The sequence below is a fragment of the Streptomyces yaizuensis genome (assembly GCF_034961445.1).
Lineage (GTDB): Bacteria > Actinomycetota > Actinomycetes > Streptomycetales > Streptomycetaceae > Streptomyces > Streptomyces yaizuensis.
Window position 1 is genome coordinate 284,455 of the sequence record NZ_BSBI01000012.1, and the last position, 42,079, is coordinate 326,533.

At 72.6% G+C, this 42,079-nt stretch carries 41 protein-coding genes (1 of these 41 cut by a window edge); 30 read left to right on the forward strand and 11 right to left on the reverse strand.

Annotated elements, in window-relative coordinates:
* On the forward strand, positions 1-947 hold the 3' portion of the coding sequence (locus SYYSPA8_RS27120) for a cytochrome P450 family protein (protein WP_323449958.1). The gene continues 229 nt to the left of window position 1, outside the view; only the last 947 of its 1,176 coding nucleotides appear in the window; the start codon falls outside the window, past its left edge; it ends in the stop codon at positions 945-947.
* 52 nt (positions 948-999) lie between these two features.
* On the opposite strand, the gene SYYSPA8_RS27125 is transcribed toward SYYSPA8_RS27120, so the two are convergent.
* Positions 1,000-2,004 (reverse strand): Gfo/Idh/MocA family protein, encoded by a 1,005-nt coding sequence (locus SYYSPA8_RS27125; protein ID WP_323449959.1) that lies wholly within the window; start codon positions 2,002-2,004, stop codon positions 1,000-1,002.
* A gap of 102 nt (positions 2,005-2,106) precedes the next feature.
* Here SYYSPA8_RS27125 and SYYSPA8_RS27130 point away from each other — a divergent pair, with 102 nt between their 5' ends.
* From SYYSPA8_RS27130 to SYYSPA8_RS27160, 7 genes are all read left to right on the forward strand, one after another.
* Positions 2,107-2,880 (forward strand): GntR family transcriptional regulator, encoded by a 774-nt coding sequence (locus tag SYYSPA8_RS27130; protein ID WP_323449960.1) that lies wholly within the window; start codon positions 2,107-2,109, stop codon positions 2,878-2,880.
* A 167-nt stretch (positions 2,881-3,047) separates the two neighbouring features.
* On the forward strand, positions 3,048-4,043 hold the full coding sequence (locus tag SYYSPA8_RS27135) for a substrate-binding domain-containing protein (protein WP_323449961.1): 996 nt from the start codon (positions 3,048-3,050) through the stop codon (positions 4,041-4,043).
* Positions 4,044-4,222: 179 nt separating this feature from the next.
* A complete protein-coding gene (locus tag SYYSPA8_RS27140) occupies positions 4,223-5,236 on the forward strand; it encodes a sugar ABC transporter substrate-binding protein (RefSeq protein WP_407706099.1) in 1,014 nt (337 codons plus the stop codon).
* Positions 5,233-6,297, forward strand: coding sequence for an ABC transporter permease (locus SYYSPA8_RS27145; RefSeq protein WP_323449962.1), 1,065 nt, complete (start codon positions 5,233-5,235; stop codon positions 6,295-6,297). Before SYYSPA8_RS27140 ends, SYYSPA8_RS27145 begins: the two co-directional genes overlap by 4 nt.
* Positions 6,294-7,097, forward strand: a complete 804-nt coding sequence (locus tag SYYSPA8_RS27150; protein ID WP_323449963.1) for an ATP-binding cassette domain-containing protein — start codon at positions 6,294-6,296, stop codon at positions 7,095-7,097. Before SYYSPA8_RS27145 ends, SYYSPA8_RS27150 begins: the two co-directional genes overlap by 4 nt.
* A 237-nt stretch (positions 7,098-7,334) precedes the next feature.
* On the forward strand, positions 7,335-8,492 hold the full coding sequence (locus tag SYYSPA8_RS27155; protein WP_323449964.1) for an ROK family glucokinase: 1,158 nt from the start codon (positions 7,335-7,337) through the stop codon (positions 8,490-8,492).
* 247 nt (positions 8,493-8,739) lie between these two features.
* A complete protein-coding gene (locus SYYSPA8_RS27160) occupies positions 8,740-9,315 on the forward strand; it encodes a hypothetical protein (protein WP_323449965.1) in 576 nt (191 codons plus the stop codon).
* Between the two features lie 32 nt (positions 9,316-9,347).
* On the opposite strand, the gene SYYSPA8_RS27165 is transcribed toward SYYSPA8_RS27160, so the two are convergent.
* Positions 9,348-9,677 carry a hypothetical protein gene (locus tag SYYSPA8_RS27165; RefSeq protein WP_323449966.1) on the reverse strand — a complete coding sequence of 110 codons (330 nt, stop codon included), beginning with the start codon at positions 9,675-9,677 and terminating at the stop codon, positions 9,348-9,350.
* A 238-nt stretch (positions 9,678-9,915) separates the two neighbouring features.
* Entirely contained in the window at positions 9,916-11,793 is a 1,878-nt protein-coding gene (locus SYYSPA8_RS27170; protein ID WP_323449967.1) for a peptidoglycan-binding protein, read from the reverse strand.
* Between the two features lie 511 nt (positions 11,794-12,304).
* On the opposite strand from SYYSPA8_RS27170, the gene SYYSPA8_RS27175 reads away from it, so the two are divergent.
* Positions 12,305-12,925, forward strand: coding sequence for an AMIN-like domain-containing (lipo)protein (locus tag SYYSPA8_RS27175; RefSeq protein ID WP_323449968.1), 621 nt, complete (start codon positions 12,305-12,307; stop codon positions 12,923-12,925).
* Positions 12,926-13,010: 85 nt separating this feature from the next.
* Here SYYSPA8_RS27175 and SYYSPA8_RS27180 read toward each other — a convergent pair whose 3' ends face one another.
* The gene (locus tag SYYSPA8_RS27180) at positions 13,011-14,156 is read right to left on the reverse strand and encodes a methyltransferase (protein WP_407706100.1); all 1,146 of its coding nucleotides are present in this window, start codon (positions 14,154-14,156) and stop codon (positions 13,011-13,013) included.
* 241 nt (positions 14,157-14,397) lie between these two features.
* Here SYYSPA8_RS27180 and pcaDC point away from each other — a divergent pair, with 241 nt between their 5' ends.
* The 8 genes from pcaDC to SYYSPA8_RS27220 all read left to right on the forward strand — a co-directional run bounded on the left by pcaDC (position 14,398) and on the right by SYYSPA8_RS27220 (position 21,160).
* On the forward strand, positions 14,398-15,675 hold the full coding sequence (gene pcaDC / locus SYYSPA8_RS27185) for a bifunctional 3-oxoadipate enol-lactonase/4-carboxymuconolactone decarboxylase PcaDC (RefSeq protein WP_323449969.1): 1,278 nt from the start codon (positions 14,398-14,400) through the stop codon (positions 15,673-15,675).
* Positions 15,676-15,687: 12 nt separating this feature from the next.
* Positions 15,688-16,314: an MBL fold metallo-hydrolase gene (locus SYYSPA8_RS27190; RefSeq protein WP_323449970.1), complete on the forward strand. Its 627-nt coding sequence runs from the start codon at positions 15,688-15,690 to the stop codon at positions 16,312-16,314.
* Positions 16,315-16,414: 100 nt separating this feature from the next.
* Positions 16,415-17,194 carry an exodeoxyribonuclease III gene (locus tag SYYSPA8_RS27195; protein ID WP_323449971.1) on the forward strand — a complete coding sequence of 260 codons (780 nt, stop codon included), beginning with the start codon at positions 16,415-16,417 and terminating at the stop codon, positions 17,192-17,194.
* A gap of 96 nt (positions 17,195-17,290) precedes the next feature.
* The gene (locus tag SYYSPA8_RS27200) at positions 17,291-17,737 is read left to right on the forward strand and encodes a DUF6278 family protein (protein WP_323449972.1); all 447 of its coding nucleotides are present in this window, start codon (positions 17,291-17,293) and stop codon (positions 17,735-17,737) included.
* Between the two features lie 210 nt (positions 17,738-17,947).
* Positions 17,948-18,694 carry an amino acid ABC transporter ATP-binding protein gene (locus SYYSPA8_RS27205; RefSeq protein ID WP_323449973.1) on the forward strand — a complete coding sequence of 249 codons (747 nt, stop codon included), beginning with the start codon at positions 17,948-17,950 and terminating at the stop codon, positions 18,692-18,694.
* A 17-nt stretch (positions 18,695-18,711) separates the two neighbouring features.
* Positions 18,712-19,617 (forward strand): glutamate ABC transporter substrate-binding protein, encoded by a 906-nt coding sequence (locus SYYSPA8_RS27210; protein ID WP_323449974.1) that lies wholly within the window; start codon positions 18,712-18,714, stop codon positions 19,615-19,617.
* A gap of 8 nt (positions 19,618-19,625) precedes the next feature.
* On the forward strand, positions 19,626-20,270 hold the full coding sequence (locus SYYSPA8_RS27215) for an amino acid ABC transporter permease (RefSeq protein ID WP_323449975.1): 645 nt from the start codon (positions 19,626-19,628) through the stop codon (positions 20,268-20,270).
* Positions 20,267-21,160: an amino acid ABC transporter permease gene (locus tag SYYSPA8_RS27220; protein ID WP_323449976.1), complete on the forward strand. Its 894-nt coding sequence runs from the start codon at positions 20,267-20,269 to the stop codon at positions 21,158-21,160. The genes SYYSPA8_RS27215 and SYYSPA8_RS27220 overlap by 4 nt, the downstream gene beginning before the upstream one ends.
* Before the next feature lie 45 nt (positions 21,161-21,205).
* Here the strand turns inward: SYYSPA8_RS27220 and SYYSPA8_RS27225 are convergent, their stop codons facing one another.
* Positions 21,206-22,831 carry an alpha/beta fold hydrolase gene (locus SYYSPA8_RS27225; protein WP_323449977.1) on the reverse strand — a complete coding sequence of 542 codons (1,626 nt, stop codon included), beginning with the start codon at positions 22,829-22,831 and terminating at the stop codon, positions 21,206-21,208.
* 169 nt (positions 22,832-23,000) lie between these two features.
* Here SYYSPA8_RS27225 and ggt point away from each other — a divergent pair, with 169 nt between their 5' ends.
* The gene (gene ggt / locus SYYSPA8_RS27230; RefSeq protein WP_323449978.1) at positions 23,001-24,827 is read left to right on the forward strand and encodes a gamma-glutamyltransferase; all 1,827 of its coding nucleotides are present in this window, start codon (positions 23,001-23,003) and stop codon (positions 24,825-24,827) included.
* A gap of 206 nt (positions 24,828-25,033) precedes the next feature.
* On the forward strand, positions 25,034-25,768 hold the full coding sequence (locus SYYSPA8_RS27235) for a glycoside hydrolase family 75 protein (RefSeq protein ID WP_323449979.1): 735 nt from the start codon (positions 25,034-25,036) through the stop codon (positions 25,766-25,768).
* Between the two features lie 12 nt (positions 25,769-25,780).
* Here the strand turns inward: SYYSPA8_RS27235 and map are convergent, their stop codons facing one another.
* Positions 25,781-26,548: a type I methionyl aminopeptidase gene (gene map / locus SYYSPA8_RS27240; protein WP_323449980.1), complete on the reverse strand. Its 768-nt coding sequence runs from the start codon at positions 26,546-26,548 to the stop codon at positions 25,781-25,783.
* A 63-nt stretch (positions 26,549-26,611) separates the two neighbouring features.
* Between map and SYYSPA8_RS27245 the strand changes: the two genes are divergently transcribed.
* From SYYSPA8_RS27245 to SYYSPA8_RS27270, 6 genes are all read left to right on the forward strand, one after another.
* Positions 26,612-26,866, forward strand: a complete 255-nt coding sequence (locus SYYSPA8_RS27245; protein WP_323449981.1) for a helix-turn-helix transcriptional regulator — start codon at positions 26,612-26,614, stop codon at positions 26,864-26,866.
* 70 nt (positions 26,867-26,936) lie between these two features.
* Complete coding sequence (locus tag SYYSPA8_RS27250) at positions 26,937-27,350, forward strand: PPOX class F420-dependent oxidoreductase (RefSeq protein WP_323449982.1); 414 nt, start codon at positions 26,937-26,939, stop codon at positions 27,348-27,350.
* Positions 27,351-27,517: 167 nt separating this feature from the next.
* Positions 27,518-28,360 carry a nitrilase-related carbon-nitrogen hydrolase gene (locus tag SYYSPA8_RS27255; RefSeq protein ID WP_323449983.1) on the forward strand — a complete coding sequence of 281 codons (843 nt, stop codon included), beginning with the start codon at positions 27,518-27,520 and terminating at the stop codon, positions 28,358-28,360.
* A complete protein-coding gene (locus tag SYYSPA8_RS27260; protein ID WP_323449984.1) occupies positions 28,357-29,634 on the forward strand; it encodes an aspartate aminotransferase family protein in 1,278 nt (425 codons plus the stop codon). Before SYYSPA8_RS27255 ends, SYYSPA8_RS27260 begins: the two co-directional genes overlap by 4 nt.
* A 138-nt stretch (positions 29,635-29,772) precedes the next feature.
* A complete protein-coding gene (hydA, locus tag SYYSPA8_RS27265) occupies positions 29,773-31,182 on the forward strand; it encodes a dihydropyrimidinase (protein WP_323449985.1) in 1,410 nt (469 codons plus the stop codon).
* A gap of 55 nt (positions 31,183-31,237) precedes the next feature.
* Positions 31,238-32,239: a TIGR03842 family LLM class F420-dependent oxidoreductase gene (locus SYYSPA8_RS27270; protein ID WP_323449986.1), complete on the forward strand. Its 1,002-nt coding sequence runs from the start codon at positions 31,238-31,240 to the stop codon at positions 32,237-32,239.
* Positions 32,240-32,309: 70 nt separating this feature from the next.
* Here SYYSPA8_RS27270 and SYYSPA8_RS27275 read toward each other — a convergent pair whose 3' ends face one another.
* Positions 32,310-33,368 carry a lipoate--protein ligase family protein gene (locus SYYSPA8_RS27275; RefSeq protein WP_323449987.1) on the reverse strand — a complete coding sequence of 353 codons (1,059 nt, stop codon included), beginning with the start codon at positions 33,366-33,368 and terminating at the stop codon, positions 32,310-32,312.
* A 164-nt stretch (positions 33,369-33,532) separates the two neighbouring features.
* Here SYYSPA8_RS27275 and SYYSPA8_RS27280 point away from each other — a divergent pair, with 164 nt between their 5' ends.
* Positions 33,533-34,357 carry an inositol monophosphatase family protein gene (locus SYYSPA8_RS27280; RefSeq protein ID WP_323449988.1) on the forward strand — a complete coding sequence of 275 codons (825 nt, stop codon included), beginning with the start codon at positions 33,533-33,535 and terminating at the stop codon, positions 34,355-34,357.
* 37 nt (positions 34,358-34,394) lie between these two features.
* On the opposite strand, the gene SYYSPA8_RS27285 is transcribed toward SYYSPA8_RS27280, so the two are convergent.
* On the reverse strand, positions 34,395-35,174 hold the full coding sequence (locus SYYSPA8_RS27285; RefSeq protein ID WP_407706103.1) for a nucleotidyltransferase domain-containing protein: 780 nt from the start codon (positions 35,172-35,174) through the stop codon (positions 34,395-34,397).
* Between the two features lie 277 nt (positions 35,175-35,451).
* Here SYYSPA8_RS27285 and SYYSPA8_RS27290 point away from each other — a divergent pair, with 277 nt between their 5' ends.
* From SYYSPA8_RS27290 to SYYSPA8_RS27305, 4 genes are all read left to right on the forward strand, one after another.
* Positions 35,452-36,876, forward strand: coding sequence for a phytoene desaturase family protein (locus tag SYYSPA8_RS27290; RefSeq protein WP_407706104.1), 1,425 nt, complete (start codon positions 35,452-35,454; stop codon positions 36,874-36,876).
* Positions 36,873-37,388 carry an O-acetyl-ADP-ribose deacetylase gene (locus SYYSPA8_RS27295; protein ID WP_323449990.1) on the forward strand — a complete coding sequence of 172 codons (516 nt, stop codon included), beginning with the start codon at positions 36,873-36,875 and terminating at the stop codon, positions 37,386-37,388. Before SYYSPA8_RS27290 ends, SYYSPA8_RS27295 begins: the two co-directional genes overlap by 4 nt.
* Before the next feature lie 73 nt (positions 37,389-37,461).
* On the forward strand, positions 37,462-38,955 hold the full coding sequence (locus SYYSPA8_RS27300; protein ID WP_323449991.1) for a DNA-3-methyladenine glycosylase 2 family protein: 1,494 nt from the start codon (positions 37,462-37,464) through the stop codon (positions 38,953-38,955).
* Positions 38,956-38,973: 18 nt separating this feature from the next.
* Positions 38,974-39,474 carry a methylated-DNA--[protein]-cysteine S-methyltransferase gene (locus SYYSPA8_RS27305; RefSeq protein WP_323449992.1) on the forward strand — a complete coding sequence of 167 codons (501 nt, stop codon included), beginning with the start codon at positions 38,974-38,976 and terminating at the stop codon, positions 39,472-39,474.
* Between the two features lie 13 nt (positions 39,475-39,487).
* Here SYYSPA8_RS27305 and SYYSPA8_RS27310 read toward each other — a convergent pair whose 3' ends face one another.
* From SYYSPA8_RS27310 to SYYSPA8_RS27320, 3 genes are all read right to left on the reverse strand, one after another.
* Entirely contained in the window at positions 39,488-40,210 is a 723-nt protein-coding gene (locus tag SYYSPA8_RS27310) for an SIR2 family NAD-dependent protein deacylase (RefSeq protein WP_323449993.1), read from the reverse strand.
* Positions 40,211-40,273: 63 nt separating this feature from the next.
* Positions 40,274-40,765 carry an NUDIX hydrolase gene (locus SYYSPA8_RS27315; protein ID WP_323449994.1) on the reverse strand — a complete coding sequence of 164 codons (492 nt, stop codon included), beginning with the start codon at positions 40,763-40,765 and terminating at the stop codon, positions 40,274-40,276.
* Between the two features lie 21 nt (positions 40,766-40,786).
* Entirely contained in the window at positions 40,787-41,857 is a 1,071-nt protein-coding gene (locus SYYSPA8_RS27320) for an ADP-ribosylglycohydrolase family protein (protein WP_323449995.1), read from the reverse strand.
* Between the last annotated feature and the right edge of the window lie 222 nt (positions 41,858-42,079).

The window sequence follows — 42,079 nt, forward strand, 5'->3', positions numbered from 1 at the left end:
CCAATCTGCTGGAGACCGACCCGCCGGACCACACCCGGCTGCGCCGGATGGTCTCCCGCGAGTTCACCGCGCGCCGCGTCGAGCAACTCGCCCCGCGCGTCGCGGAGATCACCGCCGGACTGCTCGACGCGCTGCCGTCCACCGGCCGGGGCGATCTGATCGAACTGCTTGCCTTCCCGCTCCCGATCACCGTCATCTGCGAACTCCTCGGCATCCCGGCCGACGATCGCGAGACCTTCCGCGCCTGGTCCCAGGAGGTGGTCGCCCCGACCAGCGTGGACGCGAGCAACCTGGCGCTGGACGGGCTCTGTGCCTATCTGGACGTCCTCATCGAGGCCAAGCGCGGTGCGGGCACCACCGGGGACCTGCTCTCCGCGCTGATCGCCGCCCACGACGAGGACGGCGACCGGCTCTCCGTGCCGGAGCTGCGCGGCCTCGCCTATCTGCTGCTCGTCGCGGGGCACGAGACCACGGTCCATCTGATCGGCAACGCGGTCCGGGCGCTGCTGCGCGAACCCGGCCTGCTGGCGGCGGTACGGGCCGACTTCTCGCTGCTGGACGCGGTGATCGAGGAGAGCCTGCGGCACGAGGCGCCGGTGGACACCGCGACCGGCCGCTACACCACCGCCCCCGTCGAGGTCGGCGACACCGTCATTCCCGCCGGCGCGTTCGTCCTCGTGGGCATCGGAGCGGCGGGCCGGGACCCGGAGCGCTACCCCGATCCGGACACCTTCGACATCGGCAGGGAGGGCCGGGGCCATGTCTCCTTCGGCCACGGCATCCACTTCTGCGTCGGCGCGCAGCTGGCCCGGCTGGAGGTCAGGATCGCCCTGGAGGCGCTGCTGACCCGCTGCCCGGAGCTGGCGCTCGACCCGGACGCGGGCCCGCTGGAGTTCCTGCCGGGCCTGCTCCTGCGCGGGGTGCGCGCGCTGCCCGTGCGCTGGTGACGAACCGGGTGACGAACCGGTTCGTCACCCGGCGGCCCGCCCCCTGTTCCGCTCAGCGGCCGGCGATCTCCGCCAGCCGCACCGGCCGCCGCTCCCGCCGGGACAGCTCGCACGCCTCGGCGATCCGCAGCGCCTCCAGCGCCTCCCACCCGTCGCAGGGGTTGGCGGCCTCACCCCGGGCCACCTTGACGAACGCGTCCAGCTCGGCCTCGTACGCGGGGGCGAACCGCTCCAGGAACCCCGGCCACGGCCTGGCGGGGGCGCCCGGCCCGTCCGGCTCGGCCGAGGTGAGCGGCGTGCGCGCGGCCAGCCCCACGGCGATCTGGTCCCGCTCGCCCGCCAGCTCCATCCGTACGTCGTAACCGGCGCCGTTGCAGCGCGTCGCCGTCGCCACCGCCAGGACGCCGTCGTCCAGGGTGAGCACGGCGGCCGCCGTGTCCACGTCGCGGGCCTCGCGGAACATCGCCCCTCCCGCGTCCGAGCCGGTCGCGTACACCTCCACGACCTCCCGCCCGGTGACCCAGCGCAGTATGTCGAAGTCGTGCACCAGGCAGTCCCGGTACAGCCCGCCCGAGAGCGGCAGATACGCGGCGGGCGGCGGCGCCGGGTCACTGGTGAGCGCCCGTACGGTGTGGAGCCGGCCGAGACGGCCGGCGCGCAGGGCCTGCCGGGCGGCCGCGTACCCGGCGTCGAAGCGGCGCATGAAACCGATCTGGAGGACCGTGCCGGCCGACTCCACCGCCCGCAGCGCGCCCAGCGTGCCCGGCAGGTCCACCGCGATCGGCTTCTCGCAGAAGGCGGGCAGCCCGGCGGCCGCCGCGCGCCCGATCAGCTCCGCGTGCGACGCGGTCGCCGAGGCGATCACCACCGCGTCCACGCCCGAGGCGAGCAGCGCGTCCACGTCCGCGACCGCCGTGGCCCCGGTCGCCTCCGCGACCTCGGCCGCCCGCGCCGGATCCGTGTCCGTCACCACCAGGGGGCCGACCCCGCCGTGGCGGCCGAGCGCCGCCGTGTGGAAGGCCCCGATACGTCCCGTCCCGATGACTCCGATGCGCATGCGCCCAAAATGGATCCCGGCCCGCCACCGTGTCAAGACTATGTCCGGACATTCGAACTTCCGGACTTCCCGTCAACATCGGTGGCGACTACGCTCGCCCCCGTGCCCAAGCAGCCCAGACACGTATCGGAAAGCTCCCTCCCGCTCCAGCTCGCCGTGGACCGCACCAGCCCGGTGCCGCTCTACTTCCAGCTCTCCCAGCAGCTGGAGGCGGCCATCGAGCGGGGCGCGCTGACCCCGGGCAGCCTCCTCGGCAACGAGATCGAGCTGGCCGCCCGGCTCGGTCTGTCCCGGCCGACCGTGCGCCAGGCCATCCAGTCCCTGGTCGACAAGGGGCTCCTGGTGCGCCGCCGGGGCGTGGGCACCCAGGTGGTGCACAGCCAGGTCAAGCGGCCGCTGGAGCTGAGCAGCCTCTACGACGACCTGGAGGCGGCGGGGCAGCGGCCCGCCACCGAGGTGCTCCGCCACACCGCCCACACCGCGAGCGCCCCGGTCGCCGCCGCCCTCGGGGTCGCCGAGGGGAGCGAGGTCCTCCTGATCGAGCGGCTGCGGTACGCCCACGGCGAGCCCATGGCCCTGCTCACCAACCACCTCCCCGCCGGGCTGCTCGACTGCGGCGCCGACGCCCTGGCGGCGACCGGCCTCTACCGGCTGATGCGGGCCGCCGGGATCACCCTGCACAGCGCCCGGCAGTCCGTCGGCGCCAGGGTCGCGGGCGCGGAGGAGGCCCGGATGCTGGCCGAGGAGCCGGGCGCCCCGCTGCTCACCATGGAGCGCACCACCTTCGACGACACCGGCCGGGCCGTCGAGTACGGCTCCCATCTCTACCGGGCCTCCCGGTACGCCTTCGAGTTCCAGCTGCTCGTCCGGTCCTGACCGTCGTCCGCTCCTGACCCTCGTCCGGTCCCGACCGCCCGGGCGCGTCCCCGCCGCGCGCGGAGCCTCGTAAGAATGTTCGGACAAAGTCTTGACGGGGGAACCCCGCCGCCGTAGAACGTCACCCAGCCGCAACCGGGCGGCCGGGAGAGAAGGCGGATCCACCCATGCGTACCCTCCGCACGGCCACGGCCCTGCTCGCCATGTGCGCCCTCGCCGTCGTCACCGGATGCAGCAGCTCCGGGGGGAAGGAGTCCGAGGAGAAGCCCGCCGGGAGCGGCGGCGGGGTCCCGGCCGCCACCGAGCGGCTGAAGATCGCCATGGTCACCCACTCCGGCGAGGGCGACACCTTCTGGGACATCGTCCAGAGCGGGGCCGAGGTCGCCGCGGAGAAGGACAACGTCGACTTCCTGTACGCCGCCCACAAGGAGGGCAAGGAGCAGGCCCAGCTCGTCCAGGCGTACATCGACCAGAAGGTCGACGGTCTGATCGTCACCCTCGCCAAGCCCGAGGCGCTGACCGCCGTCGTGAAGAAGGCGGTGGCCGCCGGCATCCCCGTCGTCACGATCAACTCCGGCGGCGAGTTCCAGCGCGCGGTGGGCGCGCTCGGCCATATCGGCCAGGACGAGACCGTCGCGGGCGAGGCGGTGGGCCAGGCGCTCACCGAACGGAACCGGAAGAAGGCCCTCTGCGTGATCCACGAGCAGGGCAACGTCTCCCTGGAGGCGCGGTGCGCCGGAGTGAAGAAGGCCTTCCGGGGCTCCGTGGAGAATCTGCACGTCGAGGGCGTGAACATGCCCCAGTCGACCTCGTCGATCGAGGCCAAGCTCCAGAGCGCGAAGGACATCGACACCGTCGTCACCCTCGGGGCCCCCTTCGCCGCCGCCTCCGTCAAGGCGAAGGCCGGCGCCGGCAGCGCGGCCGAGGTCGTCACCTTTGACCTCAACGCGGAGGTGATCAAGCAGCTGAAGGCCGGCGAGATCGGCTTCGCCGTCGATCAGCAGCCCTATCTCCAGGGGTATCTCGCCGTCGACCAGCTCTGGCTGCACCAGGTCAACCGCAACACCGTCGGCGGCGGCCGGCCGGTGCTCACCGGGCCCGCGCTGATCACCGAGAAGGACGTGCCCGCACTGGAGGAGCTGACGGCGGAGGGCACCCGATGAGCCCTTCACCACCCCGGCGACACACCCTCCCGGGGTATCCGCGCACCCGGCCTCGAAGACGCCCGGCGCACCCGATGCCCACCCGCCGACCTGGCGTGACCCATACTTGGGCGGTTGGGGGGCGACAATTCGCCCCCCGATCGCACCGGGGAACAGTTCGGCAAGAAGGGCACGGCGTCGTGGCAAGGGCAAGGACAGGGGTACGCGCACTCGGCGCGGTGCTGGCGGCGGTGCTCGGAGCCTCCCTGGCGGGATGCAGCAGTACGGGCGGCAAGCGCGCCGAGGACGCCCGCAAGGCGCAGGCGGCCGCGGGCAAGGCCAACGTGTCCACCCCGAGGTGGACCTTCGCCATGGTCACCCACTCGGGCGACGGCGACACCTTCTGGGACATCGTCCAGCGCGGGGCCGAGGAGGCCGCCGCCAAGGACAACATCAACTTCCTCTACTCCAAGAGCGACGAGGGGCAGCAGCAGGCCCAGCTCGTCCAGACCGCGATCGACAAGAAGGTCGACGGCCTGATCGTCACCCTCGCCAAGCCCGACGCGATGCGGGCCGTCGTCAAGAAGGCCGTCGACGCCGGCATCCCGGTGATCACCGTGAACTCCGGCTCCGAGGAGTCCAAGGCGTTCGGCGCGCTCACCCACATCGGCCAGAACGAGACCGTCGCGGGCGAGGCCGTCGGCGACGAGCTGAACGAGCGCGGCCGCAAGAAGGCCGTCTGCGTCCTGCACGAGCAGGGCAACGTCGGCCACGAGCAGCGCTGCGCCGGGGTGAAGAAGACCTTCGACGGCGAGGTGGAGAACCTGTACGTCGAGGGCACCAACATGCCCGACGTCCAGGCGACCGTCGAGGCCAAGCTCCAGACCGACCGTTCGATCGACTCGGTGGTCACCCTCGGCGCACCCTTCGCGGACACCGCGGTCAAGGCCAAGGAGTCCGCCGGCAGCAAGGCCGAGATCGTCACCTTCGACCTCAACGCCAAGGTCGCCGCCGCCGTGAAGAACGGCACCCTGGGCTTCGCGGTCGACCAGCAGCCCTACCTCCAGGGGTACGAGGCCGTCGACCTGCTCTGGCTCTACCGCTACAACGCCGACGTCCTCGGCGGCGGACAGCCGGTCCTCACCGGACCGCAGATCATCACCCAGGCGGACGCCGGCGCACTGGAGGACTACACCAAGCGGGGGACCCGATGAGCGCCAGCGCACCACCCGCCGGCAGTGGGCAGCGGCCGGGCGCGACGGACGAACGGCTGCTGCACACCTCGGCCCTGCGCAAGCTGCTGGGCCGGCCCGAGCTGGGCTCCGTCGTCGGCGCGGCCGCCGTCTTCGTCTTCTTCGCCTTCGCCGCCGACTCCTTCCTCCAGGCCAGCAGCTTCTCCACGGTGCTGTACGCGGCCTCCACCATCGGGATCATGGCCGTCCCGGTCGCGATGCTGATGATCGGCGGCGAGTTCGACCTCTCCGCCGGTGTGCTGGTCACCAGCTCCGCGCTGGTGTCCTCGATGTTCAGCTACCAGATGACGACGAACGTCTGGGTCGGCGTCCTGGTCTCGCTGCTGGTCACCCTCGCGGTCGGCGTCTTCAACGGCGTCCTGCTCACCCGGACCAAACTGCCCAGCTTCATCATCACGCTGGGCACCTTCCTGATGCTGACCGGGCTGAACCTCGGCTTCACCAAGCTGATCAGCGGCACGGTCTCCACCAAGTCCATCGCGGACATGGAGGGCTTCGCCTCGGCGAAGGCGGTCTTCGCCTCCGAGTTCACCTTCGGCGATGTCACGATCAAGGTCACCATCCTCTGGTGGATCGGCCTGGTCGCGCTCGCCACCTGGATCCTGCTCCGGACCCGCTTCGGCAACTGGATCTTCGCCGTCGGCGGCGGCCCCGACGCCGCCCGCGCGGTCGGCGTCCCGGTCACCCGGACCCGGATCGGCCTCTACATGGGCGTCGCGTTCGCGGCCTGGATCTCCGGGCAGCACCTGCTCTTCTCGTTCGACGTGGTGCAGTCCGGCGAGGGCGTCGGCAATGAACTGATCTACATCATCGCGGCCGTCATCGGCGGCTGTCTGATCACCGGCGGCTACGGCTCGGCGATCGGCTCGGCGGTCGGGGCGTTCATCTTCGGCATGACCAGCAAGGGCATCGTCTACGCCGAGTGGAACCCGGACTGGTTCAAGTTCTTCCTCGGCGCGATGCTGCTGCTGGCCACCCTGCTGAACGCATGGGTCCGCAAGAGGGCGGAGGCGACACGATGACCGGTACCGCTCTGGTCGAGCTGGACGACGTCAGCAAGTACTACGGCAACATCCGGGCGCTCCAGGGCGTCTCCCTGGAGGTCCACTCCGGCGAGATCACCTGCGTCCTCGGCGACAACGGCGCCGGCAAGTCCACCCTGATCAAGATCATCGCGGGGTTGCACCAGCACGACGCGGGCACCTTCTCCATCGAGGGGGAGGAGACCCGGCTCGCCAACCCCCGCGACGCCCTGGACCGGGGCATCGCCACCGTCTACCAGGACCTCGCCGTCGTCCCGCTGATGCCCGTGTGGCGGAACTTCTTCCTCGGCTCCGAGCCGGTGAAGGGCGCGGGCCCCTTCAAGCGGCTCGACGTGGCGACGATGCGCGAGACCACCCGGGCCGAGCTGCTGCGCATGGGCATCGACCTGCGCGACGTCGACCAGCCGATCGGGACCCTCTCCGGCGGTGAGCGCCAGTGCGTCGCCATCGCCCGCGCCGTCCACTTCGGCGCCAAGGTCCTCGTCCTGGACGAGCCCACCGCCGCCCTCGGCGTCAAGCAGTCCGGCGTCGTGCTCAAGTACGTCGCCGCCGCCCGCGACGCGGGCCTCGGGGTGGTGCTCATCACGCACAACCCGCACCACGCCTATCTCGTCGGCGACCGGTTCGTCCTCCTCAAGCGGGGCACGATGACCGCGAGCCACGCCAAGGGCTCGGTCACCCTGGACGAGCTGACCCGCCAGATGGCCGGGGGCAGCGAGCTGGACGACCTCCGCCACGAGCTGGAGCGCGGCACCGACGAGCCGCCCGCAGGGCCCTGAGCCCGCCGGGCCACCAGGCACCCTGCCCGGGGCCCGGACCGGCCCGGAGGGCTTTCCCGCCGCCCCCACGCCCCCCGGCGGCGGGAGTGGCAGAATCGTCGGCGGCGGGCGCCGCCCGCCGCCGACCCCCGTGCGGACCGACCCCGCACGGTGACCGGACCCCACGACACCAGGGACGACGCGACCCGTGCGAACCGCACCCGCCCCCCTCTGCCCCACCGCCACGGGCTCCGCCCGATGAGCGGCTACCGCGACTTCGCCCAGCGCGGCACGGCGCGCGGCACCGTCCTGCGCACGGCCGGCACCCGCGAGCGGCGCTCCCACCTCACCGCGCCCCGGGTCCCGACCGTCGGCATCGACATCGGCGGCACCAAGGTGATGGCGGGCGTCGTGGACGCCGACGGGGTCATCCTGGAGAAGATCCGCACCGAGACCCCCGACAAGTCCAAGAGCCCCAAGGTCGTCGAGGACACCATCTGCGAGCTGGTGCTCGACCTCTCCGACCGGCACGACGTGCACGCCGTCGGCATCGGCGCGGCCGGCTGGGTCGACGCCGACCGCTCCAAGGTGCTCTTCGCCCCCCACCTGGCCTGGCGCAACGAGCCCCTGCGGGACGCGCTCTCCGCCCGGCTCGCGGTCCCGGTCCTCGTCGACAACGACGCCAACACCGCCGCCTGGGCGGAGTGGCGCTTCGGCGCGGGCCGCAACGAGGACCACCTGGTGATGATCACCCTGGGGACCGGCATCGGCGGCGCCATCCTGGAGGACGGCCGGGTCAAGCGGGGCAAGTACGGCGTGGCCGGCGAGTTCGGCCATATGCAGGTCGTCCCCGGCGGGCACCGCTGCCCCTGCGGCAACCGGGGCTGCTGGGAGCAGTACAGCTCCGGCAACGCCCTGGTGCGCGAGGCCCGGGAGCTGGCCGCCGCCGAGTCCCCGGTCGCCCACACCCTCATCGACCGCGTCGGCGGCAACGTCGGGGACATCACCGGACCGCTCATCACCGAGCTGGCCCGCGAGGGCGACCCGATGTGCGTGGAGCTGTTCCAGGACATCGGCCAGTGGCTCGGCGTCGGCATCGCCAATCTCGCGGCCGCCCTCGACCCGTCCTGCTTCGTCATCGGCGGCGGCGTCAGCGCAGCCGACGAACTGCTGATCAACCCGGCCCGGGACGCCTTCCGGCGCCATCTCACCGGCCGCGGCTACCGCCCCGAGGCCCGGATCGTCCGCGCCGAGCTGGGCCCCGAGGCGGGCATGGTCGGCGCCGCCGACCTGGCCCGGCTGGTCGCCCGCCGCTTCCGCCGCGCCAACCGGCGCAGGGTCGAGCGCCACGAGCGGTACGAGCGGTACGCGCAGGCCCTGCGGAACTCGACGTCGGTGCGGTCCCAGGAGACCTGAGCCCTGCCACCCGAGTCCTGACGCCTGAGCCCTGCCGACTGGGCCCCGACGTCTGAGTCCTGCCACCCGGGCCCTGCCACCCGGGCCCGGGACCGTACGGCGCACGGCGCCCCGCCCCGGCCGCCCCGGGGCCCGGTCCGCCGGATTCCTCCCCCGGTGTCCTAGCGCCGTAGACTGCCTCTCCCGGGCGACCCGCCCGGGAGCCCGCCCGACCGCCCAGGACCGACCCTCCCAGGAACCCCGCGCCATGACCGTGCCCCGGCAGTCCGCCGCCCCGGACGAGAACTTCCGTCCCCCCGAGGACCGGCGGCAAATGATCATCCGCCGCTGGGTGACCGCGATCATCATCGTGCTGCTCGTCGGCATCCCCGCCGGCTATCTGGTGATCTCCGCCCAGCAGAGCCGGGAGAGCGGCCGCCACAAGGCCGCCGAGTCCTCCGCCAGCGGCATGCGCGACGGCTGGCCGTCCCAGATGAAGCGGCGGATCTTCGAGATCCCGATCCCGGCGAAGTCCACCGAGGTGGCCTACTTCGAGACCAGCAACTGGCGCACGAGCAGGCTGTACGTCCGGTTCACCACCACGGAGGCCGGCCTCGACGGGTTCCTGAACAGCGTCGGCACGCCCCGCGACACCCTGCGCGAGGGCGACATCACCATCGGCGACCGGGACGCGGACATCGCCGGCTGGGACTTCACCACGGACCGGCAGTGGCAGGGCACCCGCCACGAGCACAAGAAGCCCCGGCCCTCCCGCGACATCGTCGTGGACACGACCGATCCGGCCGCCCCGACGGTGTACATCGTCTCCACCGCCACCCCCTGACGGCGTACGGACCGAGCCTTCCGCCATGCCCTTCAGGCAGGCAACCAGGCCGGCCACCACTCCGGAATGTTCTCCTGCGAACAGCGCCCACTGTCGCTGACCACTCCGGCAGGGGTTCCCTGCCAGGCGAAATGGCCCCACATGGCTGCGCCCAGGAGCAGAGCGGCCGCCGTGGCCGAGAAGATCACCCGGCCACGGCGGCTGCGGACACCACGGGTCAGGAGCATTCCGGCTCCGAAGGCGGCCACCGACACCAGCACCCCGCCCACCATGGCTACAGGAAGCTCGAAGAATCCGCTTCCCCCGAAGTCGAGCCGTCCTTCCACGTACGAGCCGCAGTACTTGCGGGCGTTGTCGGACAATGCCCACGAGCCCGCACCGGCAAGCGCTCCAGCCAGACCGGTGAGGCATCCCGCTGAGAGCGTCGCTGATCTTTTATCCATGATCTACACGACGACTGTCCCCGTCCCGGAGTTCCCTGAAGGCGAGAGTCGGATCGGTGAACTGCGGCTTCGGAAAGGGTGGTTCAGGTTCGGCGGCCTCCGCCTCACGGGCGCGCCCCTGTGCCGGGTCTGCCCGTGAGGCGGAAGCCGGTGCAGCTCAGCTACGCGGCACCATCAGCTGAGTCCAGGTCGTCGGTCCCGGCCAGCCGTCGGCGGCGGCGCCGGTGTGGCCGAGCTTCTGTTGCCACCTCTGGTACGAGAGCCGATCGGACTCCGTCCACTGCGGGCCGGCACCCAGCTCGTACTCGCTGCATCCCTCGGCGATCAGCCGCCGGCCCATCGCCGTCACGACCGGGCTGTGCGGAAGGGTCTTGAACCATGCCGCACCGGGAAACGGCTCGTACTGAAGGGCTGTCTGGCGGGGCACCCGGAGTCGGTTCCAGGTGGTCTCGCCGGGCCAGCCGTCGGCGGCAGAGCCGGTGTAGCCGAGTTTCTGCTGCCACTTCTGGTAGGAGAGCCGGTCGGTTTCGGTCCACTGGGGGCCGGGGCCGGTGGTGTACAGGCCGCATCCTTCGGCCACCAGCCGTGTGCCCATCGCCGTCACGATCGGGCTGTTCGGGTTCGCCGTGAACCATGCCGCACCAGGAAACGGTTCAAAGTCCACCGGCGTCACCTTGGGCACCCGGAGTCGGTTCCAGGTGGTCTCGCCGGGCCAGCCGTCGGCGGCAGAGCCGGTGTAGCCGAGCTTCTGCTGCCACTTCTGGTAGGAGAGCCGGTCGGTTTCGGTCCACTGCGGTCCCGGGCCGGTGGTGTACAGGCCGCATCCTTCGGCCACCAGCCGCTTCCCCATCGCCGTCACGATCGGGCTGTTCGGGTTCGCCGTGAACCACGCCGCACCAGGAAACGGCTCGTAATCCACCGGTTCCGGCGTCACGCCGATGTCCGGAATCGTCAGGAGGTCCCACGTGGTGCGCCCGGGCCAGCCGTCGGCGTCGGCGCCGGTGTAGCCGAGTTTCTGCTGCCACTTCTGGTAGGAGAGCCGGTCGGTTTCGGTCCACTGGGGGCCGGGGCCGGTGGTGTACAGGCCGCATCCTTCGGCCACCAGCCGCGTGCCCATCGCCGTCACGATCGGACTGTAGGGAGAAGCCTTGAACCATTCGGTGCCGGGGAACGGCACCCGGCCCGACGGCGGCGGCGTCTCGCCCCCGCCTCCGCCGCCTTCGGGAACCCCCGCGCCCAGCGGCACACCACGCGCGGGGATCTTCAGGCTCTGGCCGACCGTCAGGTTGTACGGCGCCGTCAGGTCGTTCACCGCGATGATGTAGGTCTTGGGGACGTTGAACTGGAGACTCACCGCGTCCAGTGTGTCGTTGACCTGCACCGTGTAGGTGCCGCCGTTGTACAGCGTGCCGGGATCCAGCGTTCCGTCCTGCACCAGGGCGTACAGCGGACCGCCCGGGCACGCGGTGGAATACCCGTCCCGGTGCCCACGGACCTCACTGCCGGCTCCGTGCCGCCGCAGATAGGCGATGGCGTCCTGGATGCCGGTGATCATCGAGCTGCTCGGCTGGGTCACCAGCGAGCTTCCCACGAACCCCAGCACCGCGAAGTGGTCGCGGTTCAGCGTGGTGTTGCCGTTCGCCGAGTTCTGCGTGTTCTTTCCACGGCCCTCGAACACGTAGCCGTGCTGGCAGACCGCCAGGTTGTAGCCGAAGTCGGCCCACCCGTTGCCATCCATGTGCTGGTTCTGGACCGTGCGCATCTTCTGAGCGCACTGATGATGCTCGATGCCCACGAACAGAGAGCCAAGGTAGTGCACCTTGACTCCCTTGTTCGAGGCCACCGGTGAGTGCCCGTTGTCCGGCTGACGGGCGCCCCACTGTGCTCGTGTTACGAACCGCATGCGGTCTCCTCTGTCGGGGAAAGTCACGTGAGCCAGGCGCAGCGGGCGGAGAAGCCCGAAATGGGGAGGGTGTGGTGCCGATCGCGATGGACCGGCCGGCGGCGGAGTGCTTCCGCGCGGGACCCTGCGCATCAGCCGTCGCGATGGCGGACGGCACTGCGGCAATGACCAACGGCAGTACCGCACCCGCATCCGGGCGCAGCACTGCCGCTGCACCAACTGTGACACGTTGCGTGCGCGTGCGCAACGTTGGGGTTCGCGGGAAGGCAGGCAGGAGCCGGCACGACCGTGCGGACGATTCCGTTGCGTCCACCGGTCTGCGGCTCAGCTGGAGGACCACGGCGAACGGAGGCCCCGCCGCCACGAGTTGTCCGCGCGTGCCGCCTGGGCAACTACTCCACGGGCTGCACCGGAAGCGTAGGGACCGGACGGATCCGTGCCCCCGGGGCCGGTAGGGACGCGACGGCTACGATGAATCCCCTGCTTCTCCACCGCGGGGAGGATGACCTGGCCGCCGTCCGACGATGCACGCCCGCCGCGGTACCAGCCTGCCAGCACGATGGCGCCTGCCGGTGCCGTCCGAACAGATTGCGGAGCATCCATGATTTGCCGGTCGAGACTCGCCGTCGGCACCGCGGCCGTCATGACGACCCTCCTCACCGCGACAGCGTGCGGTGGGGACACCTCGCAGAGCGCGCAGGATCCGCCCCCTTCCCGCGCGGCGGAGAGCTCGTCAGCCGCACCGGGCGTCGACCCCGGCAGCGGCACCGGCACCGCTGACGACACGGCCACTCCACAGGACGGCCGCGCGCAGAACCTCTGCTCGGAGGAGTCCGGGCTGAGCCAGGGCGCGACATCGGGGAAGGGGGCCGACACGACCTCGCCCGACGTGCCGGAGCTGAAGGATGTGCAGGTCACCAGCCACGACACCTGCGACCGTGTGACGTTCACCTTCTCCGGTCCCGCCCCGGGCTACTTCGCCGGTTACGAGGACCCGCTGCGGACCCCGGGCCTGGGTGACGCCGTGACCATGCCGGGAGAGGTGCACCTCAAGCTGGTGCTCTCCGGCGTCCCGGAGACGGCTTCCCTGCGCCGGCACGGGAACATACGCACCACCGGGACGGTGCGGGGCATCAAGGACCTCGGCACCTTCGAAGGGGAACTCGCCCTGGGTGTGGGACTCGACACCGCCGACGGGGAGCCGACCGGATACCAGGTCACGGTGGAGGGGAACGAGGTGGTCCTCACCGTTGCACACCGGTGAGCGGCGTGTCCCGGACGTCGGGACGATGCCACCCCCTCCGGGTGACGTCGTCCCACCTGTCCGGCTCTACGCCGCTGACGCGAGGTCAAACCCCGGCCAACCGCCACAGAGAGACGACCTCCGCAGCGCGTGCGGCATGCAGTGCGTCGAGGCGGTCGCGAGCCCTGGAGTGAACGGGACGGGTGTCCAGCCGGTCCACCACGCGCAGACCCGCCCGCTCGATCAGATCCGGCAACTCGGTGGGGCCCCGCAACCCCAGCCTCTCGGCGAGGTCGGAGATGATCAACCATCCTTCCCCGTTCTGGTCCAGATGCTCGTTCAGCGAGCCGACGAACGATCGCAGCATGCGGCTGCCGGGGTCGTAGACCGCGTACTCCAGCGGTGTTCGCGGCTTCACCGGCAGCCACGGGGGGTTGCACACCACCAGCGGTGCCCGTCCGGCGGGGAACATGTCGGTCCGCTCCACAACGACACGGTCGGAGAGACCGAGCCTGTCCATGTTCTCCCTCGCGCATGCCAGAGCGCGCTCGTCCTGGTCGGTGGCGATCACCTTCTCGATGCCGCGCCGAGCCAGGATCGCGGCGAGCACGCCGGTGCCGGTTCCCACGTCGAACGCCGAGCCGTACGAGGGAATCGGGGCCCTGGCGACCAAGTCGAGGTACTCGCCGCGCACGGGTGAGAAAACACCGTAATGGGGGACTATCGTGTCGCCGAGCGCCGGCAGGCGCACCCCTCGGCGACGCCACTCCGCAGCACTCAACACCCCCTGCAGTTCCCGCAGGGACACCACGTACCGTCCTTCTCCCGGCCCGTAGACGGCCTCGCAGGCTGCTTGTACGTCGGGTGCCCTGCGAAGCCGCAGAACATGTCCGGCATCCACGCAGACCAGCAGCATTCCCAGAATGCGTGCCCGCCGGCCCTGGGCCTGGCGATACCGGTGGAACGTCTCCGTCAGGGAATCGCCCACCTTGGGATCCTTGCGGTCCACCCTCTTGGTCAGGGCTTTCAGTAACTGACGGGCATGGTGAAAGTCGCCCCGCCACACCATGCCCGTACCCTCACACGCCCAGCGGAAGGCATCGTCGGCCTTGGTCCGATCGTCAACGACGACCACCCGCCCGGGAACTCGGGCATCGTTCTCCGATCGCCACGCGGCGACGTGGTCCCCTCCGGGGTCTTCCTGCCACCTCATGAGTTGTCCGGTCATCATCGCCCCATCATCCCAGCTCATCCGGGTTTCACTCGGCCGGCGGCGGCCTGTTGACCGCGGTTCCGCGTGGGGTCTTGACCCCGGACTCCGAGCCGCCTTCCTCGCCCGGTGGTCAGGGCACACCGGCGTCAGGACCACGAAGCGCCGGCAGGGGGAGCCGGATGTGGAGGATCCCCGCCCGGCGGCGGACACATATGGGGAGGTCTGGCGCGTGTCCCGACCCCCTCCTGTGGGCGGTCGCCGGTTGTGGGAGCGTGGACGGGTGAGTGACACGACGACGAAGACCCTGCAATACCGCGTTGACGGGCCTGAAGACGCCCCGGTCCTGGTCCTGGGACCCTCTCTCGGCACGACCTGGCACATGTGGGACCGGCAGATCGCCGACCTGTCCGGGGAGTGGCGGGTCCTCCGCTACGACCTCCCCGGCCACGGCGGCGCCCCCGCCCACCCCGCCCCGTCCATCGGTGAACTCGCCGACCGGCTCCTCGCCACCCTGGACGAACTCGGCATCCACCGCTTCGGCTACGCCGGCTGCTCGATAGCAGGCGCCGTCGGCATCGATCTGGCGCTGCGCCATCCGCAGCGCATCGCGTCCCTGGCCCTGGTCGCCGCCTCGGCCCGGTTCGGCAGCGCCGACGAACTCCGCCGGCGGGGGGTCGTCGTACGGACCAACGGGCTCGAACCCATGGCCCGCAGCGCCCCCGAGACCTGGTTCACCGGTGGCTTCGCCGCCGCCCAGCCCGCGATCGTGGAGTGGGCCGTGCAGATGGTGCGCACCACCGACCCCGGCTGCTACATCGCCGCCTGCGAGGCCCTCGCCGCCTTCGACGCGCGGGCCGACCTCGGCCGGATCGGTGTGCCCACCCTGGTCCTGGTGGGGTCCGAGGACCATGTCACCGGGCCAGCCGAGGCCCGTACCCTGGTCGCCGGGATACCGGACGCCCGGCTGGCCCTGGTGCCCGGCGCCTCCCACCTCGCGCCCGTGGAGCAGCCCGCAGCCGTCACCGACCTCCTCGTCGGCCACTTCGCCGGGGTTGCCCAGGACACCCACTCCGCGATCCCCGTACCGCCCGCCCCCGCCGTCTCCGCGCCGGTCACCCCCATCGCGGAGATCGCCCCGGCAGTGCCGCAGGCCCGTCCCGGCCAGGCCGCCGACCGCGACGGCACCCACGAGCCCGGCACGAGGATCCGCCGGGAGGTGCTGGGGGACGCCCACGTCGATCGTGTCACCGGCGGCGCCGACGGCTTCACCGCCGACTTCCAGGACCTCGTCACCCGCTACGCCTGGGGCGAGATCTGGTCCCGCGAGGGCCTGGACCGGCGCACCCGCAGCATCGTCACCCTCACCGCGCTGGTCGCCGGCGGCCACCGGGAGGAGCTGGCCGTCCACACCCGGGCCGCCCTGCGCAACGGGCTCACCCCGGACGAGATCCGCGAGATCCTGCTGCACACCGCCGTCTACTGCGGCCTGCCCGCCGCGAACGCCGCCTTCGCCGTCGCCGGCACGGTGATCCGGGAGGAGACCGAGCCCGGTACGTAGCAGGATGGAGGCATGAGGCTCACCAAGAGGACCCACTCGTGCATCCGGCTGGAGAAGGACGGGGCGACCCTGGTCGTGGACCCGGGCGCGTTCAGCGAGCCGGACGCCGCACAGGGCGCGGACGCCGTACTGATCACGCACGAGCACCCCGACCACTTCGACGAGGGCCGTGTGCGCGCGGCCCTCGCGGCCGGGGCCGAGGTGTGGACCCTCGGGAGCGTCGCCGGGCGGCTGTCGGCGGCGTTCCCGGGCCGGGTGCGGACCGTCGGCCACGGCGACACCTTCACCGCCGCCGGCTTCGAGGTCCAGGTCCACGGCGAACTGCACGCGGTGATCCACCCGGATCTGCCCCGGATCACCAATATCGGCTTCCTGGTCGACGGGTCCGTCTTCCACCCCGGCGACGCGCTGACCGTGCCCGGGGTACCGGTCGAGGTGCTGATGCTCCCCGTCCACGCCCCCTGGAACAAGATCTCCGAGGTGATCGACTACGTCCGCGAGGTACACCCCGCGCGGGCCCTCGACATCCACGACGCCCTGCTCACCGAGGTGGCCCGGCCGATCTACGACACCCAGATCGGCAACCTGGGCGGCGCGGCGCACGGCCGGCTCGCACCCGGGGAGAGCATCGAGCTGTGACGGGCGACCAGGGCGAGCCGGGTGACCCGGGCTCGCCGACCCGGGCGGTCGGCGAGCCCGCCGATCCGTGACTGTCGTACCCCGGCGTTAGGCTCTTCCCATGCGTATCGCCACCTGGAACGTCAACTCGGTCACCGCCCGGCTCCCCCGGCTGCTCGCCTGGCTGGAGAGCAGCGGCACGGACGTCCTGTGCGTCCAGGAGACCAAGTGCACCGAGGAGCAGTTCCCCGCCGAGCAGCTGCGCGAGATCGGCTACGAGTCGGCCGTCCACGCCGACGGCCGGTGGAACGGGGTGGCGCTGATCTCCCGCGTGGGCCTGGCCGACGTGGTGCGGGGCCTGCCCGGCGACCCGGGGTACGACGGGGCCCTGGAGCCCCGGGCGATCTCCGCGACCTGCGGCCCGGTCCGGCTCTGGTCGGTCTACGTGCCCAACGGCCGGGAGATCACCCACGACCACTACACCTACAAGCTGGCCTGGCTCGGCGCGCTGAAGGACGCCGTCGCCGCCGACGCGGCGGGGACGCGCCCCTTCGCCGTCCTCGGCGACTTCAACATCGCGCCCACCGACGACGACGTGTGGGACCGGTCCGTCTTCGAGGGCAGCACCCATGTCACCGAGCCGGAGCGGGCGGCCCTGGCGGCCCTGCGCGAAACCGGGCTCGGCGATGTGGTGCCCCGCCCCCTGAAGTACGACCACCCCTTCACCTACTGGGACTACCGCCAGCTCGGCTTCCCGAAGAACCGGGGCATGCGGATCGACCTGGTCTACGGCAACGGCCCGTTCACCGCCGCCGTGAAGGACGGGTACGTCGACCGCGAGGAGCGCAAGGGCAAGGGCGCGTCCGACCACGCGCCGGTCGTGGTCGACCTGGACGTCTGAGCCACTGCGGCCACCCGGAGGCCCGAGCCACCGAAGCGACACTCCCTGGGTCGTGTCTGTGGTGTGCCGGGCCGGGGGGATGCGACGCTGAGCGGTATGAACATCCCTTTCTTGGACAACTGGCTCAAGAAGCAGGGCAAGCGGCGGCCGCCCGGGGACTTCGGCGCCGAGAGCGACCCGGACCGCGCGGCCGGCATCGCGGAGCTGCTGTCGGAGTGCGAGCTGCTCCGGGCCCGTGCCGGGGATCTCGGTCTGGAGCTGGACGACTCCCCGGCCTCGCTGGCCGCCCTGGACCAGCTGCCGCCGCGCTGGCGCGAGGACCCGGAGGAGCTGCCCTGGTTCGGCAACGACGCCGGGCTCTACCTCGGCACGGTGATCGTGCGGACGGTGCCGGGCGCGCGCTGGCACATCTGGCCGGGCGGGCACCCCGTGGTCCTGCTCGCCTCCGGCCGGGAGCTGGCGGTGGTGGAGTCCGGGGCCGACTGGGCCCTGACCGGGGCACCCCAGCTCGCGCAGGTCTACGCGGAGGCCGCCGAGGCGTGAGACCCGGCCGGCCGGACCCGGCCGCCCGGATCCGCCCGCCCGGACGCGCCCGCCCGGACCCGTCCGCCCTGCCCCGGCCACCGCGGCGGTGAAATCAGTACATGCGGTAAATACTGCTTATGCCCGTATCGCGCGTGTCGGGCGCGAACCCCCCGGCCCGGCTGGATAGTTTGCGCTGACCCGACAACCGATGAGTGGGGCAGGGCGCGCATGGCCGTCGTCGATCCGTTGATCGAGCTGCGGGACGTCAACAAGCACTACGGGCAGTTGCACGTCCTCCAGGACATCAACCTCACCGTCGGGCGCGGCGAGGTGGTGGTGGTCATCGGGCCGTCCGGCTCCGGGAAGTCGACCCTCTGCCGCACGATGAACCGGCTGGAGACCATCGAGTCCGGCACGATCACCATCGACGGCGAGCCGCTGCCGGAGGAGGGCAAGGGCCTCGCCGCTCTCCGCGCCGACGTCGGCATGGTCTTCCAGTCCTTCAACCTCTTCGCCCACCGCACCGTCCTCGCCAATGTCTCCCTCGCGCCCGTCAAGGTCAGGGGCCGCAAGCGCGAGGAGGCCGACCGCCGCTCCCGGCTGCTCCTCGACCGCGTCGGCCTCGCCTCTCAGGCCGACAAGTACCCCGCCCAGCTCTCCGGCGGCCAGCAGCAGCGCGTGGCCATCGCCCGCGCGCTCGCCATGGAACCCAAGGTCATGCTCTTCGACGAGCCCACGTCGGCACTCGACCCGGAGATGATCAACGAGGTCCTGGAGGTCATGCAGCAGCTCGCCCGGGACGGCATGACGATGGTCGTCGTCACCCACGAGATGGGCTTCGCCCGCTCCGCCGCCAACCGGGTCGTCTTCATGGCCGACGGCCGCATCGTCGAGGACCGCTCCCCGGAGGACTTCTTCACCCACCCCGAGAGCGAGCGGGCCAAGGACTTCCTCTCCAAGATCCTCAAGCACTGACCGGGGGCCCAGGCACGATGGCACGTACCCGACGCGCCCTGGCGGCGCTGCTCCTCCTGCTCGCGGCCGCCGCCTGCGGCAAGGAGGGCAGCCCCCCGGTCAAGGGCCCCCGGCCCGAGGCGCTGCCGCACTACAAGGTGAACACCGCCTTCCAGCTGCCCGGTTCGCCGACCTGGCGCAAGGCCGAGCGGCGCGGGCACTTCGTCGTCGGCGCCAAGGAGGACCAGCCCTACCTCGGCGAGAAGGACCCGGCGACCGGCCTCTACTCCGGCTTCGACATCGAGATCGCACGGATGCTGTCCGCCTCCCTCGGCCTGGACCCGGACCGGATCGTCTTCGTCACCATCGCCTCCGCGAACCGCGAAACCGCCCTCCAGAACGGCCAGATCGACTACTACGTCGGCACCTACACCATCAACGACAACCGCAAGAAGCAGGTCGGATTCGCCGGCCCCTACTTCATGGCCGGGCAGGACCTGCTGGTGCGCAAGGACGAGACCGGCATCAACGGACCCGACGACCTGGCCGGCAAACGGGTCTGCTCCGCCACCGGCTCCACCCCCTACCAGCGCATCAAGGCGGACTACCCGAAGGCCGAACTCGTCGCCTACGACACCTACTCGATCTGCGTCGACAATCTGCTGACGTACCAGGTCGACGCCGTCACCACCGACAACGCCATCCTCACCGGCTACGCGGCCAAGGTCCCCGACGAACTGCGCGTGGTCGGCCGGCCGTTCTCCCAGGAGCCGTACGGCATCGGCGTCCCGCGCTCCGACAACGCCCTGCGCTTCGCCATGGACGACGCCCTCGAAGAGAACGAACGCAACGGCAACTGGAAGAAGGCGTACGAGGCGACGCTCGGCCTCTCCGGGGTCCCGGCGCCGACACCGCCCCCGATCGACCGCTACCCGGCGGGCTGAGGCGAGCCATGGACGTACTGACCGAGAACTTCTCCACCTACGCCGAGGGCTTCCTCGGCACCGTCGAGCTGACCTTCTTCGCCTCGCTGCTCGCGCTCGCCCTCGGCTTCCTGATGGCCGCCTTCCGGGTCGCCCCGGTCGGCTCGCTGCGGGCGATCGGCACGGTGTGGGTGACCGTCCTGCGCAACACCCCGCTCACCCTGCTCTTCTTCGCCGTCCTGCTGGGCCTGCCGCGCTTCGGCCTCGTGCTGCCCTTCACCGTCTTCGCCGTCCTCGCGCTCGGCTGCTACACGTCCGCGTTCATCTGCGAGGCGCTGCGCTCCGGCATCAACACCGTGCCCCGGGGACAGGGGGAGGCGGCCCGCAGCCTCGGCCTGAGCTTCGGCCAGACGCTGACCGCCGTCGTCCTGCCGCAGGCGTTCCGCACCGTCATCCCCCCGATCGGCTCCACCCTCATCGCGCTGGCGAAGAACTCCGCGATCGCCGGGGCCTTCAGCGTCACCGAACTGCTCGGCACCTACAAGACCCTCAGCGAGCTGGGCTACAACATCATCTGGACCTTCGTCTGGATCGCCGTCGGCTATCTGATCATCACCCTCACCATCAGTGCGCTGTTCAACGTGCTGGAGAAGCGCTATGGGGTCGCACGATGACCGATTCCACCGCCCTCTACGACATCCCCGGGCCCCGGACCCGCAAGCGCCACCGGCTCTACGGGGTCGCCACGACCCTGGTCCTGCTGGCGCTGCTCGGCTGGATCCTCTACCTCCTCTTCGACACCGGGCAGTTCACCGCGGCCAAGTGGACGCCCTTCGCGTACAAGGGGATCCAGGAGCTGCTGCTGACCGGGCTCGGCAACACCCTGAAGGCGTTCGCGTACGCCTCCGTGCTCTCCCTGGTCCTCGGCGGGATCCTCGCCTGCGGCCGGCTCTCCGACCATGCGCCGGTGCGCTGGGTCTCCACCCTGCTGGTGGAGTTCTTCCGGGCGATGCCGGTGCTGGTGATGATCTTCTTCATCTTCGTGGCGCTGAAGGTCCAGCCGCTGCCCGCACTGGTCGCCGGGCTCACCCTCTACAACGGCTCGGTCCTCGCCGAGGTCTTCCGGGCGGGCATCCACTCGGTCGACCGGGGACAGCGGGAGGCCGCATACGCACTCGGACTGCGCAAGACCCAGGTCATGACGCATGTACTGGTGCCGCAGGCGGTCCGGGCGATGCTGCCCGCCATCATCAGCCAGCTGGTGGTGGCGCTGAAGGACACCTCGCTGGGGTATCTGATCACCTATGAGGAGTTCCTGCACGCGGGCAAGCTGATCGCGTCGAACCTCGACTACGACCTGCCGTTCATCCCCGTGGTGATGGTGATCTCGCCGATCTACATCGGGCTCTGCATGCTGCTCTCCTGGCTCGCGACCTGGGTGGCCAGGCGGCAGCGGCGCAGCCCCAAGACCGAGGCCGTGGACGTGGCCCCGGCCGAACCGGGGACCCTGCTGCCCGGGGACCCCATGGCCCCCGGAAGACTCCAGGGGCCGCAGGGTCCGTAGGGAGCGTCCTCGAAACGGACGACCGGGGCCGGCGGCAGCCGGTGATCACTCCTCGCGCAGCGGCACCGACAGCCGCGACGGGGCGCCGTCGGGCGAGGAGAAGGTCAGCTGCGCGCCGGCCGGGTTGTGCTCGTTGTAGAGCGGGTCGACGGTGTCGATCACCACCGCGAGCCGGTGGCCCGCCGGGACGTCGTAGGCGGTGGAGAACAGCTCCAGACCGACGGCGAACGGCGTACCGGGCGTCCGGTCGTGGAAGCTGTACGGGGCGCTGGTGACCAGCCGGCCGAGGCCGAGCGGGCCCACGTCGTAGAGATGGGCGACGAAGGTTCCGCTCGACCTGGTGGCCGTCACCGTGGTCTCCAGCCGCGCCGTCCCCCGGATCCGCCGGGGCTCCTCGTACCGCTGCGACTGCCAGACCGCCGCGTACGCGCGGGGCAGCAGCGGGATCGACGCGAGCGGCGGCAGCTGGGCGAACTGGTCGAGCAGCCCGGAGAGGAAGACCGTGCCGCCGTTGGCGCCGGAGTCGAGGCCGGTCCTGATCCGCTGGGACCCGGCGAGGGGGAGCACGGACCGCGCGCCGGTCACCGACGCCCAGTCGCGGTAGCCCTCGTAGCCGCTCCCGGAGCGGGCCTTGAGCTGTACGGGGTGCTCACGGTCGACTCCGTTGGCCACGCCCCGCAGATGGTGGTCGAGCCAGCGGCGGGCGCCGGCCCAGGTGTCGTTGGGGAGCCCGAACAGCCCGCCGGCCTCCGGTGTCGCGTGGTCGCCGGGGCGGAACTCCAGCCGTTTGGGGCCGGTCAGCCGGGTGAAGAAGTCCGCGTACTGGTTGGGCGGGAAGAGCGAGTCGCCCCAGGCGTTGCCGAGCATCACGGCGGTGCCGTGGGAGTTGATCCGGGCGACGCGTTCACCGGCGGAGCGCCGTTTCGCCCAGTCGATCAGGGCGCCCTCCCGGGACAGGTCCGAGCCGAGGAAGTCCGCCATGACCCGGCGCAGTTCGGCGCTGGGCCGGCCGGTGAGGAAGCCGGCGCCGGTGAGGACCAGGGCGGCCTGGCGGTGCTGGGTGCGGCCGCTGTAGATGGAGTCGATGAGGTCGGCCCAGCCGCTCAGCGCCACCACCGCCCGGATACGGGGGTCCTCGGCCGCCGCGAGCAGGCTGATCCCGGCGCCGTAGGAGACGCCCGCCATGCCGATCCGCCCGGGGTCGGCGGGGGTGTTCGCGAGCGCCCAGTCGATGACCCGGGAGGCGTCCGCGACATCGGACGGTCCTGCGACCTCGATCTCGCCGCCGGACTGCCAGAAGCCGCGGGAGTTGTAGCCGACGACCACATAGCCGTCGGCGGCGAGCAGCCGGGCCTGGGCGAGGTATTCGATCTGGGGCATGGCCCAGCTGGTGGGCAGGACGACGAGGGGGTAGGAGCGGCCGGTGTCGGCGGGGGCGGTGACGTTGGCCTTGAGCACGGTGCCGCCGGCGCCGCGGATGTCGGTGAAGCGGAGCGTGGTTCCGGAAGCGGCGGACGAGGTGCCGGACGACGTGGCGGAAGAGGCGGCGGATGGCGTGATGGCAGAGGTGGTGGGGCGGCCGACCGGTGCGGCGGTGGCGGGCCCGGCGAGCAGGGCGGCCGACAACGCACCGGCGACAGCGGTGCACAGGGCCGTTCGGGGGAGTCCCACGGGTCCCTCCTCAGGGGTGTCGCGGGGGGTGTGGCCCGACCGTAACCGGAATGACTTACCGTCGGTAACTCCCGGGTAAGTTACGCCAGGGTAACGATTCCCCCACCTGACGGCGGCAGGCCGCTGCGGTTACAGTGCGCGCACGTCTGTCGACCGGAGGTAAGTACGGATGACTCGCTCACCCGGACGCCGCGCACTGGCGCTGGCCGTGGCGGCGGCCCTGATCCCGGCACTCGGCGCGGCCGCGCCGAGTGCCATATCCGACGGGCACCAGGTCCGGGCCGGGACACCGGCGCCGCCGGTGAAGACCCCGGTCGCCGTCGGCCACGGCGGCGCCGTCGCCAGCGTCGACGCCGACGCCTCGGCCGCCGGGATCGAGGTGCTGCGGCGCGGCGGGAACGCGGTGGACGCCGCCGTCGCCACCGCCGCCGCCCTCGGCGTCACCGAGCCCTACTCCGGGGGCATCGGCGGCGGCGGCTACTTCGTCCACTACGAGGCCGCCACCGGCAAGGTCCGCACCATCGACGGCCGCGAGAGCGCCCCCCGCTCCGCCGACTCCTCCCTCTTCCTGGAGAACGGCAGGCCGATCCCCTTCGAGGAGGGGCAGACCAGCGGACTCGGCGTCGGCGTGCCCGGCGTCCCCGCCACCTGGGACGCGGCCCTCGCCTCCTGGGGCACCCGGCCGCTCGCCGAACTGCTGCGGCCCGCCGAGCGGCTGGCCCGCGACGGCTTCACCGTGGACGCCACCTTCCGCGCCCAGACCGAGGCCAACCAGGCCCGGTTCGCCGACTTCCCCGACACCGCGAAGCTCTTCCTCCCCGGCGGCCGGCTCCCCGTCGTCGGCTCCGTCCTCAAGAACCCCGACCTCGCCCGCACCTACCGCCACCTCGGCCGCGAGGGCGCCCGCGCGCTCTACCGGGGCCCGATCGCCCGGGACATCGTCAAGACCGTCCGCACACCCCCCGTCGCCCCCGGCGCCACCCGCACGGTCCGCCCCGGCGATCTGACCGAGCGGGACCTCGCGGCGTACGGGACGATCCGCCGCGCCTCCACCCACGTCTCCTACCGGGGGCTCGACGTCCACGGCATGGCCCCCTCCTCCTCCGGCGGCACCACCGTCGGCCAGGCGCTGAACATCCTGGAACGCACCGACCTCTCCCGGGCGAGCCACGCCCGCCATCTGCACCGCTTCATCGAGGCCAGCCGGATCGCCTTCGCCGACCGGGGCCGCTGGGTGGGCGACCCGGCCTTCGAGGACGTCCCCGTACGGGAACTGCTCTCCCAGCGGTTCGCCGACAGCCGGGGCTGCCTGATCAAGGACGACGCGGTGCTCACCAGCCCGCTCGCGCCCGGCGACCCGCGCCGGCCCCTCCCGTGCTCCGCCACCGGCGAGGCCGCCCCCACCACCCACGAGGGCGACAGCACCACCCATCTCACCACCGCCGACCGCTGGGGGAACGTCGTCGCCTACACCCTGACGATCGAGTCCACCGGCGGCAGCGCGATCACCGTGCCCGGCCGGGGCTTCCTGCTCAACAACGAGCTGACCGACTTCTCCTTCGCCCCCGCCAACCCGGCCGTCCACGACCCGAATCTGCCCGGACCCGCCAAGCGCCCGCGCTCCTCGATGTCCCCGACGATCGTCCTGAAGGACGGGAAGCCGCTGCTCGCGCTGGGCTCCCCGGGCGGCTCGACCATCATCACCACCGTCCTCGCCACCCTGACCAACCGTCTGGACCGGGGGATGCCCCTGGTGGAGGCGATCGCCGCGCCCCGTGCGAGCCAGCGCAACCAGACCACCACCGAAGTGGAACTCGGCCTCTGGAACAGCCCGCTCCGGGGTGAACTGGAGCGGATCGGCCACGGTTTTCGGCAGAACCCGGAGATCGGGGCGACGACCGGCGTGGAGCGGCTGCCCGACGGGCGGTGGCTGGCCGCCGCCGAGAAGACCCGCAGGGGCGGCGGCTCGGCGATGGTGGTCCGCCCGAGCCGCTGAGCCCACAGGGGCGCCCGCCCGCCCCGTACCCCCGACGGCCCATCACGTGCCCCGCCCGCCCGGTGTCAACCGCCGGACGGGCGGGGCATCTTGGCTCCCCGGTGCCGCCATCTGCCTCGCGGAGTGGATGATTTCCTTTCCAAGCGGGTAAAGGACGCTTTTCCGTGCACAGTCGTGCATATCTGTACAGAAAGGCACCTTTCTCCATGCTCGCTCACGCGCTCGCCCTCTCCACCGCACTCGGCGTCACCCTGCTCCCCGCCGTGGCCCAGCCCACGCCCGCCGGCCCCGACCGGCGGATCGCCGTACCGGGGCCGCAGCGCGCCGGGGCGGGGGCGGGGGCGGGCGCGGTCACGGCGGCGGAGCTGCTGGCGGGCGTGGCCGCGTGCGAGCGGATCTCCACCGGGCTCTACCCCACCGACGCGCGGGCCCCCGCCACCGTCCCGGTCTGCGACACCGGCGACGCGGTGTTCTGGAAGGCGGACCTGGACGTCGACTGCGACGGACAGCCCACCGCCCGCTGCAACACTCGGACCGATCCGTACTTCCTGCCGCACACCGCCTTCCGGCAGTCCGACGGCCGCCCGCTGAACGCGGAGACCCTGCCCTTCGTGGTGGTGCCCGCGCCCAGCGGGCTGTGGCGGTTCCCGGAGTGGGGGATCGGCGGCGGCTCGGTCGTCGCGGTCGTCCACGGCGACACCGTCCGCTACGGGGTGGTCGGCGACACCGGACCCGCCGGGATCATCGGCGAGGCGTCCCACGCCATGGCGGTGGAGCTGGGCATCGACCCGGACCCACGGACCGGAGGGGTCACCTCCGGGGTGACGTACATCGTCTTCAAGGGGGCGCGGGTGGCCCCGGTCGAGAGCCGCGCCGCCGCCGTGGCGCGCGGCGAGGAGCTGTCCCGGGGCTTCCTCGCGGCCCACCGGATCCGGACCTGACCCTTCCATGACCTAGAGGGTGGTGAGGATCCGGGGTCCGTCCTCGGTGATCGCCACCGTGTGCTCCGCGTGCGCGGCCCGGCTGCCGTCGGCGGTACGGATGGTCCAGCCGTCCCGCGCGGTCCAGTGCCCGTCCGTGCCGCCGGCGATCACCATCGGCTCGATGGCCAGCACCATCCCGGGGCGCAGCGGCACCCCCCGCCCCGGTCGGCCCTCGTTGGGCACCCCCGGGTCCTCGTGCATGCTGCGGCCGATCCCGTGGCCGCCGAAGCCGTCCGGGATGCCCACGCCCGCGTCCCGGCAGACCCGGCCGATCGCGTGCGCGATGTCGCCGATCCGCCGGCCGGCGACGGCGGCTTCGATGCCCGCGCGCAGGGCCTCGTCGGCGACGGCGATCAGCCGGGTGTCCTCGGGGCGGGCCCGGCCGACGGTGAAGCTGACGGCGGCGTCGCCGGCCCACCCGTCGAGGATCGCCCCGCAGTCCACGCTCACCAGGTCGCCGTCGCGCAGCCGGTAGCCGTCCGGGATGCCGTGCACGACCGCGTCGTTGACGGAGACGCAGAGGACGGCGGGGAAGGGCACCGGGGCCCAGTCGGGGCGGTAGCCGAGGAAGGGTGAGGAGGCGCCGGCCTCCGTGAGGGCGGCGCGGGCGGCCCGGTCCAGGTCGAGCAGGGGGACGCCGACACCGGCCGCTTCCCGGGCGGCGGCCAGCGCCTGTGCCACGACCCGGCCCGCAGCACGCATGGCCTCGATCGCCAGATCGTTCTTGAGTTCCATCATGCCAATTACTATACCGGTCGACCGTTATTCTCATACCGGTTTCAGCGGCATTAGAATAACGGCATGGTGCGAACCCCCCTCACCCCCGAAGAGCGCGAGCGCGGCGAACGGCTCGGCCGGCTGCTGCGCGTCGCACGCGGTGGCCGCAGCATGGTGGAGGTCGCCGCCGCCGCCGGCATCTCCGCCGAGACCCTGCGCAAGATCGAGACGGGCCGCGCCCCCACCCCGGCCTTCTTCACCGTCGCCGCCCTCGCCGCCGCGCTCGAACTCTCCATGGACGACCTCATGACGCGCTGCGCGCTGGCCCCGGCCGCCTGACGCGTCCCCCCGCCCCCGTACCCCCGCCCGACGGGTCGCCGGGGCGCGCCCCGCGGCGTACTCTCGCCGGATGACCGCCCACGACCTCGCCACCGCCCGGTACATCAGCGTGACCACCTACCGCCGCGACGGCACGGGTGTCGCCACACCCGTCTGGTTCGCCGAGGACGGCGGCCGGCTGTACGTCTGGACCAACAGCGACTCCTGGAAGGTCAAACGGCTGCGCCGCGACCCCCGGGTGACGGTGGCCGTCTGCGACCTGCGCGGCCGGATCGCCCCCGGCACCCCCGTCCACCGCGGCACCGCCGACATCCTCCCCGACTCCGGGACCGCCGCCGTCCGCAAGCTGCTCGTCCGTAAGTACAGCTGGCAGTTCTGGCTGGTCGACCGGCCTGCCGCACTGCTGCGCCGGGGCAACAGGCCGCACACGGCCTTCGCCGTCACCCTGGAAGCCGCCCAGGACCCGGGGGACGGGCGGGGCTGACGGGGCCACCCGTGCGGCGCGCGTCCTCCGGCCGGGTGAAACGGGATCGTCCGCGCCGGTTGGCGGTGATGGTCTTGCCCCAGCCTGTGACGGGGCTTACGTTCTCCCTCTACGCACCGCGTCTACGTGCGTAGAGGCTCATCGCCGCCCGGCCGGAGGAGCAGCCCATGCCCCATGTCGTACGTGCCGCGCTGGTCCAGGCGACCTGGACCGGCGACACCGAGTCCATGATCGCGAAACATGAGGAGCACGCCCGCGAGGCGGCCCGCCAGGGTGCGAAGGTCATCGGTTTCCAGGAGGTCTTCAACGCCCCCTACTTCTGCCAGGTCCAGGATCCCGAGCACTACCGCTGGGCCGAGCCCGTGCCCGACGGGCCCACCGTGAGCCGGATGCGGGAACTGGCCCGGGAGACCGGCATGGTGATCGTCGCCCCCGTCTTCGAGATCGAGGACGCCGGCTTCTACTACAACACCGCCGCCGTGATCGACGCCGACGGCAGCTATCTCGGCAAGTACCGCAAGCACCACATCCCGCAGGTCAAGGGGTTCTGGGAGAAGTACTACTTCCGTCCCGGCAACGCGGGCTGGCCCGTCTTCGACACCGCCGTCGGCCGGGTCGGGGTCTATATCTGCTACGACCGCCACTTCCCCGAGGGCTGGCGGCAACTCGGACTCTCGGGCGCCCAGTTGGTCTACAACCCCTCCGCCACCTCGCGCGGGCTCTCCGCCTATCTGTGGCAGCTGGAGCAGCCGGCGGCGGCCGTCGCCAACGAGTACTTCATCGCCGCCATCAACCGGGTGGGCCAGGAGGAGTACGGGGACAACGACTTCTACGGCACCAGCTACTTCGTCGACCCGCGCGGCCGCTTCGTCGGCGAGGTCGCGAGCGACCGGGACGAGGAACTCGTCGTCCGCGACCTGGACTTCGACCTCATCGAGACCGTACGCACCCAGTGGGCCTTCTACCGCGACCGCAGGCCCGACGCCTACGAGGGGCTGGTGCGGCCATGAGCCTGCTGGACCGGCACCGCGCGGTCGTCCCCGACTGGCTGGCGCTCTACTACCGGGAGCCCGTCGAGATCGTCCGGGGCGAGGGCCGCCATGTCTGGGACGCCGAAGGCCGCAGGTACCTCGACTTCTTCGGCGGCATCCTCACCACGATGACCGCGCACGCCCTGCCCGAGGTCACCAAGGCGGTCGGCGAGCAGGCGGGGCGGATCATCCACTCGTCCACGCTCTATCTCAACCGGCCCATGGTGGAGCTGGCGGAGCGGATCGCCGCCCTCTCCGGCATCCCCGACGCCCGGGTCTTCTTCACCACGTCGGGCACCGAGGCGAACGACACCGCCCTGCTGCTGGCCACCGCGTACCGCCGCACCAACCAGGTGCTCGCGATGCGCAACAGCTACCACGGCCGGTCCTTCTCCACGGTCTCGATCACCGGCAACCACGCCTGGTCGCCCACCTCGCTCTCCCCGCTCCAGACGCTGTACGTGCACGGGGGCGTGCGCACCCGGGGCCCGTACGCGCAGCTCTCCGACGACCGGTTCGTCCAGGCGTGCGTCGCCGACCTGGAGGATCTGCTCGGGCACACCCGTGAGGTGGCCGCCTTGATCGCGGAGCCCGTGCAGGGCGTCGGCGGGTTCACCTCCCCGCCGGACGGCCTGTACGCCGCCTTCCGGGAGGTCCTGAACCGGCACGGGATCCTCTGGATCAGCGACGAGGTGCAGACCGGGTGGGGCCGTACCGGCGACCACTTCTGGGGCTGGCAGGCCCATGACGCCGCCGGCCCGCCGGACCTGCTGACCTTCGCCAAGGGCATCGGCAACGGCATGTCCGTCGGCGGGGTCGTCGGCTCGGCCGCCGTCATGAACTGCCTGGACGCCAACTCCATCTCCACCTTCGGCGGCTCGCCGATCACCATGGCGGCGGGCCTCGCCAACCTCGGATTCCTGCTGGAGAACGACCTCCAGGGCAACGCCCGCAGGGTCGGCGGCCTGCTCATCGAGCGGCTGCGGGCGGCCGCCGCCAAGGTGCCCGCCGTGCGGGAGGTGCGCGGCCGGGGGCTGATGATCGGTGTCGAGCTGGTCCGGCCCGGCACCGACGAGGCCGACCACCAGGCCGCGTCGGCGGTGCTCGAAGCCGCCCGCGAGGCCGGGCTGCTGATCGGCAAGGGCGGCGGCCACAACACCAGCGTGCTGCGGATCGCCCCGCCGCTCACCCTGACCGTCGCCGAGGCCGAGGAAGGCGCCGTCCTCTTCGAGCGGGCCCTGCGGAGCCTGTAGGCCGCCCGCCACCGGTCCGTGCCGGGCCGAACCGGCCCGCCACCAGTCGGTCCGTACGGCCACGGGACCCACCGACCGACCGTGCGGGGCCCGGTCCGCCGGGCCCGCGCGCACGCGTACCGAGGGAGCACCCCAGCAATGAGCAGTGGCACCCGCACACTCATCCGTGGCGGCCTCGTCGTCACGGCGGCGGACGAGACGCACGCGGACGTGCTGATCGAGCACGGCCGGATCGCGGCCCTCGCCGCCCACGGCACCGCCGTCGCCGAGTCCTGGACCGCCGAGCGGGTCATCGACGCCGCCAACAAGTACGTCATCCCGGGCGGCGTCGACGCCCACACCCATATGGAGCTGCCCTTCGGGGGCACCGCCGCGTCCGACACCTTCGAGACCGGCACCCGGGCCGCCGCCTGGGGCGGCACCACCACCATCGTCGACTTCGCCGTCCAGAGCGTGGGGCAGAGCCCCCGCCACGGCCTGGACACCTGGTACGCCAAGGCCGACGGCAACTGCGCCATCGACTACGCCTTCCACATGATCCTCTCCGATGTCGACGAGCGCTCGCTCGCCGCGATGGACCGGCTGGTCGAGGAGGGCGTCACCTCCTTCAAGCTCTTCATGGCGTACCCCGGCGTCTTCTACAGCGACGACGGGCAGATCCTGCGCGCGATGCAGCGCGCGTCGGACAACGGCGGGCTGATCATGATGCACGCCGAGAACGGGATCGCCATCGACGTCCTGGTGGAACAGGCGCTCGCGGCGGGCCGCACCGACCCCCGGTACCACGGCGAGGTCCGCAGGGCGCTGCTGGAGGCGGAGGCCACCCACCGCGCCATCCAGCTGGCACGGGTCGCCGGCAGCCCGCTCTACGTCGTCCATGTCTCCGCCGCCGAGGCCCTGGCCGAGATCACCGCCGCCCGTGCCAAGGGGCTGCCCGTCTTCGGCGAGACCTGTCCCCAGTACCTCTTCCTCTCCACGGACAACCTCGCCGAGCCGGGCTTCGAGGGCGCGAAATACGTGTGCAGCACCCCCCTGCGGCCCGGGGAGCACCAGGCCGCCCTCTGGCGCGGCCTGCGCACCGACGATCTCCAGGTGGTCTCCACCGACCACTGCCCCTTCTGCTTCAGCGGCCAGAAGGAGCTGGGCCGGAACGACTTCTCCAAGATCCCCAACGGTCTGCCGGGCGTGGAGAACCGGATGGACCTCCTCCACCAGGCCGTGCTCGACGGGCACCTCACCCGCCGCCGCTGGATCGACATCGCCTGCGCCACCCCGGCCCGGATGTTCGGCCTCTATCCGAAGAAGGGCACCATCGCCCCCGGCGCCGACGCCGATGTCGTGATCTACGACCCGCATGCCGAGCAGACCCTCTCGGCCGCGACCCACCACATGAACGTCGACTACAACCCCTACGAGGGCACCCGGATCACCGGACAGGTCGAGACCGTGCTCTCGCGCGGCGAGGTCGTCATCGACCGGCGGACCTACACCGGCCGCGCGGGGCACGGGCAGTACCTCCCCCGAGGCACCTGTCAGTACCTCGGCTGACATCCCGACCCCGGCCGGCACCCGGCCGGGCAGCGAGAGGAAGAGAGCCAGGCCCATGGACTTCGGACTCGTCCTGCAAACGGACCCGCCGGCCTCCGCCGTCGTCGGGCTGATGAAGCGCGCGGAACGCAACGGCTTCCGCTACGGCTGGACCTTCGACTCGGCGGTGCTCTGGCAGGAGCCGTTCGTCGTGTACAGCCGGATCCTGGAGCACACCGACAGGCTGATCGTGGGCCCGATGGTGACCAACCCGTCCACCCGGACCTGGGAGGTGACGGCCTCCACCTTCGCCACCCTCAACGACATGTACGGCAACCGCACCGTCTGCGGCATCGGACGCGGCGACTCCGCCATGCGGGTGGCCGGGCGCCGGCCGAACACCCTGGCCCGGCTCGGCGAGGCGATCGACGCCATCCGGGACCTCGCCGAGGGCCGCGAGGCCGACGTCGACGGGGTGTCACTGCGCATCCCGTGGGTGCGTGACGGCCGGCTGCCGGTGTGGATGGCCGCGTACGGCCCCAAGGCCCTGGCCCTCGCCGGGCGGAAGGCGGACGGCTTCATCCTCCAGCTCGCCGACCCCTATCTGACCGCGACCATGGTCGAGGCGGTCCGCACGGCCGCCGCCGACGCCGGGCGCGACCCCGCGTCGATCACGGTCTGCGTCGCCGCGCCCGCCTACATCGGCGACGACCTCGCCCACGCCCGGGACCAGTGCCGCTGGTTCGGCGGCATGGTCGGCAACCACGTCGCCGACCTCGTCGCCCGCTACGGGGAGCACTCCTCGCTCGTACCCGAGGCGCTGACCTCGTACATCAAGGCCCGTGAGGGGTACGACTACAGCCACCACGGCCGGGCGGGGAACCCGTCGGCCGACTTCGTGCCCGACGGGATCGTGGACCGCTTCTGTCTGCTGGGGCCCGCCGAGGCCCATATCGACAAGCTGCGGGCGCTGCGCGAGCTGGGCGTCGACCAGTTCGCCGTGTACGCCATGCACGACGCCAAGGAGGAGACCATCGACGCGTACGGCACCACGGTCATCCCCGCGCTGAACGGCTGACGGGAGCCGACGGGAGCTGACGGAGCTGACGGAGCTGACGGGAGGACGACAGGAGACGACCGGGCACGGTCTACGGGACGCGCGCCGTCCACTCCCGCGTGCCGAACTTCCGCTCCACCAGCTCCTGGGCGCGGGCCAGCTCCCCGTCGGAGATCTTGGCGCCGGTCAGGCCGTACCGCCCCCGGAAGGAGTCGATCATCCGCTCGATGACCGCCTCCCGGGGCAGCCCGGTCTGCCGGCGCAGCGGGTCGACCCGCTTCTTGGCGCTCTGGGTGCCCTTGTCGGACAGCTTCTCCCGGCCGATGCGCAGCACGTCGAGCATCTTGTCGGCGTCGATGTCGTACGCCATCGTCACATGGTGCAGCACGGCCCCCTGGCCGGAGCCCGCCAGCCGCTTCTGCGCCGCGCCCGCGATCTTCCCGGCGTCGGTGGCGATGTCGTTGAGCGGCTGGTACCAGGCCCGCACCCCCATGTCGCCGAGGGCACCGAGCACCCAGTCGTCCAGATAGGCGTAGCTGTCGGCGAAGGACAGCCCGGAGACCAGCGCCTCCGGGACGGAGAGCGAGTACGTGATGGTGTTGCCCGGCTCGATGAACATCGCGCCACCGCCGCTGATCCGGCGGACCACCTCGATGCCGTGGCGCGCGGCCGCGTCGGCGTCCACCTCGTTGCGCAGGGACTGGAAGCTGCCGATGACCACGGCGGGCGCCCCCCACTCCCACACGCGCAGCGTCGGCGGCCGCTGACCGGCGGCGACCTCGGCCGTGATCACCTCGTCCAGCGCCATGTGCAGGGCGGGGGACTGGGGGCCCTCGTGGATCAGCTGCCAGTCGTAGTCCGTCCAGTCGGTGGCGTGGGCGAGCGCCCGGCGCACCGCGACCCCGATCCCCTCCGAGGTCAGCCCGAACATCTGGGTGCCGGGCGGCAGCGCGGCGTCGATCCGCGCCGCCAGACCGGACGCGTCCGTGTCGACCGGGGCGCCCTCCAGCGCCCGGTCGATCGCGAGGATCGCCTCGTCGGGCTCCAGGAAGAAATCCCCCGCGACCCGCACATCGCGGAGCACACCGTCCGCCGTGTCGAGATCGACGACCACGAGCTTGCCGCCCGGGACCTTGTACTCGCCGTGCATGCCCGAAGCCTCCGGTTCCGTAGAGCCTGTCCGACGCGGCCCGCACGGCCGCAGTCGACATCAGCAGCGTACTCCCGGGGTACGACAGCGCGGCCCGGCCCCCGGCGGCGGCCCCGGGGGCCACCCGGCGACAGTCCCTGGCACGGCCATGTTTAGCTGGGCATATGATCGATGACTTTTTGGCCGGGAACCTGACCGCCGTCGAGGAGGCCATCCGCAAAGCGGCCGCCGCCGAGATCCTGCCGCGCCACCGCCGGCTGGCCGACGACGAGATCACCTCGAAGAGCGGACCGCACGACCTGGTGACGGCGGCCGACCGGCTCGCCGAGGAACACCTCACCGCATCCCTCACCGTGCTCCTGCCCGGCTCCGTCGTCGTCGGCGAGGAGGCCGTCCACGCCGACCCCGCCGTTCTCGACGCCCTGCGCGGCGACGCGCCCGTATGGATCGTCGACCCGGTCGACGGGACCCGGCAGTTCGTCCGGGGCGAGGACGGCTTCTGCACCCTCGTCGCCCTCGCCCACCGGGGGGAGACTCTCGCCTCCTGGACCTACGCCCCCACCCTGGGATTCATGGCGACGGCGGTCCGGGGCTCCGGCGCCTTCCTCGACGGCGTGCGGCTGCACTCCGGGGAACCCGCGCCGGGCGCCGTCCTGGAGGTGGCCACCTCCCACCCCGACTACACCACCGACGCCCAGAAGCAGGCCCTGCTCGGCCTGCGCACCGAGGGGATACGGCCGAGGCCCTGCGGCTCCGCCGGCCTGGAGTACCTGGCCGTCGCCCGGGGCGAGCTGGACGCGACCGCCTTCAGCTGGGAGCACGCCTGGGACCACGCGGCCGGCCTGCTGCTGGTCACCGAGGCGGGCGGGGACCACCGCACCCTCACCGGGGAACCGTTCCGCTACACCGGCGGCAACACGCTGCCGTTCACGGCGGCCCGCTCGGCCGCGACCGCCGAACGGATCCGGGCGCTGCTCGCCACCGGCTGACCGACCGGCCCACCGGGCCCTGGCTGCCCGACCCCGGTTACGCGGCCCCCAGAGCGGTACGGACCTCGCGGACCACCCCGTCCGCGAGGTCCACCGCCTCCCGGTCCAGACCGGTCAGGGCCCGCCGTACCCGCTCCGCGAAGCCCGCCGGGGTGTCCGGCAGGGCGGCCGCCCCGGCCAGGGCCCCCTTCTCGTTCACGCACCAGACCCGGTGGTGGGCGTGGAGCGACTGGGTCAGGACCCCGAAGGCCCGGCCGAGACAGAGCGCGACATGCAGCGTGTCCCCGGCCCCCGCCGACTTCACCGCGTTCCCCACGGCGAACTCCGCCTCCCACGAGGCCGCGACCAGCGACGCCCGCAGCGCCTGGGGATACTCCCGGGCCGCGTCCCGCAGCGCCGTCAGCGCGCCCGACGGGTCGGACAGCACCCGGCAGAGCGCCACCTCGCCCGCGTACGCCGGGGACCAGAAGCCCAGCGGGTGCCCGGCCTGGATCCCCACCTCGTAACGGCCCGCCCGGCAGTCCTCCCAGACCCGCTCGACCCGGTCCAGGTCGCGCAGGATCCAGTCGACGGCCACCCCGCCCACCGGCAGCCACGCCCCGCCGTCGACCCATGGCCCCCACTCACCGGGGGCCGCGACCGCGACCGGGGCGCCCGCCACCTCCGTGGCCAGCTCCGCCAGGGCGGCGACGTCGACCGCGCCCCGGTAGTACACGCCGAGGTCCCAGTCGGAGTCGGGCCGCCCGGCGCCCCTGGCCCGGCTGCCGCCCAGCGCGACGGCCACCACGCCCGGCACCCGCGTCAGCCGCCCGGCCATCTCCCGGACCGCGCTCTCCATGCCGTGACCGCCGCCGAGTGCCGCCGCCCGCGCCGTGTCGTCCACCGGCTCGTCCACCCGGCCGTTCCCCCGCTCGTCAACCCGCTCGTCCATGTGCTTGTTCACGTGCTTGTTCACGTGCTCGTCCACCTGCTCGTTCATCGCGTCGGACCGTACCCGCACCCGCACTGTCGGTGCCCGGGAATATCCTGGGCACGTCCGGCCGGTGACAGCGGCCGGCCACGGGTGACGAGGGGTGACGAGGGGCGTGACGCCGATGCTGGACGCCGTCGTGGTGGGGGCGGGCCCCAACGGGCTGACGGCCGCCGTCGAGCTGGCCCGCAGAGGACGGTCCGTCGCCGTCTTCGAGGCCAAGGACACCGTCGGCGGCGGCGCGCGGACGGAGGAGCTGACCCTGCCGGGCTTCCGCCACGACCCCTGCTCCGCCGTGCACCCGCTCGGCATCGGCTCCCCGGCGTTCGCCCGTATGCCCCTGGGGAGATACGGGCTGGAGTGGCTCCACCCCGAACTGCCCATGGCCCACCCCTTCGACGACGGCACCGCCGCCGTCCTCGCCCGCTCGGTCGCCACCACCGCCGCCTCCTTCGGCCCCCGGGACGCCGGGGCCTACCGCCGGATGATCACCCCCTTCCTGGGCCACTGGGACACGCTCGTACGGGACTTCATGTCCCTGCCCCTGACCGCCCTGCCCCGGGACCCGCTGCGGCTCGCCCGCTTCGGCGCCACCGGCCTGATCCCCTACACCTGGCTGGAGCACCGCTTCCACGACGACCGGGCCCGCGCCCTGCTCGCCGGCCTCGTCGCCCATGTCATCGCCCCCCTCGGCGGCGTGGCCACCAGCGGCGTCGGACTGCTCTTCGCGCTCGCCGCGCACGAGAAGGGCTGGCCGATGCCCCGGGGCGGCTCCCAGTCCATCGCGGACGCCCTCACCGCGTATCTGCGCGACCTCGGCGGCACGGTCCACACCGGCTTCGAGGTCAAGCGGCTGGACGACCTGCCCCCCGCCCGCGCCTACCTCTTCGACACCTCGCCCACCGCGCTCGCCCGGATCGCCGGACTCGGCACGGCGTACGGGAACTACCGGTACGGAGCCGCCGCCTTCAAGATCGACTACGCGCTGGACGGGCCCGTGCCCTGGACCGCGCCCGAGGCCCGGGCCGCCGGGACCGTGCAGATCGGCCCCGGCAGTCGGGACATCGCCACGGCACTGCGGGCCGCCACCGGCGGCCGGGCCCCCGAGACACCCTTCCTCATCACCGCCCAGCCCAGCCTGGTGGACCCCGGCCGCGCACCGGCGGGCCGGCAGGTCTTCTGGGCGTACGGCCATGTCCCCAACGGCTGGCGGGGCGACCTCACCGACGCCGTCGAGCGGCAGATCGAGCGCTTCGCACCCGGCTTCCGCGACCGGGTCCTCGCCCGCGCCACCGCCGGGCCCCCGGTCCTCGCCCAGCGCAACGCCAACTACGTCGGCGGCGACATCGCCTGCGGCTCCGCGAGCGGACTGCGGCTGCTGCTGCGCCCCGGGCCCACGCTCTTCCCCTACGCGACCCGGCACCCGTCGGTGTTCCTGTGCTCCTCCGCCGCCTGGCCGGGCCCCGGCGTGCACGGCATGTCCGGGCACAACGCCGCCAAGGCCGTCTGGCGCGCCCTGCGGAAGGCCGACGCCCAGGTGAGCTCATGACCGCGATCCAGCTGGTCCAGGGGGACATCACGGAGTTCCCCGCCGACGTCGTCGTCAACGCCGCCAACTCCTCCCTGCTGGGCGGCGGCGGGGTCGACGGCGCGATCCACCGGCGCGGCGGCCCGGACATCCTCGCCGCCTGCCGGGCCCTGCGCGCCTCCCACTACGGGAAGGGGCTGCCCACCGGGCGGGCGGTCGCCACGACGGCGGGGCGGCTGCCCGCCCGGCACGTCGTCCACACCGTGGGCCCCGTCTGGTCCGCCACGGAGGACCGGAGCGAGCTGCTGGCCTCCTGCTACCGGGAGTCCCTGCGGCTGGCGGCCGACCTGGGCGCGGAGACGATCGCGTTCCCCGCGATCTCCACCGGCGTCTACCGCTGGCCCATGGCCGACGCCGCCCGGATCGCCCTGGACACCGTCGCCGCGCACCCGGGACCCCCGCACACCGCGACCTTCGTCCTCTTCGGCGCCGACGCGTACCGGATCTTCCAGGAGGCCGTAGGGAGACAGTGAGGGTTCCTGGCAGGGGCAGGGTGATGTCGTTTTTCCGCCAGCGTGAGCGGGCGCAGTGGCCGATCCTGGAGACATGCACACCGACACCGAGCGCTGTGTCCGCGCCGTCCAGTCCAAGGACGCCCGCTTCGACGGGTGGTTCTTCACCGCCGTCCTGACCACGGGCATCTACTGCCGGCCCAGCTGCCCGGTCGTGCCGCCGAAGCCCGCGAACATGACCTTCTACCCGAGCGCCGCCGCCTGCCAGCAGGCCGGCTTCCGGGCCTGCAAGCGGTGCCGGCCCGACACCAGCCCCGGCTCCCCCGAGTGGAACGCGCGCGCCGACACCGTGGCCCGCGCCATGCGGCTCATCGGCGACGGCGTGGTCGACCGGGAAGGCGTCACCGGGCTCGCCGCCCGCCTCGGCTACTCCACCCGGCAGATCGAGCGCCAGCTCGGCGCCGAACTGGGCGCGGGGCCGCTCGCCCTGGCCCGCGCCCAGCGCGCGCAGACCGCCCGGCTGCTGATCGAGACCACCACGCTCCCGCTGGCCGAGGTCGCGTTCGCCGCCGGCTTCTCCTCCGTGCGCACCTTCAACGAGACCGTCCGCGAGGTCTTCGCCCTCGCCCCCGGCGAGCTGCGGGCCCGCGCCGCACGCTCCACCGGCGCGCCCCCGCCCGCCCCCGGCGTGATCACGCTGCGGCTGCCGTACCGGGAACCCCTCAACCCCAGCAACCTCTTCGGCCATCTCGCCGCCACCGCCGTCCCCGGTGTCGAGGAGTGGCGGGACGGCGCCTACCGGCGCACCCTCCGGCTGCCCCACGGGCCCGCCACCGTCGCCCTCGCCCCGGGCCCCGGGCACATCTCCTGCCGGCTCGCCCTCACCGACCCGCGCGACCTCACCATCGCGATCAGCCGCTGCCGCCGGCTGCTCGACCTCGACGCCGACCCCGTCGCCGTGGACGACCGGCTCCGCCGGGACCCGGTCCTCGCGCCGCTCGTCGACGCCGCCCCCGGCCGGCGGATCCCGGGCAGTGTCGACGCCGCCGAGTTCGCCGTCCGCGCGGTCCTCGGCCAGCAGGTCTCCACGGCCGCCGCCCGCACCCACGCCGCCCGGCTCGTCCGCGCCCACGGCGAACCTCTCGACGAACGCGTCGACCGTATGGACCCCGGCGGCGGGCTCACCCACCTCTTCCCGGAGCCCGAGGCCCTGGCCGGCCTCGACCCGGAGGCCCTGGCCCTGCCCCGCAGCCGCCGCACCACCCTGACCACCCTCGTCGCGGCCCTCGCCGACGGCTCCCTGCGGCTCGGCGTCGACAGCGACTGGGAGGAGGCCCGCGCCGGACTGCGCGCCCTCCCCGGCTTCGGCCCCTGGACCATCGAGATCATCGCCATGCGCGCCCTCGGCGACCCGGACGCCTTCATCCCCGGCGACCTCGGCATGCGCCGCGCCGCCCGGGCCCTGGGCCTGCCCGCCACCCCCGCCGCCCTCACCGGGCACGCCGCCGCCTGGCGGCCCTGGCGTGCCTACGCGGTCCAGTACCTCTGGGCCACCGACGACCACCCGATCAACCACCTCCCGGACTAACGACAGGACACCACCGCCATGACCAGGCAGCACACGGTTGTCGACAGCCCCTACGGCGAGCTGACCCTCGTCGCGACCGACGGCGTGCTCAGCGGCGTCTACATGACCGACCAGCGCCACCGCCCCGCCGAGGAGACCTTCGGCGACCGCGACCCCGCCCCCTTCACCGAGACCGTCCACCAGCTCCAGGCGTACTTCGACCGCGAGCTGACCACGTTCGACCTGCCCCTGCGGCTGGAGGGCACCGACTTCCAGCGCCGGGTCTGGGAACGGCTGCTCGCGATCCCGTACGGCGAGACCCGCACCTACGGCGAACTGGCCGAGGAGCTGGGCAACCCCCAGGCCTCCCGCGCGGTCGGGCTCGCCAACGGCCGCAACCCCGTCTCCATCATCGTCCCCTGCCACCGGGTCGTCGGCTCCACCGGCAGCCTGGTCGGCTACGGCGGCGGAATCGCCCGCAAGCGCCGGCTCCTCGCCTTCGAAGCGGGCGACACCGCCCCGGCGGACGCCCTCTTCTGACGGCAGGACCCTCTCAGGGCTCCAGCCCGTCGAGGAGCCGGGGCAGCGCCGTACCGATGGGATCGCGCACGACCCCGTCCGCGATCCCGTCGTACGGCGTCGGCTCCCCGTTCACGATCAGCAGCCGGGCGCCGTGCTCCGCCGCGATCCCCACCAGCGAGGCCGCCGGCTGCACCTGAAGACTCGTCCCCACCGCGACGAACACCCCACTCGCCTTCGCGATCGACACGGCCTCGGCCAGCACCCCCGGATCCAGCGGCTGCCCGAACATCACCGTCGCCGACTTCAGGATCCCCCCGCACACCCGGCACGGCGGATCCTCCTCACCCGCGTCGACCCGGGCCAGCGCCTCGGCCATCGGCGACCGCGCGCCGCACTCCGTGCACAGGACCGACCGAATCGACCCGTGCAGTTCGAGGACCTTGCGGTCGGGGGTGCCCGCGCGCTGGTGCAGCCCGTCCACGTTCTGCGTGAGCACCCGCACCGCGAAGCCCGGCCGCAGCCCCAGGGCGGCGATCGCCCGGTGCGCCGCGTTGGGCTCGGCCTCCCACGCCGGGCTGCTCCGCCGCATCCGCCACGACCGGCGGCGGATCTCCGGATCGGACATGTACGCGTCGTACGTGACGAGCTTCTCCGCCTCCGGGTCCCGCCGCCACAGGCCGTTCGGCCCCCGGTAGTCGGGAATCCCGGAGTCCGTGGACACACCGGCACCGGTCAGGAACGCCACAAGGGTCATACGCCGACCCTAGAGCGGCGTTCCGCGCCCCGGCGACCGGTTTCCTCCCCACCACGACACGGCCTACGGACCCACCGGCAGCCCGTCCACCAGCTCCACCGGGCCCCGCCCCGCCGCCAGCGCCTCCAGGGCGGCGGCGATCCGGGTCGCGAGCATGTCCGGCAGATATACGGGCAGCTCGGCGGGGGCGACCAGCCGCCAGGACAGCAGCTCCGCCTCCTGGAGCCGGATCCCGTCGAACCGCTCCACGGGCAGCGTGCCGCCGTCGTACACATAGGCGGCGATCGGCGGCCGGCCCGGCCCGCGCACCCAGTCGACCGCCAGCAGCCCGCCCGGCTCGACGCTCAGCCCGATCTCCTCCAGGGTCTCCCGGCGGGCCGCGTCCCGGGGCGTCTCGTCCTCGTCGGACTCGACCGTGCCCCCGGGCAGCGTCCAGCCGTCCCGGTAGTTCGGCTCCACCAGCAGACACCGGCTGGCCGGATCCCGGATCAGCAGGGCGGCCCCGGCGAGCACCTTGGGGAGCGAGGCGATGTACGCCGCGTAGTCCATGGTCATCCGCACAGCGTAGGACCCCGGTCAGACCGTCGCGGCCAGCCGGACCGTACGCTCCGCCAGCTCGCCGATCCGTACCCGGTCGAAGCCGATCACGGCGCTGCGCACCTGGTCCCGCAGCGGCGCGGTCCACTGCGGGGGGATCGCGCCCGCCCCGCACAGCACACCCGCGACGGAGCCCGCCGTGGCCCCGTTGGAGTCGGTGTCCAGCCCGCCGCGCACGGTCAGCGCGATGGTGGTCGTGAAGTCGCCCGCGCCGTGGAGCAGCCCGGCGGTGATGACGCCCGCGTTGGGCACCGCGTGGATCCAGTGCAGGTCCCCGGTGCTCTCGGTCAGCTCCGTCAGGGTCTCGGACCAGCCGGCCCCGGCCTCGTGCAGGGCCGCCGTGCGCCGGACGGTCCGGGCGAGCCGGCCGTCCGGCGGGATCTGCGCCAGCGCGGTGTCGAGCGCCGCGCGCGGCCCCTGCGCGGTGAACGCGGCGGCGACCAGCGCCGCGGCCCACATCGCGGCGTGGACGCCGGTGCCGTGGTGGGAGAGGGCCGCGTCCCTGCGGGCGAGCGCGGCGGCCCGCACGGGGTCGCCCGGGGAGGTCCAGCCGTAGATGTCCGCCCTGATCAGCGCGCCGATCCAGTCCTGGTACGGGTTCTCGTGCACGGCGGTCTGCGGCGGCTTCAGCCCGTTCACGAGATTGCGGTAGGCGACCCGCTCGGCGGTGAAGGTCTGGAGATAGGGCAGCCGGCGCAGCCACATGGCGCCCACCTGCTCGGTGGTGAAGCCAAAGCCGTGCGCCTCCAGCAGATGCAGCCCGAGGACGGCGTAGTCGATGTCGTCGTCCCGGCAGCTGCCCCGGATCCGGCCCCGGACGCACTGCGGCCACTCGGGGCGCAGCTCGAACTCCCCGGGCTGTGCGTCGGCCGGGGGCGGGGGCAGGTAGTCGGTCAGCGGCAGGGCGTCCGTGCGCCGCAGATAGCGGTCGATGCGCTCGCGGGTCCAGTGGTCGCCGCGTTCGACGGGCTTGCCGAGCATGTTGCCGGCGATCCGGCCCAGCCAGCCGCCCAGGATCCGGTCGGACAGCTCGGTGTGGTGCAGTCGCATGGGACTGGTCTACCGCGTCCCGGGCGGCGGGTGCGGGACCCCGCGAGGGACGGTGGCGTAGGACCCCACCGGGTCGCCCGCCGGCCCCGGACACGGCTAGTGACCTGAGTCGGAGGTTTGTCGTTGGTTGGGGTGTGAGTCGTCCTGGACCGAAGATCCCGCCGTTGTCGTTGACCGATGCCCAGAGGGTGGTGCTGGAGGGCTGGGTCCGTCGTCGTTCGA

What these genes read in the sequence shown, in the direction of transcription:
- SYYSPA8_RS27125 (WP_323449959.1), bottom strand. Translation starts at nt 2,004, where the DNA reads ATGCGCATCGGAGTCATCGGGACGGGACGTATCGGGGCCTTCCACACG.
- SYYSPA8_RS27135 (WP_323449961.1), top strand. Translation starts at nt 3,048, where the DNA reads ATGCGTACCCTCCGCACGGCCACGGCCCTGCTCGCCATGTGCGCCCTC.
- SYYSPA8_RS27145 (WP_323449962.1), top strand. Translation starts at nt 5,233, where the DNA reads ATGAGCGCCAGCGCACCACCCGCCGGCAGTGGGCAGCGGCCGGGCGCG.
- SYYSPA8_RS27150 (WP_323449963.1), top strand. Translation starts at nt 6,294, where the DNA reads ATGACCGGTACCGCTCTGGTCGAGCTGGACGACGTCAGCAAGTACTAC.
- SYYSPA8_RS27155 (WP_323449964.1), top strand. Translation starts at nt 7,335, where the DNA reads ATGAGCGGCTACCGCGACTTCGCCCAGCGCGGCACGGCGCGCGGCACC.
- SYYSPA8_RS27160 (WP_323449965.1), top strand. Translation starts at nt 8,740, where the DNA reads ATGACCGTGCCCCGGCAGTCCGCCGCCCCGGACGAGAACTTCCGTCCC.
- SYYSPA8_RS27170 (WP_323449967.1), bottom strand. Translation starts at nt 11,793, where the DNA reads ATGCGCAGGGTCCCGCGCGGAAGCACTCCGCCGCCGGCCGGTCCATCG.
- SYYSPA8_RS27175 (WP_323449968.1), top strand. Translation starts at nt 12,305, where the DNA reads ATGACGACCCTCCTCACCGCGACAGCGTGCGGTGGGGACACCTCGCAG.
- SYYSPA8_RS27180 (WP_407706100.1), bottom strand. Translation starts at nt 14,156, where the DNA reads ATGAGCTGGGATGATGGGGCGATGATGACCGGACAACTCATGAGGTGG.
- SYYSPA8_RS27190 (WP_323449970.1), top strand. Translation starts at nt 15,688, where the DNA reads ATGAGGCTCACCAAGAGGACCCACTCGTGCATCCGGCTGGAGAAGGAC.
- SYYSPA8_RS27195 (WP_323449971.1), top strand. Translation starts at nt 16,415, where the DNA reads ATGCGTATCGCCACCTGGAACGTCAACTCGGTCACCGCCCGGCTCCCC.
- SYYSPA8_RS27200 (WP_323449972.1), top strand. Translation starts at nt 17,291, where the DNA reads ATGAACATCCCTTTCTTGGACAACTGGCTCAAGAAGCAGGGCAAGCGG.
- SYYSPA8_RS27205 (WP_323449973.1), top strand. Translation starts at nt 17,948, where the DNA reads ATGGCCGTCGTCGATCCGTTGATCGAGCTGCGGGACGTCAACAAGCAC.
- SYYSPA8_RS27210 (WP_323449974.1), top strand. Translation starts at nt 18,712, where the DNA reads ATGGCACGTACCCGACGCGCCCTGGCGGCGCTGCTCCTCCTGCTCGCG.
- SYYSPA8_RS27215 (WP_323449975.1), top strand. Translation starts at nt 19,626, where the DNA reads ATGGACGTACTGACCGAGAACTTCTCCACCTACGCCGAGGGCTTCCTC.
- SYYSPA8_RS27220 (WP_323449976.1), top strand. Translation starts at nt 20,267, where the DNA reads ATGACCGATTCCACCGCCCTCTACGACATCCCCGGGCCCCGGACCCGC.
- ggt (WP_323449978.1), top strand. Translation starts at nt 23,001, where the DNA reads ATGACTCGCTCACCCGGACGCCGCGCACTGGCGCTGGCCGTGGCGGCG.
- SYYSPA8_RS27235 (WP_323449979.1), top strand. Translation starts at nt 25,034, where the DNA reads ATGCTCGCTCACGCGCTCGCCCTCTCCACCGCACTCGGCGTCACCCTG.
- map (WP_323449980.1), bottom strand. Translation starts at nt 26,548, where the DNA reads ATGATGGAACTCAAGAACGATCTGGCGATCGAGGCCATGCGTGCTGCG.
- SYYSPA8_RS27245 (WP_323449981.1), top strand. Translation starts at nt 26,612, where the DNA reads ATGGTGCGAACCCCCCTCACCCCCGAAGAGCGCGAGCGCGGCGAACGG.
- SYYSPA8_RS27250 (WP_323449982.1), top strand. Translation starts at nt 26,937, where the DNA reads ATGACCGCCCACGACCTCGCCACCGCCCGGTACATCAGCGTGACCACC.
- SYYSPA8_RS27255 (WP_323449983.1), top strand. Translation starts at nt 27,518, where the DNA reads ATGCCCCATGTCGTACGTGCCGCGCTGGTCCAGGCGACCTGGACCGGC.
- SYYSPA8_RS27260 (WP_323449984.1), top strand. Translation starts at nt 28,357, where the DNA reads ATGAGCCTGCTGGACCGGCACCGCGCGGTCGTCCCCGACTGGCTGGCG.
- hydA (WP_323449985.1), top strand. Translation starts at nt 29,773, where the DNA reads ATGAGCAGTGGCACCCGCACACTCATCCGTGGCGGCCTCGTCGTCACG.
- SYYSPA8_RS27270 (WP_323449986.1), top strand. Translation starts at nt 31,238, where the DNA reads ATGGACTTCGGACTCGTCCTGCAAACGGACCCGCCGGCCTCCGCCGTC.
- SYYSPA8_RS27275 (WP_323449987.1), bottom strand. Translation starts at nt 33,368, where the DNA reads ATGCACGGCGAGTACAAGGTCCCGGGCGGCAAGCTCGTGGTCGTCGAT.
- SYYSPA8_RS27280 (WP_323449988.1), top strand. Translation starts at nt 33,533, where the DNA reads ATGATCGATGACTTTTTGGCCGGGAACCTGACCGCCGTCGAGGAGGCC.
- SYYSPA8_RS27285 (WP_407706103.1), bottom strand. Translation starts at nt 35,174, where the DNA reads ATGGCCGGGCGGCTGACGCGGGTGCCGGGCGTGGTGGCCGTCGCGCTG.
- SYYSPA8_RS27290 (WP_407706104.1), top strand. Translation starts at nt 35,452, where the DNA reads ATGCTGGACGCCGTCGTGGTGGGGGCGGGCCCCAACGGGCTGACGGCC.
- SYYSPA8_RS27295 (WP_323449990.1), top strand. Translation starts at nt 36,873, where the DNA reads ATGACCGCGATCCAGCTGGTCCAGGGGGACATCACGGAGTTCCCCGCC.
- SYYSPA8_RS27300 (WP_323449991.1), top strand. Translation starts at nt 37,462, where the DNA reads ATGCACACCGACACCGAGCGCTGTGTCCGCGCCGTCCAGTCCAAGGAC.
- SYYSPA8_RS27305 (WP_323449992.1), top strand. Translation starts at nt 38,974, where the DNA reads ATGACCAGGCAGCACACGGTTGTCGACAGCCCCTACGGCGAGCTGACC.
- SYYSPA8_RS27310 (WP_323449993.1), bottom strand. Translation starts at nt 40,210, where the DNA reads ATGACCCTTGTGGCGTTCCTGACCGGTGCCGGTGTGTCCACGGACTCC.
- SYYSPA8_RS27315 (WP_323449994.1), bottom strand. Translation starts at nt 40,765, where the DNA reads ATGACCATGGACTACGCGGCGTACATCGCCTCGCTCCCCAAGGTGCTC.
- SYYSPA8_RS27320 (WP_323449995.1), bottom strand. Translation starts at nt 41,857, where the DNA reads ATGCGACTGCACCACACCGAGCTGTCCGACCGGATCCTGGGCGGCTGG.